The 57,671-nt window shown below is 60.6% G+C and carries 33 protein-coding genes (1 of these 33 running past the window's edge); 23 read left to right on the top strand and 10 right to left on the bottom strand.

The genetic code is table 11. From position 1 onward, the window contains the following. The 7 genes from J4E00_RS19215 to J4E00_RS19185 all read right to left on the bottom strand — a co-directional run. Positions 1 to 1,096: the 5' portion of a RagB/SusD family nutrient uptake outer membrane protein gene (locus J4E00_RS19215; RefSeq protein ID WP_208176889.1), read on the bottom strand. The gene continues 515 nt to the left of window position 1, outside the view; only the first 1,096 of its 1,611 coding nucleotides appear in the window; the start codon lies at positions 1,094 to 1,096; its stop codon lies off the left edge, out of view. A gap of 20 nt (positions 1,097 to 1,116) precedes the next feature. Then, the gene (locus J4E00_RS19210) at positions 1,117 to 4,314 is read right to left on the bottom strand and encodes a SusC/RagA family TonB-linked outer membrane protein (protein WP_208176888.1); all 3,198 of its coding nucleotides are present in this window, start codon (positions 4,312 to 4,314) and stop codon (positions 1,117 to 1,119) included. 91 nt (positions 4,315 to 4,405) lie between these two features. Beyond that, positions 4,406 to 5,713: an MFS transporter gene (locus tag J4E00_RS19205; protein ID WP_208176887.1), complete on the bottom strand. Its 1,308-nt coding sequence runs from the start codon at positions 5,711 to 5,713 to the stop codon at positions 4,406 to 4,408. A gap of 164 nt (positions 5,714 to 5,877) precedes the next feature. Further along, the gene (locus J4E00_RS19200) at positions 5,878 to 6,258 is read right to left on the bottom strand and encodes a cupin domain-containing protein (RefSeq protein ID WP_208176886.1); all 381 of its coding nucleotides are present in this window, start codon (positions 6,256 to 6,258) and stop codon (positions 5,878 to 5,880) included. Between the two features lie 135 nt (positions 6,259 to 6,393). Further along, positions 6,394 to 8,598, bottom strand: a complete 2,205-nt coding sequence (locus J4E00_RS19195) for a heparinase II/III family protein (protein ID WP_208176885.1) — start codon at positions 8,596 to 8,598, stop codon at positions 6,394 to 6,396. A gap of 37 nt (positions 8,599 to 8,635) precedes the next feature. Next, a complete protein-coding gene (locus J4E00_RS19190) occupies positions 8,636 to 9,394 on the bottom strand; it encodes an SDR family NAD(P)-dependent oxidoreductase (RefSeq protein ID WP_208176884.1) in 759 nt (252 codons plus the stop codon). Between the two features lie 57 nt (positions 9,395 to 9,451). Then, the gene (locus tag J4E00_RS19185) at positions 9,452 to 11,770 is read right to left on the bottom strand and encodes a chondroitinase-B domain-containing protein (RefSeq protein ID WP_208176883.1); all 2,319 of its coding nucleotides are present in this window, start codon (positions 11,768 to 11,770) and stop codon (positions 9,452 to 9,454) included. 359 nt (positions 11,771 to 12,129) lie between these two features. Here J4E00_RS19185 and J4E00_RS19180 point away from each other — a divergent pair, with 359 nt between their 5' ends. Further along, the gene (locus tag J4E00_RS19180) at positions 12,130 to 13,167 is read left to right on the top strand and encodes a LacI family DNA-binding transcriptional regulator (RefSeq protein WP_208176882.1); all 1,038 of its coding nucleotides are present in this window, start codon (positions 12,130 to 12,132) and stop codon (positions 13,165 to 13,167) included. A gap of 112 nt (positions 13,168 to 13,279) precedes the next feature. On the opposite strand, the gene J4E00_RS19175 is transcribed toward J4E00_RS19180, so the two are convergent. Further along, positions 13,280 to 14,374, bottom strand: a complete 1,095-nt coding sequence (locus J4E00_RS19175; RefSeq protein WP_208176881.1) for a LacI family DNA-binding transcriptional regulator — start codon at positions 14,372 to 14,374, stop codon at positions 13,280 to 13,282. 624 nt (positions 14,375 to 14,998) lie between these two features. Here J4E00_RS19175 and nagB point away from each other — a divergent pair. From nagB to J4E00_RS19125, 10 genes are all read left to right on the top strand, one after another. Beyond that, positions 14,999 to 16,915, top strand: coding sequence for a glucosamine-6-phosphate deaminase (nagB, locus tag J4E00_RS19170; protein WP_208176880.1), 1,917 nt, complete (start codon positions 14,999 to 15,001; stop codon positions 16,913 to 16,915). A 92-nt stretch (positions 16,916 to 17,007) separates the two neighbouring features. Next, positions 17,008 to 18,294 carry a sugar MFS transporter gene (locus tag J4E00_RS19165; RefSeq protein ID WP_208176879.1) on the top strand — a complete coding sequence of 429 codons (1,287 nt, stop codon included), beginning with the start codon at positions 17,008 to 17,010 and terminating at the stop codon, positions 18,292 to 18,294. Positions 18,295 to 18,993: 699 nt separating this feature from the next. Beyond that, on the top strand, positions 18,994 to 22,038 hold the full coding sequence (locus tag J4E00_RS19160) for a SusC/RagA family TonB-linked outer membrane protein (RefSeq protein WP_208176878.1): 3,045 nt from the start codon (positions 18,994 to 18,996) through the stop codon (positions 22,036 to 22,038). A 34-nt stretch (positions 22,039 to 22,072) separates the two neighbouring features. Next, positions 22,073 to 23,662, top strand: a complete 1,590-nt coding sequence (locus J4E00_RS19155) for a SusD/RagB family nutrient-binding outer membrane lipoprotein (RefSeq protein ID WP_208176877.1) — start codon at positions 22,073 to 22,075, stop codon at positions 23,660 to 23,662. Between the two features lie 362 nt (positions 23,663 to 24,024). Continuing rightward, positions 24,025 to 25,893 carry a beta-N-acetylhexosaminidase gene (locus J4E00_RS19150; RefSeq protein WP_208176876.1) on the top strand — a complete coding sequence of 623 codons (1,869 nt, stop codon included), beginning with the start codon at positions 24,025 to 24,027 and terminating at the stop codon, positions 25,891 to 25,893. Positions 25,894 to 26,158: 265 nt separating this feature from the next. Continuing rightward, on the top strand, positions 26,159 to 26,974 hold the full coding sequence (locus tag J4E00_RS19145) for a helix-turn-helix domain-containing protein (RefSeq protein ID WP_208176875.1): 816 nt from the start codon (positions 26,159 to 26,161) through the stop codon (positions 26,972 to 26,974). A gap of 70 nt (positions 26,975 to 27,044) precedes the next feature. Beyond that, complete coding sequence (locus J4E00_RS19140; RefSeq protein WP_208176874.1) at positions 27,045 to 28,490, top strand: alpha/beta hydrolase; 1,446 nt, start codon at positions 27,045 to 27,047, stop codon at positions 28,488 to 28,490. Positions 28,491 to 28,616: 126 nt separating this feature from the next. Further along, entirely contained in the window at positions 28,617 to 29,618 is a 1,002-nt protein-coding gene (locus tag J4E00_RS19135) for a formylglycine-generating enzyme family protein (RefSeq protein ID WP_208176873.1), read from the top strand. Between the two features lie 132 nt (positions 29,619 to 29,750). Further along, positions 29,751 to 31,139: an arylsulfatase gene (locus J4E00_RS19130; protein WP_236049957.1), complete on the top strand. Its 1,389-nt coding sequence runs from the start codon at positions 29,751 to 29,753 to the stop codon at positions 31,137 to 31,139. Positions 31,140 to 31,265: 126 nt separating this feature from the next. After that, positions 31,266 to 32,693 (top strand): glycoside hydrolase family 28 protein, encoded by a 1,428-nt coding sequence (locus J4E00_RS19125; protein ID WP_236049956.1) that lies wholly within the window; start codon positions 31,266 to 31,268, stop codon positions 32,691 to 32,693. A gap of 51 nt (positions 32,694 to 32,744) precedes the next feature. On the opposite strand, the gene J4E00_RS19120 is transcribed toward J4E00_RS19125, so the two are convergent. Beyond that, a complete protein-coding gene (locus J4E00_RS19120; RefSeq protein WP_208176871.1) occupies positions 32,745 to 34,424 on the bottom strand; it encodes a glycosyl hydrolase in 1,680 nt (559 codons plus the stop codon). A gap of 499 nt (positions 34,425 to 34,923) precedes the next feature. Continuing rightward, entirely contained in the window at positions 34,924 to 35,799 is an 876-nt protein-coding gene (locus J4E00_RS19115) for a helix-turn-helix domain-containing protein (RefSeq protein ID WP_208176870.1), read from the bottom strand. A 268-nt stretch (positions 35,800 to 36,067) separates the two neighbouring features. Here J4E00_RS19115 and J4E00_RS19110 point away from each other — a divergent pair, with 268 nt between their 5' ends. The 12 genes from J4E00_RS19110 to J4E00_RS19055 form a co-directional block, all read left to right on the top strand. Then, positions 36,068 to 37,900 carry a sodium:solute symporter family protein gene (locus J4E00_RS19110; RefSeq protein ID WP_208176869.1) on the top strand — a complete coding sequence of 611 codons (1,833 nt, stop codon included), beginning with the start codon at positions 36,068 to 36,070 and terminating at the stop codon, positions 37,898 to 37,900. A gap of 141 nt (positions 37,901 to 38,041) precedes the next feature. Then, entirely contained in the window at positions 38,042 to 39,721 is a 1,680-nt protein-coding gene (locus J4E00_RS19105; RefSeq protein ID WP_208176868.1) for a glycosyl hydrolase, read from the top strand. Positions 39,722 to 39,908: 187 nt separating this feature from the next. Next, positions 39,909 to 41,132, top strand: coding sequence for a glycosidase (locus J4E00_RS19100; protein ID WP_208176867.1), 1,224 nt, complete (start codon positions 39,909 to 39,911; stop codon positions 41,130 to 41,132). Next, complete coding sequence (locus tag J4E00_RS19095) at positions 41,129 to 42,400, top strand: AGE family epimerase/isomerase (protein WP_208176866.1); 1,272 nt, start codon at positions 41,129 to 41,131, stop codon at positions 42,398 to 42,400. The genes J4E00_RS19100 and J4E00_RS19095 overlap by 4 nt, the downstream gene beginning before the upstream one ends. A 303-nt stretch (positions 42,401 to 42,703) precedes the next feature. Further along, a complete protein-coding gene (locus J4E00_RS19090) occupies positions 42,704 to 45,724 on the top strand; it encodes a SusC/RagA family TonB-linked outer membrane protein (protein WP_208176865.1) in 3,021 nt (1,006 codons plus the stop codon). Positions 45,725 to 45,748: 24 nt separating this feature from the next. Continuing rightward, positions 45,749 to 47,221: a RagB/SusD family nutrient uptake outer membrane protein gene (locus J4E00_RS19085; protein ID WP_208176864.1), complete on the top strand. Its 1,473-nt coding sequence runs from the start codon at positions 45,749 to 45,751 to the stop codon at positions 47,219 to 47,221. Between the two features lie 149 nt (positions 47,222 to 47,370). After that, positions 47,371 to 48,243, top strand: a complete 873-nt coding sequence (locus J4E00_RS19080; protein WP_208176863.1) for a hypothetical protein — start codon at positions 47,371 to 47,373, stop codon at positions 48,241 to 48,243. 78 nt (positions 48,244 to 48,321) lie between these two features. Continuing rightward, positions 48,322 to 49,284: a glycosyl hydrolase gene (locus J4E00_RS19075; protein ID WP_208176862.1), complete on the top strand. Its 963-nt coding sequence runs from the start codon at positions 48,322 to 48,324 to the stop codon at positions 49,282 to 49,284. Positions 49,285 to 49,422: 138 nt separating this feature from the next. Next, positions 49,423 to 51,126: a cellulase family glycosylhydrolase gene (locus tag J4E00_RS19070; protein ID WP_208176861.1), complete on the top strand. Its 1,704-nt coding sequence runs from the start codon at positions 49,423 to 49,425 to the stop codon at positions 51,124 to 51,126. After that, positions 51,123 to 54,035: a glycoside hydrolase family 2 protein gene (locus tag J4E00_RS19065; protein ID WP_208176860.1), complete on the top strand. Its 2,913-nt coding sequence runs from the start codon at positions 51,123 to 51,125 to the stop codon at positions 54,033 to 54,035. Before J4E00_RS19070 ends, J4E00_RS19065 begins: the two co-directional genes overlap by 4 nt. Positions 54,036 to 54,068: 33 nt before the next feature. Next, positions 54,069 to 56,669, top strand: a complete 2,601-nt coding sequence (locus J4E00_RS19060; RefSeq protein ID WP_208176859.1) for a beta-mannosidase — start codon at positions 54,069 to 54,071, stop codon at positions 56,667 to 56,669. A gap of 44 nt (positions 56,670 to 56,713) precedes the next feature. Continuing rightward, positions 56,714 to 57,671: sugar MFS transporter (locus tag J4E00_RS19055; RefSeq protein ID WP_208176858.1), on the top strand; the 958-nt coding region annotated here is incomplete at its 3' end.

The following is a 57,671-nucleotide window of genomic DNA, read 5'->3' as shown; positions in this document are numbered from 1 at the left end:
GCCATTTGGCAATGTAGCGGCCCCACACGTAGGTGGCGGCGTAGGGGAGTTGCGGACGGGTGGCGTCCTGGCTGGTGTAGGTGAAGGGCGCGATGTTCCAGTCGCGGCGCAGGTCGCCGGTGCCGTAGCGCTGGTACTGCACGCCGGTGGCCACGTACTGGCCCTGCATGAAGCCCACGGTTTCGTTGTTGTTCGGAATGCCCAGCGTCGAGCCAAACCGTTCGATTTCGCGGTACACATTGCCCACGCCGTTGCCGTTGAACTCAACTTCCCACAGGCATTCGCGCAGGTCGTAGATGTCGGCGCTTTCGTTCTTGAAAATCTGGCTGTAGTCGCTGTTCAGGCTGTGCAGGCCGGAGTTCATCACCTTCAGCGCCCAGGTGCGGGCTTCGGCGTATTTACTTTGGTCGCCCAGCCGGCCGGCGGCGTGCAGGCAGACCCGCGCCAGCATGCCGGCCGCGGCGGTTTTGCTAATGCGGCCGGTGTTGCCCCAGTCGGTATTGTTCTTGAGCACTGCCTCGGCCTTGGTCATATCCCCGATAATATGGGCGTAGACTTCGGCGGCCGGGGTGCGGGCCATGTTCACGTTCTGGGCAGAAGTGGTGCTGCTCAGTTTCAGCGGCACATCACCCCAATAGCCCACCAGCACGAAGTAGTAATAAGCCCGCAGAAACAACGCCTCGGCCCGAATCTGCTCCTTGGCGGCGGGGCTGGCCTGGCTCTTGTCGATGTTTTCGAGCAGGGCGTTGGCGCGGTTGATGCCTTCGTAGAGGTCGGTCCAGCAGTTCACCAGGTTGGCGTAGGACGCGTCAAAATTGTAGGCACTCACGGCCACGGCGGCGTTGCTGCGCAGTAACTGCTCGTCGTTGGCGCTGGGCGCTTCCAGCGATAGAAAGCGCGAATAGGTGGATTCGTCGGTGTTGCCCATTTCGCTGTACACGGCCATGAGGGCGGCCGTGAGCTGGGCTTCGGTGTTGTAGTAGGTCTGGGGCGCGATGGTGCTTTCCGGCAGCGTGTCCAGGAAATCCTTACACGAGCTCAGGCAGCTTAGGCCCAGCAGCAAGCCCAGTGTTTTGGGCAGAAATGATTTTTTCATGGCCATTAATACAGAGCTGTTTACAGGGAGAAATTGAGGCCCAGCGTGAAGGTGCGGGCGCGGGGGTACACCGAGAAGTCGAAGCCCGGCGTGAGGGCGCCGCCGTAGGCCGATACCTCGGGGTCGTTGCCGGTGTAGTTAGTCCAGGTGAGCAGGTTTTGGGCGGCGGCGTACACGCGCAGGCTTTGCAGGTGGGCGCGGCGGGCCAGCGGGGCCGGGAAGGTATAGCCCAGGTTCACGGTTTTGAGGCGCATGTAGGAGCCATCTTCCACGATGCGGGTGGAGTATACGCGCGGGCCCTGGCCGCCCACGCGGTAGAGGTCGTTGGTGGGGTTGTCGGGCGTCCAGCGGTTGGCGTAGCTGGCAAATTGGTTGAGGCCGGGCTTGAGCGCGCCGCCCTCGAAGATGATGCGGTTGGCGTCCAGAATGTCGTTGCCATAGGAGAACTGCAGGAACACGTTCAGGTCGAAGCCCTTGAAGGTAAAGTTGTTCGAGAAGCCACCAATGAATTTCGGGTTGGGGTTGCCGATGATTTTGCGGTCGCTATTGTCCACCACATTGTCGCCGTTCAGGTCGGCGTACTTGATGTCGCCGGGCCGGATGCTGCTGCGGGTGATGCCGTTGTTGGGCACGTTGGCTTTCAGGGTGTAGCTGCCGGGCGAGGTCTCGTCGAAGTCGGTAAGCTGGTAGTTGCCCACCCACTCGAAGCCGTACATCTGCGACACCGGCTGGCCCAGCTGGGCAATGTAGGCCGGCACATTGCCGTAACCCGAGGCCGACGACCACGGCACGGTGGTGAGCAAAAAGTCCTGGTTTTGGCTCAACTCTAGCACCTTGGTTTGGTTGAAGGCAATATTGAAGTTGCTGGTCCAGCCGAAGGCTTTCTGGGCCACGTTCACGGTGGCTAGCGTCAGCTCAACACCCTGGTTTTGCACCGCCCCGATGTTCTGAAAGGCCGTGGCGTAACCGATAGTGGGCGGCAGCTGTGAGTTGAGCAGAAGGTCGGTGGTTTTCTTGCGATACAGGTCGGCCGTGAGCACCACGCGCTGGTTGAAAAAGCCCAAATCCAATCCCAAATCGGCTTCGGCCGTGGATTCCCACTTCAGGTTGGGGTTGCCCAGGGCAATGGGCGCGGCCCCGCGCACAAACACGCCGCCCGGCGAGTACGACTCCGCCACCGGCAAGCTCAGCGTTGAAAACGACGCGTAGTCGCCCACGCGGTTGTTGCCCGTCACGCCGTAGCTGGCCCGGATTTTAGCATCCGACACCGGCTTGAAGTCCTTCATGAAGTTCTCTTCGCTGATGTGCCAGGCCACCGAGGCCGATGGGAAGTAGCCCCACTTGTTGCCCTCGGCAAAGCGCGACGAACCATCGGCCCGGAACGAGAGCGTGACCAGGTAGCGCGACAAATAACTGTAGTTCACCCGTTCCAGAAACGACATGAGCGTGTTCTGCCCCTGGTAGCTCGTGATGGTATAAGGCGTGCCGTCGCTCAGGCCGTTGATGCCCAGGCTCTCATTCGGCACCAGTACCGAGCCGCCGCCCGAATTGGACGTACGGTTGCCCTGCACCGTGAAGCCGGTTACTGAGTTAATCCGGTGCTTGCCGCTGAATAGTTTGTTGTAGGTCAGGGTGTTTTCGTTCACGTAGTTGTTCAGCTCCGTGAACACCACCGAGCCGTTCACTCCGTTGAACCCTTGTACGCTGTTGAGGTTGCCGGTGCGGGTGCTGGAGTTGTTGAAGGTTTCGTAGCGCAGCACGCTGCGGTTCACGCCGCCCGTCACACGCAGCCGTAGCGAGCTGCCGATGAGGTAGTCGGCGTAGGCGTTGGCCGTGAGCTGGTTGGTGATGCGGTTGCGCAGCTCGTTCTCGGCCGTCAGGCGCGGGTTCCACTGGAAGTTGGTGGCCGAAGTCACCTCCGCGTCCTGCTCGGCGTTGAGCAGCGTGTTCAGGTCGTTGCCGCCCGTGATGGGCCGGTAGCCATACAGGCTGGTGAGCAGGGCCAGGTCGGAATTGCCCGCGCCGGCCACCGGCGTGCCGTAGGACGTGAAGTTGCTGTAGTTGGCGTTCAGGCCGGCCCGCAGGTTGCGGTTCACGTCTTGGTCGAGCGTGAAGCGCCCCTGGTAGCGCTTGAAACCCGAGGCGATGATGGTACCCTTCTGGTCCAGTATCGAGCCCGAAACCGAGTATTTCGTGCCCTTGTTGCCGCCGCGCAGGGCCAAGTTGTGGCTCTGCATGGGGGCAATGCGCAGCAGCTCGTCCTGCCAGTCTACGCTCGGCGCGTTGCGGTAGCTGTCCAGCGTCTGGCCGTTTTTCAGGTAGAGGTTGGCAGCGTTGACGGGGTCGTATTCGAGCTGGAGCTTCACGAACTCGTAAGGGTCCATCAGCTTGGCGCGGCTCAGGCTTTGCTGCACGCCGTAGTAGCCGTCGTAGGTGATAGTAGGCGAGCCCTCGGTGCCGCGCTTGGTTGTCACGAGGATAACGCCATTGGCACCGCGCGAGCCATAGATGGCCGTGGCCGACGCATCCTTCAACACCTGAATCGACTCAATTTCGCTCGGGTTGAGCGAGTTATTGTTGTAGCCCTCAATGGGAAAGCCGTCGATGACGTAAAGCGGCGAGTTGTCCTGGGTGATGGAGTTGCCGCCGCGGATGACGATGTTGGGCGAGGCGCCCGGCTGCCCGTCGGGTGAGGCCACCTGCACGCCGGCCACGCGCCCGGCCAGCGCGTCGTCGAACGACTTCACCGGGGCCTTGTTCAGGTCCTCCACGTTCACCGAGCCCACCGAGCCGGTGAGGTCGCCGCGCTTCACTTCGCCGTAGCCCACCACTACCACTTCTTCCAGGCTCTGGGCGTCGCCTTTCAGGGTGATGTTCATCAGCGTATTGCCCTTGATTGCCCGCTCGATGGGCTGGTAGCCCACGTAGGAAAACACCAGCACCACCTGGCTGTTCGGCGCCTGAATATTGAACTTGCCCTCGGCATCGGTCACGGTGCCCACGGTGCCGTCCTTCACGCGCACCGTCACGCCAATCAGGTTTTCGCCGGTCACGTCTTTCACGCGGCCCGTCACGGTGATGCCCTTGAGCACAGGCGTCTGAGTCTGGGCTTGGGCCTGCGCCGCAGGTAGGCCCGGCAGCAAGGCCAGCAGCACCAGCGGCGGCAAGGCCCGGCCCAGTCGGCGCACCGGAATGTGTTTTGTAAGAAGAGAAAACATAGCTGTAAAAGCTAAAGGGTGGGGAATTCTGAGTGAGCCGACACGTAAGCCGACCACTTGGGGATTAGAGGAAAAATCGGGTGACGAGCGGCTACGCCACCCGCCGAATGGTGCCGCTCACAAGCAGCGCCACGGCCGCGCCCAGGGGCACAAGTAGCGCCGCCAGCGCGAAAAAGGGCACGTAGCTCGTCTTAGTGAGCACCGGCACCAGCCAGGTGGTGAGCAGCGTGCCAAACACCGCCGCCGTGCCGCCCAGCCCCGCCAGCGTGCCTACCGACTTGCCCGAGAACAAGTCGCCCGGCAAGGTCTGGATGTTGCCAATCGTAATCTGGAAGCCCATGAGCGCAAAGAAGATGCAGCCCATGGCATACTCCGGCGTGGTGGCCTGGGAGCTGAGAATGAGGGCGGGTAACATGATGGTGCAGCCCAGCGCGATGCAGGTTTTGCGGGCCCGGTTTACGGTGCTGCCGCCCTTAATGAGGCGGCCCGAGAGCCAGCCGCCACCCAGGCTGCCAATGGCCGCGCCCACGTACGGAAACCAGGCAAACGCGCCAATCTGCTTGATATCAAACTGAAACCGCTCGTGCAGGTAAATCGGCAGCCAGCTCACAAACAGCCACCAAATCGGGTCGAGTAGAAACCGGGAGCCCAGCACCGCCCACGACTGCCGGTAGCTCAGCAGCTGGCCAATAGGAAGCGCTGCTTCGGCCACGGCCGGCGCGGCTGGCTGCCCGTCCAGAATGTGCTGGCGCTCCGCCTCGGTCAGCCAGGGGTGGGTGGCGGGCGTGGCCTTGTTCACTATCCACCACGGAATCACCCAAATCAGGCCCAGTCCGCCGATGAGCAGGAAGGTGATTTTCCAGCCCAGTGCGCCGTAGAAGTAGGCAATGAGCGGAGCCGAAACCACCGCGCCCACCGACGCCCCGGCATTGAAAAGGCCCTGGGCAAATGCCCGCTCGCGCACCGGAAACCACTCGGCATTCGACTTGGCCGCGCCGGGCCAGTTGCCGGCCTCCCCCAACCCCAGAATGGCCCGGAATACGGCAAACGACACCAGCCCACGCGACAGCGCATGGAGCGCCGCACCGGCGCTCCATACCACAATCGAGAGGGTGAACCCGATGCGCGTTCCCACCTTGTCAAACACCCGGCCCGATACGCTTTGGCTAATGCCATACGCCACCATAAAGAAGCTGACCACCAGCGCGTACTGGTTCTTATCGAGCTGCAAATCGTTAGCAATGCCGGGCCACATCACCGCCAACGCGTTGCGGTCGATGTAGTTGATGACCGTGGCAATGGCAATCAGCACGATAATCCACCAGCGCAGGCCTTCCACTTTGCGGGTGGCGGGCGGCGCGGGAGCCGGGGTGAGCGGCGGAGCGGTGAGGGGCTGCATTGGGTGGGATTAGGGGGTGGGTGGTGTCGTTGTTTAGAAGACCGTCCTGCAGAGCGCCGCGAAGCATCTTGCCTGCAATAGTCACTCAATCAGCTGGATTACTGCTGCACGCGAGATGCTTCGCGGCGCTCTGCAGGACCGCCGTCTTACTAGCTCAATTGGCTTCAGACCGAAGCCTTCTCGGCCGGCGCGTAAGCCGGGTGCGCTGTCATAAAATCCTCGCGGATGGGGCTGAAAATATCCAGCAGCACGCCGGCCTGGATGGCCGTGGCGCCGTGCGGCACGTTGGGCAGAATGTAATACACATCGCCGGTGCGCAGCACCTGGGTTTCCTCGCCGATGGTCACGGCAAACTCGCCGCTTTCGATGTAGGTAATCTGGCTGTGAAAATGCTGGTGAATGGGGCCAACGCCACCGGCTTCGAAGTCAGCTTTCACAAGCATTAGCGTGTCATCATAAGCCATGATTTTGCGCCGGACGCCCGGGCTCACGGCTTCCCAGGCTACATCCTGGTCTTGAATGAATGGTAGGCTGAAGTAGCGCATAATGGGAGCTTTTATTCGGTTTAAGGAGTGGTAGAATCTTATATTAAGCAGCACGAGTACCCCAAAGCTGTGCTTCGGCTTGCGCTCGAATCGTCCAACTAACCGAAGCACAGCTTCGGGGTACTCGTGCTGCTATCAGTGGCCGATGTGGCGCAATTGGTAGGGGCCCTGCCAGCGCAGCGACTGACCAGCCACGATGGCTTCATGTGCTTTAGTGGGGGCGGCGTCCTGGTTGGCCACGGCTAGGCGGTAGGTGCCGCCGTGGCGCAGCTGCACTTCCACCACGGTGGCCTCGGGACTATCGAAGAGCACGGCCACGCGGGCCACATTACTACGCGAGCCGGTCGCCACTTCGGAGGTCGGGTTGAATTCGCCGTGGCTTTCGAGCACCGAGACAAACACCTTGTTCTGGGCTTTTTCACGCACCAGCAGCGCCGGTTCGGGGCGCAGGTTGAAGTTGGGGTCGGTGGCGCCGATGCGGGCCAGCACCAGGTGGGTGGCCGTGTCGGTGGCCGTGCTTAAGGAATAGAACTGCGGTCCGTTGAGCCAGGTGAGCGTAGCCACGCCGGGCGTGCGCACGGGCTGACTAATGGCCTCGCGCCAGAGGTGCTGGTAGCCGTTTTTGAGGCCCACCGTCTGCCGGCTCGTGGCGAAGCTGTCGTATTTGAAGCTGGTCGAAATCAACTGGCCCTGGTAGTACCACGGCAGGTCATACTGGTGCGGTGCGCCGGCCTGCACCCGAAACACGTCCAGCACCAGCGGCTTGCCCGAGAGGCTGTCGAGCACCAGCGCCACGGTGCGCTGCAACTGCACGCCGGGGTAGGCCGAGTTGGCCTTGGCGCTCACCACCTGGGCATTGGCGTTGCGAATATCAGCAAACCAAGCCTGGCCGGCGTTCTTCTCGGCCACTTCTTCCTTGCCGCCAAAGTCGGAAGCCTCGTCCACCACCAGCGTGTTGTGGGCCACGGTCTGGCTGGCCCAGGTCTTGGTTTCAGGCAGGTAGCGGCCGCCTTCCTTGGCCTCCACGTTGAGGAAGCGCACGGCACCGTAGTCCTGGAGCACCTCGCGCCCGCGGTCGTAGAGCACGATGCCGAGCTTGTCGTAGTGCCCGTGCGACAGGCCGTGACCGGTATACTTGAAAATAAGGCTGGTCTGCGCGTCCTGCGCCCCGGCGCGAAGTACGGCCAAGCCGCCCTCGGTACCGGTGGGGCCGTCGGTGTAAAGCACGCTTTGGCGTTGGTAGGGCTGCAGGTTTTTGCTGGCTTCCTGCACTGCTTTAGCTACGGCCAGCCCGCCGGGTGCCACCAATACCTTGCCCTGTTGCTGCGCCAGGCCCAGCAGCGTTTTATCCACGCCGTAGTGCTGTGCGGCAATGGAAATCGCGCCAATCAACTCCTGGGTAGTCCAATCTTTTTCCTTCAGCGCATCATTCAGTGGATAATACCGGCCGTCGGTGTTGGTGAGCTGCAGGGAGGAATTCAACGCCTTTTTCAGGATGCTGCCGCGGTACTCAAAGATGTGCAGTTCGGGCTGGTTGTTATCAATAGCCTGGGCAAACATGAAGAAGGGCGACAGCGCGTAGCGCGAGTAGTAAGGCCCCTCGGTGTAGTAGCCATCGGGCGAAAAAAGGCCGTTGAGCTGGGCCAGGAAGCCGCTTTTGTCGTTGCCGGCGCTGCCGTGCACCGCCAGGTTTATCAGCTTCTGGTCGTGGATGGCGTAGCCCACCATGCCCACCCCGGCGGCGGCCCACACCCCGTGGTTGTGCACGAGGTCGAACCACGATTTCAAATCCTGGGTGAAGTAGTTGCACAGCGGCCGGAACGCGCCGTCCTCTATCTGCTTGTGCTCGGCGGGAGTTAGTGTCTCGTACACGGCGTCGTAGCCCTGAGCGCTATACACCAGCCAGTTGGCATCGTTTAGCGCTTGGTGAAACAGCCGGCCGGGCGACGAGCTTTTGGCCTCGGGGTGGTTTTTCAGGCCCGGAATCAGCTTGCTGTATTCCAGCAGCATGTCACGCACGAAGCGGGCATACTTGCCGTCCTTGGTCATCTGAAAGCAGATGCCGGCGGCCTGTAGCGCGTAGTAGTTGCGGGTATGCTGCTCGTGGGTGTAGCCGCCGGCAGGGTCCTTGGGCACGGGCACGGCAATGGGGCTGGCCAGGGCTTTGTCGGCCGTTTTCTGCAGGGCGCGGTAACTCTTGTCGAGCAGCGGGTACTGGCCCAGGCTCTGTTTGAGCGTGGGCACGTCGGCGGCTTTGATGAGCAGGGCCGGATGCGCCGGAGCGGGCGCGCCGGCACTGGCGGAGCCAGTAGCCAGCAGCCCGGCCACGAGAAGTGCCATTCCCCAAAATGTTGCCGGCCGACGCTCGCGCATGTGCTTAAATAAAGTAGGTTCCACCATTGATTTCCATCGAAGCGCCGGTGATGAAGGACGACTCCGGCGAGGCCAAATACGTCACCAAATCGGCTACTTCGCGGGCCTGGCCCTCGCGGCGCAGGGGCGTGCCACCCGCCACCCGCTCGCGCACCTCGGGCTTGGTGAAGGTGTCGTGGAAGGCCGTGGCAATCATGCCCGGCGATACCGCATTCACCCGGATTCCTTTGGGGCCCAGCTCCTTGGCCAGGCCGCGGGTCAGGGTCAGCACGCCGCCTTTGCCGGTGGCGTAGGCCAGAGCGCCGGGGCCGCCGCCGTCGCGGGCCGCCTGCGAGGCGAAATTGACGATGGCACCGCCCTCGGGCATGTGCGGCACCACGGCTTTGCTGAGCAAAAACACCGATTTCAGGTTCACGTCAATCACGAAGTCCCAGAAGGCTTCATCCATCTCCTCCAGCGTTTTACGGGCCACGAGGCCGCCCACCACGTTTACCAGGATGTCGATTTTCGGGCCGAATGCCTCGGTGCAGGTCTGCACCACTTTGGCCACGTCGGCAGCCTTGGTCATGTCGCCCTGGGCGGCCACTACCTGGCCGGCGCCCAGCGCTTCAATCTGCTTTTTTGTCTCCTCGGCCTCGCCCACCGAATCAAAGTAATTGAAGCAGACGTTAGCGCCCGCCTTGGCCAAAGCCAGTGAAACCTGCCGGCCAATGTCGCGGCCACCGCCGCTAACCAGCGCTACTTTTCCTGTTAAATCGTGCATGAGGGAGGGTTTTGGGCCGAGGCCTAGGGTAAAAAATGATAAGGAAATGGGAAGGAATTATTGCTGGGCGAGGTAGCCCACCGGGCGGCCGTCGGTGGCGGTTGGCAGGGCTGGTACCGGGCTTTTCAGGCGGTAGTCGAGCTGCTGCGGAGCCACGAAGGCAGTGGGCAGGTAAGTCAGCTTGGCCGTGCGCGGCGGAAACTTCGCCTCGACCTTGCCCGATTGGTAAAAATTGCTGTTCGACAGCGTGTTGATGGCCTTGCCCAGCTCGGTGTACTGAATGGCCGGGCCAGCCGTGGCGCTGTTGGCAAACAGGCAGTTCTGGATGGTGGAGTGCTGCACGCCGGTCAGCTTCAGTACCGGGCCGGCGGTGTTGCCCACGTTATCAAACGTGCAGTGGTCCACCGTCAGGAAAGGACCGAAGGTGCTCTCGTCCTTGCCGCCGCGGTAGAGGTCGAGCACCACGCCCTGCACGTTGCGAAACAGGCAGTTGCGCAGTATCACTACTTCGGCGTTGTAGGTGCCCAAATTCTGGGTTTCCGTGGCCAGGCTCAGGGCGCTGCCGCCCAGGTCGTGAAACTGGCAATTGGCAAACTGCACGGTATCGGCGAAGGTGGCCGTGGTGGCGTGAAACACCTGACTATCCGCGCCCTTTAGATTATAAAATGCGCAGTTCTCTGCCCACAGCCCATAGTGGTCCAGTATCGGCTGCGCGCTCGATTGAATGAGGCCCGCTGTGGTGGCCGCCGCCCCATCAAACGCCAGCCCCTTAAGTCGCAGCCAGCCTCCATTTTCCATCAGAAAAAGCGGCTGCGCACCTTTGGCAGTCAGCACCGGCCGCGTGGCCAGGCCTGCCTTAGCCCGCACCGTAAGCGGCACGGTTACGACCAGCGGCTGCGCTAGTGCATACGAGCTGGTTTTGGTCAGTTCGATAACGTCGCCCGGCTTGGCGGCTTTGCACAGGCGTTGCAAGTCGTCCGCCGTTGCGGCCGGCACTATGCGGCCAACACGCGGCGTGGCACTGGTGGACGTGGGTCGGAACCAGCCCGGGCCGGCTTCGGCGGCCGTGAGGGGGCGGTGCAGGGTGGTTTTGGGGGCGCCTTTGGGCGTGGGCACCAGCAGGCCGTCGGCCGACTTTTGCACGGTGAGCACGGCGGCATCCAGGCCTTTGATATCGGGGCCTTTGCCGCTTATCTGGAGCGCGTTATTGCTGAAGGTTAGGCCGCTGATGTCGTCGTAAACGTGGAACGGGTTGGGCAGCTTGGGGCTGTAGAAGATGTTGTTTTTGAGCACTACGCCGGTAGGAGGGAGGCTCAGCTCGGCGCTCTTGCCGGCGGCCAGCTCCACGTTGGCGCAGTTCACGAAAACGTTGTTTTCAATCAGGGCATCGCGCACTTGGGCGTAGCGGTTGAGCGGCGAGTTGGGGATGCCGTTCATAATCACCAGCGCCCCGCGAAAGTCGCGGCCGGTGAGGTCGGCGAAGTAGTTACCCCGCACGCGCTGCCCGGCGTTAATGACGCGCACGCCGCCGGTTTGCTCCTTGCCGTTACCCAGGAAGTAGTTGCCTTCCACCAGGTTGTTGTTGCCGTGGCGCAGCACCACCGAGCCCTCGCACTCGTCGAAGAGGTTGCGACGCACCACGTTTTCGCCCGACTTTACAGAGATGATTTCCGTCTCGCCGTTACAGTGGTAGAAGTAGTTGTCCTCTACCACCGTGCGCGAGGCCGACAGCGAAGTTTCACCCAGCCCAATGCGCATGGTTTCGCCGCCATTCGAACCCAGGCGCGGGCGCGGGCCGAAGTAGTTGTGGTCAATCTGGTGGTGGTTCTCGCGGCTTTCGGGCGTGGGCAACTCCACTACCACGGTCACACCGCTGGTTTTTTTTCCGGCGATGTAGTTGTGGTCGAAGCGGTTGTACTGACCGTAGAAGTGAATCCACTTGTCGTCCTTATTGCTGCTGGGGCGGTTGAAGTTGTCCAGCACGCACTCGGTCACGCGGCAGTGATAGGCTAAGCCGTTGCTGCCGTCCCGAAACTCGATGATGCCGCCCTGCGGCGCGTAGCCGTTGCGGAAGTCCAGCCCTATCACCACTAGGTACTCGCCCACCAGCCGCAGGCTCGACTGCCCGCGCAGCTGCACCGCGCCGGGCCGCTCGGCCTTCAGGACGATGGGCTTGGCCGCCGTGCCCTTGCCGCTGAATACCAGCGGGGTGTCGGTCCAGTTGCCGGCGGCTAGCACCAGCGTGTCGCCGGGTTGCAGGCGCGGCACGGCAGCCCGGTAGGCAGCCAGGTCGGTCACGCGGATGTTGGCCGCGTGGGCTACCGAACTGCTTGCCAGCAGTGCTAGGCTTAGAAACCACTTAGAGGAGGTTGGCATTCTTATTAAAATTCAATTATTGTAGAAATATGACAGGTTTATTATCCTGCTTTTCTATTTCAAATGTATGCCGTTCCGCAAACGATTCCTAGCCTAAAAAATGCGATTTCAAATCATTTAAAGCCTCATCATAGCTTAATTCAAGTTGCAAAAACGTTACCGGTAACGTTACCGGCATCGATTGCGTTAAAATCGTTTTCTCTTTGAAAAATTAAATTATTTTTTAATCTTAGGCGCTCCTTCTGACCAATTGTATAGATTTGCGTTGCTATTCACATGGTCTGAAGCCTCTACCAATAGGGCGGTGTAGCGGTTAGCATTGCTCCAGATAAGCATTTTCCATCCTTCTGTTCCCCACTATGCCCATTCCGCGCCGCGAACGTCCTGCCAAACCGGCTACTATTAAGGACATTGCCCGCTCGTTGGGCGTGTCCATCTCCACGGTGTCGCGGGCCATGCGCGACTTTCCCGATGTGAATCCCGACACCAAGCAGGCGGTGCTGGACATGGCTAAGGAACTGGACTACCAGCCTAACCAGGTAGCCCTCAGCCTGGTGACTCGCCAGACGCACAGCATTGGCGTCATCGTGCCGAACCTGGACTACTTCTTCGCCACGGCGGTGCGGGGCATCGACGAAATTGCTCTCGAAGCCGGTTACACCGTGCTCACCTGCCAGTCGAACGAGTCGTATGGCCGCGAAATCACCAACACCCAACGCCTGCTCAACAGCCAAGTCGATGGCCTCATTGTGTCACTTTCCAGCGCCACGAGCAACGTAGACCACATGCGCCGCCTGATGGCGCGCGGGGTGCCGCTGGTGCTTTTCGACCGCGTAGCAACCGACCTAGATGCTACCAAAGTAGTGCTCGACAACGAAGACGGAGCCCGGCAGGCAGTTAATCATTTATTTGAGCAGGGTTGCCGCCGCATTGCTTACATCGCCGGGCCACCCAGCTTCTCCATTAGTAATCAGCGTAAAGAGGGCTACCTGGCAGCCCTGCGCCAGCACGGGCTTCCCGTGGATGAGGACCTCATCGTTCACTGCGAGTTCGACCGAGCTCATGCCTACCGCGCCACCGAGCAGCTGCTTGATAGCGCCCAGCGTCCCGATGCAATTTTTACCGTTAGCGACCGGCTGGCCATTGGGGCACTACTGGCCTTGCGCCAGCGTGGCCTGCGCGTGCCCGAAGATGTTGCCCTGGTCGGCTTCAACGATGAGCCGCTAGCCAGCCTGCTTACGCCCACGCTCTCAAGCGTAGGACAGCCTGCTTTTGAAATGGGCAAAGTAGCAGCTCAACTGTTCCTGGAGCAGCTCAACAGCGAATCGGTGCTGCCATCACGCACTATTACGCTCAAACCCAATCTGATGGTGCGCGCATCCTCACTACGCAAATAGGAGGCTAACTAATCTGTTATGTAGGAACTCCATAGGTCGGGGCATGACTACTCTGTATAGCATCGGTGCCCATCCGTTGGTTGCTGGTACAGTTATTTAAGCATCCTATAGGCTACTTATCAATGTAGTACTGCAGGTTTTCCTTGGTGATGATATCGAGCGGCAGATACTTCAAGGCTGGCACTTCCTTTTTGAAAATCAGTAAATCGGCTAGGGCGAAAATGCCCCGGTGGCCTTGCTTGCGCGGATTCTGATTTATCAGGAAATCGATGATGCCCTCGTTGAGGAAGTGGATGTTTTTTTCCAGCAAGTCGTAGCCCACTAAGCGAATATCTTCGCGGTGGTAGGCTTGCAGGTAAGGCGCGATTTCGTAGGCTTTGGACGTGCTCACGAAAATCCCTTTCAATTGGGTTTGCTCCTCATCGAGCAGCCGATTCAGCAACCGGGCAAACGAGGGCTCCGTGGGGTGCGGCAGGTCGATGCTGACAATGTTGTAGGGATTCTTATAGCTTTCCGAAGCGGGGTGGTCCGATGATTCCGCCAACTGGGCGAAGTAGTCGCGGAACCCCCGCTCTTTCTGCGTGATGTGTACCGAGTTGGCAATATCCTCAGCGATGTGCGCAATCAGGAACGTGCCGGTACGAGCCTGACCCAGGTGCACCAGCTTGCCGGCCAGAAAGCCACTCTGGTAAGAATCCTGTCCCACGTAGCTCAGCGACTGCATCTCGGCGATGTAGGTGTTGAACAGCACGTAGGGAATACCCAGCTGGTGCCAGCGCTCGAAGAAAGCTAGTGATTCGCGGTAAAACAGCGGGGCTACCAGCACGCCATCTGGCTGCGAAAGCGTGGCAGCTTCCATCTGCTCCTGAAAGGAATCGACCTGCGTCAGGCTATACGAATACACGGTGATGGTAACGCCGTACTGCTTCAGTTCGCGGGCGGCTTTCTCAATGCCGTTCCAAGGGGCCTGCCAGTAGGGGTCGAGCGTGTGGTCGGGCTGCACCACGGCAAACTGGTAGGTGCGGTTGGCGCCCAGCGTGCGCGCAATCATGTTGGGCTCGTACTCGAGCTCCTGCATCATCGACAGCACTTTCTGGCGTACTTCCTCCGAAACCCGGCCGCGGTTGTGCAGTACCCGGTCGACGGTGCCGACCGACACGTTGGCCTTGGCGGCAATATCCTTGATTCGTACAGCGTCTTTTTTCATAAGTCTACTTTACGCTTGCCTGGCTCCGGCCCACAGTATCAACGGAGAAAACCGTGCGAGGGTGAACCGCACTGAAAGAACCACCGGCCCAACGGCGGAATAGCCCGGCGAACGGGAGGAACAAAAATACCAGCTTCCGTAACCACCACCTAATACCCACCAGCTATTCGGGCCGGGACTATTGCTGGCCTGGGGTCCGAACAGCTCGTAAGCTCCGGATTTTGCTTCGTCGGGGGTGAAGATGCCAGCAAAGTAGATAAAATATTTTCCATATCCGACAAGAGGGGAATTCGGCAAAAAGTGGCCTGACGAGTGTTTTTTTGCGTGTGCGCACACACAGTCCAAATTTACTTGCGTGTGCGCACACACTTTTTTTCCCCAATCGTTTGCGCCACTCGTTTTGGACTTGTATGTTTGAGCCAGTTCAGCACTGGAATTCTCAATAATTCCGCTTCGAGCCTGCCTCCTACCGCGACCTGACCTCCTGTGCTTGCTACCGGCTTTGCCTAGCTGCGCGGTGCTTTCTGACCTTGCTTCAGCATGCGTTTCGACTCCGGCGCACAGTTGCCAGGGTCTTCCAGCTTCGTTCTTAAAAATCTGTCACTTTTTTACCCGAAACCAGCTATGGAAGTACTGAATTACCCCGAAACCACTTTTGAGAAGCTGCCGGTCACCATCTTCGAAAACTCAGCGGAAGGGGCCATTAGCGTGGCCCGCGAAATTGCGGCCCTGATTCGCAGCAGGCAGCAGCAGGGCGAGTTGGCCGTGTTGGGCCTGGCCACGGGCTCGTCGCCCATTGGCGTGTACAAAGAGCTGATTCGGTTGCATCGCGAAGAGAATCTGAGCTTTAAGAACGTGGTAACGTTCAACCTGGACGAGTATTACCCGATGCAGCCCGACGAGTTACAGAGCTACGTCTACTTTATGCACGAGCAGCTATTCGACCACATCGACCTGCTGCCCGAAAACATTCACATTCCGGATGGGACGCTACCCATTGAAAAGGTAAAAGACTATTGCCAGGCCTACGAAAAGCAGATTGACGAGTACGGCGGCCTCGATTTGCAGCTGCTGGGCATTGGGCGCACGGGCCACATTGGCTTCAATGAGCCGGGCTCGTCCATCGCATCCACCACCCGGCTGGTGAAGCTTGACCCGCTCACAATAACTGACGCGGCCAAGGACTTTATCAAGGAAGAATATGTCCCGCTGCGGGCCCTGACCATGGGCGTGGGCACCATTATGAAAGCGCGCAAAATCATCCTGATGGCGTGGGGCGAGGGCAAAGCCAAAATCCTGCACGAAACGGTGGAGGGCCGGGTTTCGGAAGAAGTGCCGGCATCGTTTCTGCAGCAGCACCCCCGCGTGAAAGTGGTGGTGGACCAGTGGGCCGCCCAGGAACTTACCCGCATCAAAACACCCTGGCTGGTGGGCATGTGCGCCTGGGACGACAGCCTGATTCGACGGGCCGTTATCTGGCTGAGCTTGAAGACGCAGAAGCCCATTCTGAAGCTGACCGACGAAGACTACAAGGACGGCAGCCTGAGCGACCTACTGGTGGAGGCCGGCAACGCCTACAACCTCAACCTGAAGGCTTTCAATGCCATTCAACGCACTATTACGGGCTGGCCGGGTGGCAAGCCCAACTCCAACGACGTGCAACGGCCCGAGCGGGCGCTGCCGGCTCAGAAACGCTCGCTGATTTTTAGCCCGCACCCCGACGATGACGTGATTTCGATGGGTGGCACGCTCCTGCGGCTGGTGGAGCAGGGCCACGATGTGCACGTGGCCTACCAGACCTCGGGCAACATCGCGGTGTTTGATGATGACGCCCGCCGCTACGCGGATTTCGCGCTGGATTTTGCGCGCAAGCTGCACCTGAGCGCCGACCAGATTCAGGACGAGCACGCCCAGGTAGTAGCGTTTTTGAAGCACAAGAAGCTGGGCGAGGAAGACAGCCCGCTGGTGCAGGACATTAAGGCCCTGATTCGGAAAGGGGAGGCGGCGGCGGCCTGCCGGTTCTGCGGCGTGAAGGAGGAAAACGTGCACTTCATGAACATGCCTTTCTACGAAACCGGCCAAGTGAAGAAGAAGCCGCTGGGCGAGGCCGATATACAGGATGTAGTGGATATTCTGCAGAAAATCCGGCCGCACCAGATTTTTGCGGCCGGTGACCTGCGCGACCCCCACGGTACCCACGCCGTCTGCCTGGAGGCCATTTTTACCGCTCTGGCCCGCCTGAAAGGGCAGGAAGACTGGGTAGACAACTGCTACTTGTGGCTATACCGAGGGGCCTGGCAAGAGTGGGACATTGAGGAAATTGAAATGGCCGTTCCCATCAGCCCGGAAGAGCTGATGTGCAAGCGCAAAGCCATTTTCAAGCACCAGTCGCAGAAAGACAGTGCAGTATTTCCCGGCAACGACAAGCGCGAGTTCTGGCAGCGCTCCGAGGACCGCAACCACGCCACCGCCAAGCTCTACGACCGCCTGGGCCTGGCCGAATACGAGGCCATGGAAGCTTTCGTCCGCCACCAGTTTTAAGCCAGTAGCACGCTCCCCGAACGTCGTGCGGCGCTTGCCGAAGCATGACCATTTGGAGAAAGGAAATACGTACCCTAAATCATTGAAGGCAAATGAAGACCACTCAATCACGCGGGATGCCACCGCTGGTCATTATTGGCGCGCTGTTTTTCATTTTCGGCTTTATCACCTGGCTCAACGGCACGCTGATTCCTTTCCTGAAAATTGCCTGCGGCCTGCAGTACTCGCAGGCCCTGCTGGTGACGTTTGCCTTCTACATCGCCTATGTTTTCCTGGCGTTGCCTTCTGCCTTTATCCTGCAAAAAACCGGCTTCAAGAATGGCATGGCGCTGGGGCTGTTGGTGATGGCGGTTGGGGCGCTGGTGTTCGTGCCAGCGGCGCAGGCCCGCTCGTTTGGCCTTTTTCTGGCCGGGTTGTTCATTCAAGGGGCCGGGCTGGCGTTGCTGCAAACGGCTTCCAATCCCTACGCCAGCATTCTGGGGCCGTTGGAGAGTGCCGCCCAACGCATCAGCATCATGGGCATCTGTAGTAAAGTAGCCGGTGCCCTGAGCCCGGTTATCATTGGAGCCGTGGTGCTGAAAGGCGCGGCCGAGCTTGAAGCACGTTTGGCCGGCCCTATCTCGGCTTCAGAAAAAGCCGCGCTGCTGCAACAGCTGGCTGGCCGGGTGGTGCTGCCTTACGTGATTATGGCAGGTGCGCTGGTGGTGCTGGCCCTGCTCATCAAGCTTTCCGGCCTGCCCGAAATCGATGCCCGCCAGGCTGAAGTGAGCCCGGTGCCCGGCGAGCCCGCCCGGGGCATCGGCCACTATCCGCACCTGTTGCTGGGGGTGCTGGCCATCTTTTGCTACGTGGGCGCTGAAGTCATTGCCGGCGACACCATCACTCAGTACGGTCGGGCGCAGGGCATCAGCCTGGACATTGCCCGGAACTTCACTTCTTTCACCCTCATCGCCATGCTGGTTGGCTATTTCATTGGGGTAGTGGCCATTCCGCGCTACCTGAGCCAGCAGGCCGCGCTCAGCATCTGCGCCGTGGTGGGGGTGGTGTTCACGATGGGCATTGTGCTCACGCACGGGTATACCTCGGTGCTGTGCGTGGCCCTGCTCGGACTGGCCAACTCGCTGATGTGGCCCGCCATCTTTCCCCTGAGCATTAAAGGACTGGGTGGGCTTACCGAGCGCGGCGCGGCGCTGCTGGTAATGGGTATTGGCGGCGGGGCTGTGCTGCCTTACGTGTACGGCAAGCTTGGCGAGCCCCTGGGCTTGCAACAGGCTTACCTGCTCCTCATTCCTTGCTACCTGTACATTCTGTTTTTTGCGCTGAAAGGCCATGCTTACCAGGCCCGCGGGACGGTGCATTACGCCGTGCCAGGCGTGTAAAGAACCGTAGCATACGTCTTCTCCTCGGCTTTTGAACGGGCCGCTGGCGCATGGCCAGCAACCTGCTAGCCAACAAGCTTTGCAAACGGGCAGAATGCAAAAACGAAGTTTCATTCTGCGCGATAAGCTGCGTGTTGATGAATTTATTTGAGCGCGTGTGCGTGTGCGGACACTCTGATGAATAGTTTTTGCGTGTGCGCACACATTTTTTTCTGCTGCCGATTGCTTCTTGATTAAGAAGTCATTATGTTTGAAATAAAATAGTTATCTATTATTCTAAAAGTCTTATTTTAGAATTGAAGCAGCGAGGTTAGCAACCTCGCTAAATCAAATAGGCCACTGGCAGCAGCGGCCCGGAAAGTGAAGGTGCCTCTATCGGCGCAATTATTCGGCACGATTAACATTTCGACGACTTCACCCCGATGAACACGCCTTGCATTGGCATTAGCAGCCGCACCTTTTTTACCCAACTGCCGGCCGGCTTGGGGCTACGACTACGGCCCAGCCGGCATGCGCCTCCACGCAGCTTCATCTCCGCTCATCGAGGCTAACCGGATCAAGAGCCAGACCAGCATGCTGCCCAAGTCACTTTCTGGTGAGGCGGCAGGCGGCTGGCCAGGGTTTACATAGGGCATACAGAGGCCCGGAGATGTGAAGTTGTCCGCATTGTCTTTTACCCCACCTCATTCATTCAAGGCTATGAAAAAAACTACTTGGCTTACCATTTTGCTGCTCCTGTGCCTGCATGGCTGGGTGCAGGCGCAAAGCAGAACGGTGTCTGGCAAAGTCACCGATGCGAAAGGTGGCGCGCTGCCGGGCGTCACGGTGCTCGTGCAGGGCACCAACAATGGCATTAGCACCAATGCCGAGGGCGCATACTCCATTGCCGTGCCCGAAACGGCTACGTTGGTGTTCTCGTCGGTAGGCTTTGATGCGCAAACCGTTGCGGTGGGCTCGCAGGCAGTTATCGACGTGACGCTCACTGAGAACACCCAGGCGCTGAGCGAAGTAGTGGTAACGGCCCTCAACATTTCACGCGAGCGGAAAACGCTGGGCTACTCAGTAACCGAAATTCAGGGCAACTCCCTGACCCAGGCCCGTGAAAACAACGTGGCCAACTCGCTGGTAGGCAAAGTGGCCGGCTTGAACGTGAACTCCACGGCCGGTGGACCGGGCTCGTCGAGCAACGTCATTATCCGGGGCGTGTCGAGCCTGAACCAGACCAACCAACCGCTGTACGTCATCAACGGGGTGCCGGTGGAAAGCCAGCCCAGCATCGCCAACAACGGCGGGCAGTACGACAACTCGCCCGACCTGGGCGATGCCATCTCCAACATCAACCCCGACGACATCGAGAGCATTTCGGTGCTGAAGGGAGCAGCCGCCTCGGCCCTATATGGCTACCGTGCCAAGGCTGGCGTGATTCTGATTACGACCAAGAGCGCCAAGGGCAACGACGGGCTGGATTTTAACAGCAACTACGTAGCTGAGAAAATCTATAACCTCACCGACTGGCAATACGAGTATGGTCAGGGAGCCAACAACATCAAGCCGACCACAGCCGTGGGAGCCGCGCAAGTAGGCAACTCCAGCTGGGGCGGCAAGCTTGATGGCTCCGATGTCATTCAGTTTGATGGCACGACGCGGCCCTACACGGCCCAGCGCGACAACCTCAAGAACTTCTACCGGACCGGCAGCAGCTGGACCAATACGCTGGCGTTCAACAAGAGCTTTACGGGCGGCTCGGTGCGGCTTTCGGCCAGCAACCTGACTAACAAGTCGGTGGTACCGAATTCGGGGCTGGACCGCCAGACATTCAACCTCGCGGGCACATTCGAACCGTTTAAGCACCTGACCATCGATGCGCGGGCCAACTACATTCTGGAGCAGGCCAAAAACCGGCCCATCCTGGCCGATGGCGCGGGCAACGCCAACTTCAACGTGGCCTTTTTGCCCACCAGCATCGACGTGCAAAGCCTGCAGCCGGGCACCAAGGCCGACGGCACCGAACTGGTGTACAACACGGGTAACCCGTACAACACCAATCCCTATTTTGCCGCTTACAACTTCGTGAACAACACCAAGCGCGAACGGCTGCTCTCGACAGTAAGCGCGCGCTATACATTTGATAACGGCTTGTTTTTGCAGGGCCGGGTGGGTCGCGACGGCTACACCGACCGGTTTACCGCCGTCACGCCCTCGGGCACGGGCTATTTGCCAGGGGGTAAAATCACAGAGCTGACCACCCAGTTTACCGACCTAAACGCCGATGGACTAGTGGGCAAAACCTTCAAAGTAGGGGAGGACTTCGCTTTCACGCCTAATCTGGGCACCAGCTACCGCCGCACCAAGTCGGAGGCGTTCCAGAATATCGGTTCCGATTTGGCGGTATTCGGCGTGAATACTCTGGGCAATGCCAAAAACAAGTCGGCTCAAAGCTTCTTCAGCGACCAGGAAATTCATTCGTTGTATGGCTCACTGGATGTGTCTTTTCGGGAATTTCTGTTTCTGACGGCGACCACGCGCCGCGACTGGTTCTCGACCCTGGCCACGCCGGGTGTCGATAACGACTTGAGCGTTACATATCCGGCGGTGAGCGGTTCGTTCGTGTTCTCGGAACTGTGGAAGCCGGAGTTCCTCTCGTTTGGTAAAATCCGGGCGGGCTTCTCGAAAGTGGGTCAAGCCACCAACCCTTACCAGACCCAGTTAAGCTACGCGTTTCTGGCCACCACCCTCAATGGCCTGCCGCTGGGTACCATCAGCCCCGACAACGTCAACATCCCCAACCGCAACCTACTGGCTTCCAAGGCCACCGAATTTGAAATTGGGACCGAGCTGGCCTTCGTGCAGAACCGCGTGCGTCTGGACCTGACCTTTTACAAGAAGAAGTCGTCGAACGAAATTGTGTATGCCCCCGCTTCTATCAGCTCGGGCTACCAGGGTGCGGTGCTGAATGCCGGCGAGATGGAAAACAAGGGCGTGGAAATGCTGCTGACTTTCCAGCCCGTGAAAACGGCCGATTTTACCTGGACGTCTTCGCTGAACGGCGCTTACAACAAGAACACGGTGCTGTCGCTGGCCGCCGGCCAGCAGCAGTCGGTGTATGCCACTTCGCGCTCGGGCGTGGGATTCATGGGCCAAGTGGTCGGCATGCCTTTTGGCCAGGTGCTAGCCTACGACTACAAGTATAACCCCGATGGCAGCATTGCCACCACCACCAACGGCGTGCCCGTGCGCGGCGAGCTGACCTCATACGGCACCGCCTTCCACCCTTGGACGGCCGGCTGGAACAACGACTTCAAGTTTAAGAACATCACCCTGGGGGTGCTGATTGACGGCAAATTCGGCGGCAAGATTTTCTCGGCCACCGACTACTACGGCACCGTCTTCGGCCTGCGCAAAGAAACCCTGGTGAACCGCGAAGGCACTTTCGGGGCCGACAAAGTAGACGCGGCCACCTACTATGGGGCCCTGGCTAACAACGTATCCAAGGACTTCGTGCAGAACGCCAACTTCATCAAGCTGCGGCAGATTACGCTGGGCTACTCCTTTCCCAGCGCGCTGTTCGGCAACCATATTCAGCGGCTGAACCTAAGCCTGGTGGCCCGGAACCTGTTTTTCATCAGCCGGAAAACGGACAACATCGACCCCGAAGGCAGCTACAACGCCTTTTCGCAGGGCCTGGAGCTGGGCGGTGTGCCGCCTTCCCGGACCTACGGCGTGAACCTGAGCGCTAAATTCTAGCTGACTGCAATTCCGGCCTCCTCATTTCTTCTCCATGAAAACTATCTTCAACAAATACGCCACGGTGGCGGTCAGCGCCCTGCTGCTGAGCAGCGGCTGCACCAAGGATTTCAACGATATCAATACCAACCCGTCGACTTACACGCAGTCGTCGTTCGATGCCAATTACCTGCTCACCACGTCCCAGCTGGGCTACACCGGCAGCGCCGACTTGGCCTACGACACCTGGCGCGCTAACCTGATTTACAGCTCGACCATGATTCAGGGGCTGTCGACGGTGGTGAGCTACTGGGCGGGCGATAAATACCTGCTCAACGAGGGCTACACGGCGGCCTACTGGGGTGGTACCACGGTGGGCGCCTACGTGGAGCAGGTGAAGCCCATCACCGACATGGTGCAGTTCACGGCGGACAAACCCCGCTACAAAAACCTGCACCAGATTGGTCGCATCATGCGCGCCCTCATTATGGAGCGCCTGACTGACCTGTACGGTGATGTGCCTTACAGCCAGGCGGGCCTGGGTTATTACACGGGCGTCATCACGCCAAAGTATGACAAGCAACAGGACATCTACACCGACCTGATGAAGGAGGTGGACGAAGCTACCGCCGCGCTGGACCCGGCCGGCGATATTCCCACGGGCGACGTGTACTACAAGGGCAACATCGACCAATGGAAGCGCTTCGGCAACACCCTACTGCTGCGCATGGCCATGCGCCTGACCAAGGCGGACCTAGCAACAGCGCAAGCCTATGCCACCAAAGTGCAAGGCAAAACTATGTTGAGCAACGCCGACAATGCCTTCGTCCTGCACGATATTTCGGGAGCCCGCGTCACCCAGAACCGCAACAGCCAGGTGCTGCTTGGCGATGGCGGCCAGGAGAACTACTACGTGAAATGGTCGAACACTTTCATCGACTACCTGAAGCTAAACAACGACCCGCGCCTGTCGAAAATCGCCGTCACGCAGCTCTACCTCACCGAAGTGACCAAGGGTCAGAGCGCGACCCCCAACTCCAGCGCCGCCGCCCAAAAAGGCATGCCCAACGGCAAAGACCTGAGCGGCCGGGCGGCCTACGACATCTCGAGCACTCCCGGCTACACCACGTTTCCCGACTATTCGTCGCCCAGCCCGGGCATGATTAAGCGCAACGGGCCCACATTCGTGCTCACCTATGCCGAGTCGGAGCTGCTGCTGGCCGAAGCAGCCCAGCGCTGGGGCCTGGGTAGTGCCTCACAGCACTACAACGCTGGCGTAACGGCCGCCAACACCTACCTGAGCCAGTACGACGACGCCCTGACCGTGGCCCCGGCCGACGTGGCCAGCTACCTCACGGCGCACCCCTATAGCGCCGGTACGGGTCTGGAAATGATTAACACCCAATACTGGGCTCTGACCAACACCATGCTTGACTTCTACGAGTCGTGGGCCAACTGGCGCCGGAGCGGCTACCCGGTGCTCACGCCGGTGGTGTACCCCAACAATGCTACCAACGGCCAGATTCCGCGCCGCTTCCCGTACCCAACGACTGAAATCACGAGCAACCCGGACAACTACCGGGCGGCCAGCGCCGCCGTACCAGGCGGCGACAACCTGAGCGGCCGCGTGTGGTGGGATAAATAAGCTGGACTTCCTCTCTTTCTGTCTTTACGTCTTTCTGAGCTTGAAAACAACCGCATTCCAAAAGGGGCTCCCTTAAAAGCCCCCTTTTTTTGAGAAGTTCTGATACTTGCAATGTAGGGGCAGGGCTTGCCCCTGTGTCTACTGGTGTTGAAATAGATACCGCCTGAACACACGTTGTGCTGAGCGTAACTGCTAGTGGCCAACCGTTGCTGCGACTTCGTTTGCTAAACTAGCTGAACGTCGCACAGCCCAGCGAGACTTGGTGGGAACAACTCCGGGCGGCGGTGCGCTGCTTCGGTTGCGCTCAGCACGACGTATTATTATTGCCACTGCCTCCTTCCGCTTTCCACTCCAAACACCTTATGCCCTTTCCCGTTTCCGTGCCCTCCCGGCTTGGCTTGCTGTTAGCCGGCGTTCTATCTACCTTTTCCGTGCTGGGCCAGGGCTCCCAAACCCCGGCCCAGCGCTTAGGCCTCGTGCCCCTGCCGCGCGAGGTGAAAGCCACGGCCGGTATGTATCCGCTGCCCCAGAAACTGAGCATCTATGCCACGAGCAAGGATGAGCAGAACGTAGCGGGGCTGCTGAAGGAAATGCTGACGGCGCTGGGCCACACCGTAACGCTAACCACCAGCCGCCCCGCCGCCCAGATTGCGCTGCTGACGGCCGCCCAGCCCAATGCCGAGGCTTACCAGTTGGTAGTCGACCAGGCCGGTATCCGGATTTCGGCGGCCGGCGGCGCGGGGTTGTTCTACGGCAGCCGAACCTTGCTGCAGCTGCTGCCCGCGCGGCCGACGGCCACCGCCCAGGTGCCCTACGTGCGCATTGCCGACGAGCCGGCTTTTCGGTGGCGCGGGGGCATGCTCGACGTGAGCCGGCATTTTTTCCCGGTCAGCTTCGTGAAGAAGTACATTGACTTTCTGGCCGCTTACAAATTCAATACGTTCCATTGGCACCTGACCGACGACCAGGGCTGGCGCATCGAAATCAAGAAATACCCGAAGCTGACGCAGGTTAGCGCTTTCCGCAAGGAAACCTTGATTGGGGCCCAGCAGCTGTTTAAAGGGCCGGCCGACTTCAAGTACGACGCCACGCCCTATGGCGGCTTCTACACGCAAGAGCAGATTCGCGAGGTGGTGGCGTACGCCCAGCGGCGCTACGTCACCATTGTGCCCGAAATTGAGATGCCGGGCCACTCGGTGGCGGTGCTGGCGGCTTACCCGGAGCTGGCCTGCAAGCCCGGCACCTACGAAACCTGGACCATGTGGGGCGTGAACGAGGACATTGTGTGCCCGACCGAGCCCACGTTTCGTTTTTTTGAAGACGTGCTGACTGAGGTGTGCGCGCTGTTTCCGGGCAAATACGTGCACATCGGCGGCGACGAAGCCCCCAAGGCCCGCTGGAAAGAGAGCGCTGCCGTGCAGGAAATCATGAAGCGGGAGGGCTATACCGATGTGGAAAAGGTGCAGGGCTGGTTCAACCGCCGCATCGAGAAATTTCTGGCCGGCCAGGGTAAAAAGCTCATTGGCTGGGACGAGATTCTGGAAGGAGGTATCGCCCCGAGTGCTGCCGTAATGAGCTGGCGGGGCGAAAAAGGGGGCGTTGAGGCCGCCAAGATGGGCCACGACGTGGTGATGTCGCCCACCACTCACCTGTACGTAAACTACGGCCAGAGCCCAAAGCCCCACAGCCCCTACGAACCGCTGATGATTGGCGGCTACATCCCGCTGGACGTCATTTATAACTACAACCCGCTGCCGGCCGAGCTGACCCCCGCCCAGCAGCAGCACGTGCTGGGCCCCCAGGCCAACCTGTGGACCGAATACATTACGACGCCAGCGGCGGCCGAGTACATGCTGTTTCCGCGCCTACTGGCGGTATCGGAAGTGGCCTGGACGCCAGCCGCCAGCAAAAGCTACGCAGCTTTCTTGCCGCGCATGAGCCAACAATTTGCCCGGCTCGACCAACAAAGAATCAATTACCGTGTGCCCGAGCCGCTGGGGCTCGACAGCACCAGCATGGTGAAGCAGGGGAGTAAAGCCGTGTTCACGCTGCGCTCGCTGGTGCCCGGTGCCCAGATTCGCTACACCCTGGACGGGCACCTGCCCGACGAAACCGCCGCCCTCTACAACGGCCCGCTGGCCGTGCCCCTGAACAACCGACTCACCGTGCGCGCCGTCACCATCGCGCCCAATGGGCGCAAAAGCCCGCCCGCCGAACTGTTAGTGAAGTAACCGCACGGGCCTTCGCATACCTAAAAACAGCGCCTAACCCAACAGCACTGCACAATCGGACGCTGTGCCCTATTCGCTCGCTTGCAGGCTTGGTGGCGAGTGCTGAGCCGGACTGAGGGATGCACGTTTATGGCACTGCGTAAGCCCCATATGCTTCCCAGCTTTTCTTGTGAGCCTTGCAAGGCACTGGCTGGAGCCCTTACCTTGTGGGCTGCACCTGTCGCTGAAGCAGCCTGACTTCCGCTTTTCCAGGTAGCATTAGGTAATGGTTGAGATTTTTCAGAATATTCGCCAGCCTTATGATTTTGTGTTGCCGTGCGAAGAGCTGGCGCCCTACGTTGAGTTCTTTTCGCAGTCTGCGCGGCCTTCGCTGGCCAGAACCCGGCCGCAGCCACCAGCTTATTCGTCTTCGAAGATGTTTGCCAGCTGGACCCCCACCTGCTATATTAATCTGGGGCCGGCCTACGTGATTGACCTGGGTCATAAGCGGTACACCGTCCGGGCGGGTGAGGACGTGTTGTTGCTGCGAAACACGACAATAGCACGCCATAAGCTTGCGACGGACAATATTTTCACGCTGAAGTTTTATCCGGGTGGCCTGGAGGCAGTCCTGGGCATCAACCAAGTGCCGCTCACTGACCAGTTGCTGCCCTTGACGCACGTACTGCCGGCGGCCCTGCTGGCGCAGGTGAAGCAGCCACTTTCCTTTGCCGAGCGAGTCGGCCTATTGGAGCGGTTCTTACTAGCGGCCTTTCGCCGGCCTTTTCCGCCAGACCACTACGTGCGCTTGGTGCATGATGCCATTGGTGAATACCAAGCCGCTGGCTTGCAGCTCAGCACCTCCGCCGTGGCAGAGCGCCTCTTTCTGACTTCCAAAACCATTAACCGGTATTTCCACCGGGTAGTCGGCACCTCGTCCAGTCAGTATTTTGCCCTTCTGCGCGCCCGCACGGCTTTGACCGCCTTCGTAGCACACCCGCAGACCTTTGACCCAAGCGACTATGGCTACTACGACCGTAGTCACTTTGCCAAAGCGGCACGTCAATTCACGGGGCTGCCGTTGGCCACGTCTGGGCACTAGATTGTCCGTTTTTTACTTTCCCCTGGCCGGTTGGAGGCGTTGCTTTGCCAGGCAACTGCTCCTGTCTCCTATGCCCCGTTTCCTGCTGCTCGTTCTGCTACTTGTTCCGCTGCTTTGCCCGCCGGCTTCGAGCCAAACGTATCAGCCGCGCATCGAACCCGTGGTCTGCCCAATCAAAGTGGACAAGCGCTTGGTGGTGACCTATGGCTACTTAGTCGTGCCGGAGAACCGCCTGCGCCCCACCGGCCGGCAAGTGAAAATACCCTTCCTGTTTGTGCGCCGGCCAACCCAGGACCCCACCCAGAACGTTTCGCTGTACAGCACCGGCGGGCCGGGCTACAGCACCATCGCCAACATCGACAGCATCGGCTATCGGTCGGGCTGGTTGAAGTACGGCGGCATCATTTTATTTGACCAGCGCGGCACGCGACGCGCACAGCCCTGCCTGGACTGCCCGCAAGTGCCGGCGGCCGTGCGGCAGAGCTACCGCACCGGCTTATCGCAGGATAGTCTGGTGCGCGTAGCCGTCCGGCAGTGCCGGGACCAATTCGTTCGCCAAGGCATTGACCTCTCGGCTTATACCACCATTGCCAGCGCAGCGGATATTGCTGATTTGCGCCAGGCCCTGCACCTTGCCCCACTGACGCTGGTTGGCATCTCCTACAGTGGCAGCCTCATGCTCACGGTGGCCCGCAACCATCCCGAAAGCGTGCGGGCGCTACTGCTGAATTCGCCGCTGCCCGGCTACACCAACTACGAAGAGGCGGGCTTACTTAACATCAACGAAGCTCTAGCGCAGGTGTTTACGGATTGTGAGCGGGATTCGGCAGCGCACCCGGCGTATGGGCAGCTTCGGCGGCGGTTCCAGCAGTACTTCACGGCCATTACGGGGAAGAAATTTACGCTTCGCTACCGCCCCCCCGGCACCCTCGATAGCCTGCGCATTACCTACACCAAGAAGGAGTTACTTGATGCCGTGCTTGACCGCCTCACGGCCCAGCAGGTGCACACCATCCCGGAAGTGCTACTGGATATGCTCGCGGGCAGGCACCAGACGTACGTGCGCGAGCAAGTGGATGCCGCGTTTGCCGGCGACCCAGCTGTTTCGCTGGGCATGCGCTACTCTGTTTATTGCAGCGAGCAAATTGCCTACGCAGCCCCCAGCCTGGTGGCCCGGCAGGCACTGGTAGTGCCTTGGCTGGCCGGCTATCCATTCAATAATGTGGACCACGAAATTTGCCGCTGCTGGCAGGTGCAGCCCGAACCGCCAGTCGCAAAAACGCCCGTGTATTCCCGGGTCCCGGTCCTGCTGACGGGTGGCGACATCGACCCGTGGTGCCGCCCTTTTTACAACCAGCTTATCCGGCGTTACCTGCCCAATTGCCAGGTCCTGCTGGTGCACCGGCGGGGGCATGCCCCGGGCTACACCGTGGGAGGCGTGGACTATGCCGAGCTGTTTCTGGCCCATCCTTACCAGCCGCTGCACGCCCAGTCAACGGAATTAGAAATTGATTAATACAGTTTCGGCCTCACTGTACCGGCCGGACCGTAGCGCGAAGGCGTAAGTAAGGCGCATTTGGGTGGGCCATTGCCGACTGCTTAGGTTTGTTTCACACTTGCTGTACTTACCCGCTAAGCGCCCATGGCTCGTTCTGAATTTCTGGTATTGCTCAATCTCAGTCTGCTAGTATTTGGCAGCAGCTGCGCCAATGAGCAGCCGGCTGAGGATAAACCAACCGGTGCGGCCAAGATGGTACTAGTGCCCGGGGGCAGCTTCCGGATGGGGACGGAAGACCCGCATTTTGCCGATGCATCTCCACTGCATACGGTCACACTCAAGCCCTTTTACCTCGACGAGCACGAGGTAACCAATGCCGCTTTTGCAGCCTTCGTCGAGGCGACGCACTACGTGACCGTGGCCGAGCGCAAGCCCAACCCCCGGGATTTTCCGGGCGTGCCCGAGGCGCAGCTAGTTGCCGGCTCGGCCGTTTTCGCCAGGCCCAACCATCAGGTTTCGCGCGCGGAGGCCGGGCAGTGGTGGCAGTACGTTCCGGGGGCCAACTGGCGGCGCCCACTGGGGCCGGGCAGCAGCGTAACCGGCCACGCCAATGACCCGGTGGTGCAAGTGTGCTACGACGATGCCCAGGCTTACGCCCGGTGGGCCGGCAAACGGCTGCCTACCGAAGCGGAATGGGAGTGCGCCGCCCGCGCCGGCCAGCGCTCAACCACGCCCTACTACTGGGGCCTAGAACTAACACCCAACGGCCGGTGGATGGCCAACCTGTTTCAGGGTGATTTTCCGGCGGGCAACACCCGCGCCGATGGTTTTGATGGCGTGGCCCCCGTGAAGTCGTTTTCACCCAATGCCTGGGGATTCTACGATATGGAGGGCAACGTGTGGGAGTGGTGCAGCGACTATTACCGACCCGATTATTACCGGATTAGCCCCTCGAGTAATCCAGCCGGACCGGCTGACAGCCACGACCCGGAGGAGCCCGGGCTGGTGAAGCACGTTCAGCGCGGGGGCTCTTTTTTGTGCAGCGACCAGTACTGCTTGCGCTACCAGGCCGGCAGCCGGGGCAAAGGCGAGGTGAAAAGCGCCGCCAACAACCTGGGTTTCCGGTGTGCGAAAGACGCAAAATAGGTGGCACCTTCGCAGCAGCGAACTACTTGTCTCGGAATTATGCGACAACGAAAATCTGAACGACTGGCCTGGAGAACGGTCCAGCTGCTCGTGCTCCTGCTGAGTGTGGGATGCGGGCTCGCGTTTACTCAATTGAAACGACCCGCGAAACGCCCGCCCAACATCGTTTTTATTGTGGCGGATGACCTGGGTTACGGGGACGTCAGCTGTTACGGGCAGCAGCGCTTCCAGACGCCAAACATCGACCGGCTTGCCACCGAAGGCATGAAGTTTACGCAAGGCTACGCGGGCACGGCGGTGTGCTCGCCCTCCCGCTCGTCGTTCTTCACTGGCCAGCACACCGGCCACACCCCCGTGCGCGGCAACCTCGCCGTGAAGCCGGAGGGCCAGTATCCGCTGCCCGATTCAAGCCGCATCATTCCGCAATTGCTCAAGCAGGCCGGCTATGCCACCGGGTGCTTCGGCAAATGGGGCCTGGGCGGGCCGGGCAGCACTGGCGACCCGGTGAACAAGAGGTTTGACGAGTTTTTTGGCTACAACAGCCAAACGCTGGCGCATAATTACTACCCCTACTACCTCTGGCACAACCGGGAAAAAGTGATGCTGCCAGAAAACCGCGGCGCCCGCTCGGGCACCTACGCACCGGAGCTGATTCAGCAGCACCTGCTGGCCTTCATCGAGCAGCACCAGGCGCAGCCCTTTGCCGTTTTTATGACAACCGTCATTCCGCACGCGGAACTTGCCGCACCCCCGGCTTATATGCAGCGAGCAATTGGCCAGTACGGCCCCGAAAAGCCTTATATCGGCCCCGATACCAGCTTGCCGAATTTCACCAAGGCTGGCGCTTACCAATCGCAGCCGTACCCGCGGGCCGCCGTGGTGGCCACGATGCAAGTGCTGGATGACCAGGTGGGCCAGATTATGCAGAAGCTAAAGCAACTGCACCTGGACGATAACACCCTCGTTGTTTTCACGTCGGACAATGGGCCCTCCGCCGAGGGCGGCAAGGAACTGGCTTATTTTAACAGCAGCGGCGGGCTGCGCGGGGCCAAGCGGGATTTATACGAAGGTGGCATTCGGGTGCCCTTCATTGTGCGCTGGCCCGGCCAGGTAAAAGCCGGGACGACAACCCCACAGCTCGCCGCTTTCTGGGACTTCCTGCCCACCTTTATGGAGGTAGCAGGCCTGAAAACCCCGGCGGGCACCGATGGCCTCTCCCTGCTGCCCACCCTGACCGGGCGGGGCAAGCAGCTGCAGCATCCGTATTTGTATTGGGAGTTTTATGAGCAGGGCGGTAGCGTAGCGGCCCGCTGGGGAAACTGGAAAGCCGTGCGCCTGAACATGGCCACAGCGCCCAACGGGCCCATCGAACTATACGACCTGGCCACCGACCCCAGTGAAAAGCACGATGTGGCACCGCAACACCCGGAGGTAATCGGCCATTTTGCCCAACTATTCACTAAGGAACACGTGCCGTCGCCAGTATTTCATTTTCAGCCTAAGAAAGCAGCCGACGAATAAGCCCGGACACCGCAGACGGTATGCCCCCGACTGAAAGCACTAGGGTAGGGCAGGCGATTGTCTTTCCCAGGGTGCAGGTGAGTGCGGGCAGGTAGGGACCTTTGGCACGCGCATCTTTGGCTTCCTATGAAACGTTTATCCGCTCGCTTTCTTCCGCTGTTAGTACTGGCGGCCAGCTCGTTTCGACCCGTTGCCGCTCCCATCGCCGAGCCGGACCCGGCCTGGGTGAAGCAGGTAGGGGCCCACTCGCGGCCGATGGCTAAAACGGTTTTTGCCGCCGCGAAGTACGGAGCGGTGGGCGACGGCACGACCTTCAACACGCAGGCCCTGCAAAAAGCCATTGATGCGGCCGCCCGCAAAGGCGGCGTGGTGACACTGGCGCCCGGCCGCTACCTGACGGGCTCGCTGTTCCTCAAAAAAGGCGTGGAGCTGCACCTGGAGAAGGGCATGACGCTGCTCGGCAGCCAGAACCTCAGCGACTACCCCCACATAATGACCCGCGTGGCTGGCATCGAGATGAAGTGGCCCGCCGCCCTGCTCAACGTGCTGGACCAGGACAACGTGGCCATTACCGGCGAAGGCACCGTGGACGGGCAGGGCCAGCCTTTCTGGGACAAGTATTGGACGATGCGCAAGGAGTACGAAGCGAAAGGCCTGCGCTGGATAGTCGACTACGACGCCCAACGCCCGCGCCTGCTATTGATGTCCAACGCCAGCAATGTGACGCTACAAGGACTGACCCTGCAGCGTTCGGGCTTCTGGACGGTGCATGTGCTGTATTCGAAAAACGTGACGGTGGACGGCATCACGGTGCGCAACAACCTCGGCGGCCACGGCCCCAGCACCGATGGCGTCGACATCGATTCCAGTTCCTACGTGCTGGTGCAGAATGCAGACATTGATTGCAACGACGACAATTTCTGCCTGAAAGCCGGCCGCGACGCCGACGGCCTGCGCGTGAACCGGCCGTGCGAATACGTCCTCATTCAACACTGCGTAGCCGGCGCCGGCGGCGGGCTGGTGACATGCGGCTCGGAAACGTCGGGCAGCATCCGCCACATCATTGCCCGCAACTTGCGGGCCAAGGGCACCAAGAATGGCATTCAGCTGAAGTCAGCGACCAACCGGGGCGGCACCGTGGAGGATATTCTGGTTGAAGACATTCAACTGGACAGCGTACGCGTGCCCCTCACCATTACCATGAACTGGAACCCAGCCTACAGCTATTCGGAGCTACCCGCTGGCTACACCCAGGCCACGCTGCCCGCCCACTGGAAAGCCATGCTGACCAAGGTAGACCCCGCCCGCGGCCTGCCCCATTTCCGCAACGTGCGCATTACCAACCTGCAAGCCACGGGTGCTCACACAGCCATTTTGGCCGGCGGCGTGGCAACCTCGCTACTTGAGAACTTCAACCTTACCAACGTGCACATTAGCGCTGAGAAGGCCGGCACCATCGATTTCGCCCAGAACTGGCAGCTCGCTAATGTCGAGGTTAAAACCCCGGATAACGTGCCGGTAGCTGTGAAAAACAGCACCGACGTGCACCTGTAGAGCGGGCATTTCTTACACGCTCTACAGGCCATTCAACGCATCAGCCAGCACCTATTCCTTCGTGATTTTGCGCGTCACCCGGCCCGACTCATTCGACAGGGTGAGCAGGTAAAGCCCAGCCGGGTAGGTGGCCAAATCCAGCGTGCGTTCCGTTCCTTGTACGGATTCGCTGAGCAGCGTTTTGCCTTGCCCATTGCTGAGCGTGAGCTGGGTACCGGCCTTGCCGTACTGGACCAACTGCACGGTTATTTTGCTGCTGGCGGGGTTGGGGAATACGGTTGCTTCGCCCTCCAACGTAGTTTTCGTACCGTTGGAAGCCAGGGCGGTGCGGGCGCCGGTGGCGGTGCCGTACACTTCGAATTCGTAGAGCGAGAAGCCATAGGTGGTGGCCCGGTTGATGCAGTACACCTTCACGTAGCGGGCGTTGGCGTTTAGGCCGGTGTGGTTGTCGGCGGTGGCGGAGGTTTTGCCCCACACGTCCTTGATGGTGGTCCAGGTAGTGCCGTTGGTAGATACCTGTACTTGGTAGTCGCGGGCGTAGGCGGCCTCCCAGGCCAGGCGCACGCGGTTGACGTTGTAGGTGGCACCCAAGTCCACAAAAATGGATTGGTTGTTGGTGTAGGCGCTTTCCCAGCGGGTGTTACCGTCGGCATCCACGGCTTTGGCGCCGGTGTTGGTGCTATTGTAGCTTGAGGTGACGCTGACCGGGCGCTGGTAGGCAATGTTGGGCGCAGTGGGCGCGGTGTTATTCCAGCCGGGCATTTCTTCGCGCACAATCACGTTGCCGGCCCAAAAGGTATTCTGAATATTAGCAGTGGAAGTATTGGTAAATACCTCCTCCGACCAGCCCATGAAAAACGCCCACCGGGGTTGAGATGCCAGCAGGCTGGGCGAGGGCAGGTTGTTGCATTCGCCAATGGCAATGGGTTTGCCGCCCGCGGCGTTGAGCATGGCGTTGTATTTGGCGCTGGTGTAGCCCTGGCCGTCGCTGTAGTACATGTCGAGCGCCAGCACGTCCCAGTAGTTGCTGCCGGGGTTGTAGTTAGCCAGGTCGGAAGCCAGCGAGCCGAAGTCCTGCACATCCCAAACCCAGATAAGGTTGGTCAGGCCCTTGGTGTTTTTGAGGTAGTCGTGCGTAATCTGGTAGAGGCGGGCGGTACCCTGCGAGCCGGGCCGGCCCGCCCACCAGAATACGCCCTGGTTCATCTCGTGCAGGGGCCGGAACAGCACCTCCACGCCGTTGTTTTTCAGGTCCTGCAGGTAGGGCACGATGGCATCGAGGCGCGCCTTCCAGTTGCGGTTGAGCTGGGAGCCGTCGGTGATGAGCTCCTGCCATTGGGTGTTGCTCAGCTGGTAGTTTTTGACGCCGCCTTCCCACTGGCAGGGCTCGGCCTGGGTAGGAGGGCAGGCGTGAAACATCAGGTTGATGAGGGCGCCGTTGGCCCACTGCGCCTTGGCCTCGTTGGTCATGGTCCACCGGTTGCTGATTTCGCTTTGCTCAAACAGGAAATCACTGCTCCACAGCGCTGGGAAATTGCCGGTCACGGAGTTGAGGCGATTGGTCCAGGTAGCCGGGGCCGAGTTGGGCTCCCGGTTGTGCATACCAGAAGCCGTTTTGGTGCCCGAGATGCTGTAGAGGTAGTTGAGGCTTTTGTAGCTGGTTTGAGCCGTGGCGGCCGAGCCGCAAAGCAAGCCAGCACACACGGCGAGAATGCGCGTAATAATTTTCATCGGAAAGGGTGGGATTTGGTGGAAAGTGGACGTGCGGAATCAGGCGACCAGCGGGCCCAGCCCGCGGCGATAAGCAGGTGCCATCGGCCCCAGCAGCAGCGGGGCGAATAGCCTTCGGAAACAAGGCGGTTGCTCATCCAGAAGCAACGAAGCAACGAAGCAACGCGGGCCGAGGCCCGCACAGCGGAGCGCTAGCAACTCCGACTTCTCCGCAACCGTCCCGCTGACAGCTGTCGCAACGGGAGGGCACGGGGAAGGAACAGCACTAAGGAAAATAGAAAAATCTGCCTGGCAAGCAGATGGTTAAAATAGAATCAGAGAAGGATAAAATCTGGAAATAATGGCCGGGTAATGGATTGGTTTTGCCCTGTTCGGCTGTCATGCCGAGCGCAGCCGAGACATATTACTCGCTTCGTTCAACGATTGAGTCACTATGGCACGCGAGATGTCTCAGCTGTGCTCAGCATGACGTGCTTTTTACCTCCATTCAAAACAGGCTTTAAATGAACAGCCGCGTGCCAGAGAAGCTCAGCCGGAACTCCTTGGGCGTGCATTTCTTCCGCTTTTTGAAAATGCGGTTGAAGTTGGAGATGTTGTTGAAGCCGCATTTGTAGGCCACTTCGGCCACGCTGTGGGTGGTGTCGATGAGCATCCGGGAGGCGTGGCCGAGGCGGATTTCGTTCAGGCTGTCGATGAACGTGGTGCCGGTGCGCTTCTTGATAAAGCGGCTGAACGACACCTCCGGCATGTTGGCGATTTTGGCCACTTCGGCCAGCGTGATGGGGCGGCTGTAGTAGGTGTTCAGGTACTCGAATACCTTCTCGATGCGGCGGCTGTTGGCCTGCGGGCGCTCGGCGGTGAAGGACGAATCGGAGAGCACGCGCATGTTGCGCGAGGTGGACAAGTCGTGCAGAATGGAGAGCAGCTCCAGCACCGAATCGAAGCCGACTTTGTGCTCCAGGCCCAGGATGCGCTCACGGATTTGGGTGGTGGCTTCGCGGGAGAACAGGATGCCGCGCTGAGCATTTTCCAGCATTTTCTGAATGAAGCTGAGCTGGTTGCGGCGCAGAAACTTCTCGTCCAGCAAGTCCTTGTGAAACTGGATGGTAAGCTCCTGGATTTCCTCGCTCACGCACTGGTGCGTGAACCAGGCGTGGTTCAGGTTGGAGCCGATGAGCACCAACTCCTGGTCCTCGATAACTTCGACGTGGTCGCCCACAATGCGCTTGGCGCCGGGCGCATTCAGAATCAGATTCAGCTCAAATTCCTCGTGGCAATGCAGCGGAAAGGAGAACTCCTTTTTCACCCGCGAAAAGAGCATGAAGCAGTCGTTTTGCGTGAGCGGGGTAATCTCCCGCATGATGTTTTGCTGCATGGCGGTACCGGATGGGTGGGATTTTGGGTAAGATAGTATCTGTGGCGAGTGCCGAAACGGCGCAGCGAAAGTAGGCTTTTGAGCCAGATTAGCAATAAAATCCAGCCATTGAATCGAGTGCTTAGTCGGTACGGTCAAGAGAATGATAAAATATCATTACTAAGCCGGGCAAAGCAGCGGATACTTTTGCCAACAGATATTTCTCTCGCCGGCTATCAACTGCAGTGCCCTGCCTGGGGCGCCACTAGCCACTCCCACCCAGCACCCGATGCGGCTTCACTTACTCGACTTTCTCATCATCGCGGCCTACTTGCTGGCCACGGTGTTCATCGGCCTCTACTACCGCAAAAAGGCCAGCCTCGACAAGGACAGCTACATGCTGGGCGGGCGCACGCTGCCCTGGTACAAGCTGGGCCTGAGCGACGCCTCCGACATGTTCGACATCAGCGGCACGATGTGGATGGTGAGTTTGTGCTTCGTGTATGGCATGAAATCCATCTGGATTCCGTGGCTGTGGCCGGTGTTCAACCAGGTGTTTCTGATGATGTACCTCTCGCGCTGGCTGCGCCGCTCGGGAGCTAGTACCGGGGCCGAGTGGCTGGCCACCCGCTTCGGGCAAAAGGGGCCGGGCGTGTGGGCCTCGCACCAGGTCGTGATTGCGTTTGCGCTGCTCAGCTGCCTGGGCTTTCTGGCCTACGGCTTCGTGGGGCTGGGCAAGTTTATGGAGATTTTTATCCCCTGGGAGCTGGTGAAAGGCTACGTGCCGTTCGACGTGGCGCCGCAGTACGTGCCGCACGTGTACGGCATTGTGTTTACGCTCTTTGCGATGTTTTATTCCATCGTGGGCGGCATGCACAGCATCGTGCTCGGCGACATCATCAAGTACGCCATCATGACGGTAGCCTGCGTGGCCATTGCCGTCATTGCCTACGTCAATTTGCAGGGCAAGCCGCTGGCCGTGCCCGAAGGCTGGTTCAACCCCTTCTTCGGCTGGCGGCTGGGGCTGGATTGGCAGCGCATCATCCCGGAAGTGAACAGCAAGATTTCCAGCGACGGCTACTCGCTGTTCGGCGTGTTCTTCATGATGATGGCCTTCAAGGGCGTGTTTGCCTCGCTGGCCGGCCCCGCGCCGAACTACGACATGCAGAAAATCCTGAGCACCCGCTCGCCCGAAGACGCCAGCAAGATGAGCGGCTTCGTGTCCATCATCTTGCTGCCCATTCGCTACTCGCTCATCATCGGCCTCACCATTCTGGGCCTGCTTTACTACCAGCAGATGAACCTGAAAGCGCCCGACGGCACCATCGACTTCGAGCGCATTCTGCCGCTCACCATCAACAATTTCCTGCCCGTCGGGCTGATGGGCCTGGTGCTCACCGGTCTGCTCGGGGCCTTCATGGGTACCTTCAGCGGTACCGTGAATGCGGCGCAGGCCTACGTCGTCAACGACATCTACCTCAAGTACATCAACCCGCGCGCCAGCACCGGCCGCATCATCTCGATGAACTACCTGGTGGGCGTGGTAGTGGTGGCCGTGGGCGTGGCGCTGGGCTTCATCGCCAAGGACGTGAACACGGTGCTACAGTTCATCGTGTCGGCGCTCTACGGCGGCTACGTGGCCTCCAACGTGCTGAAATGGCATTGGTGGCGCTTCAACGCCACGGGCTTTTTCGTGGGGATGCTCACGGGCATCGTGGCAGCCATGGTTTTCGGGGTGCTGATTCCGGCCGGCAACCTGTTGTACTGGTTTCCGCTGCTGTTTGGCATTTCGCTGGCCGGCTCCGTCATCGGCACTTATCTGGCCCCGCCGACCGAACCGGCCGTGCTGCACACCTTCTACAAAACGGTGCGGCCCTGGGGCTTCTGGGGCCCGGTGCTGGCCGCCGTGCAGGCCGAAGACCCCGGTTTCCAGCCCAACCGCAACTTCGGCCGCAACATGTTCAACATCGTGCTGGGCATCATCGCGCAGCTCTGCCTCACCATCCTGCCGATGTACCTGCTGCTCTCGCAGCACCTGCCGCTACTCGTGACGGTGGTGATTCTGGTGATTGTGGGCTCGATACTGAAAAAGACGTGGTGGGAGCGGCTGGGAGATGACTAGCGGCCGTGGGGACGGGGGTGAGGTCTCCACGGCCGCACCGCCAAAACAGTACCACAGAACGGTAAAAAACCATTACTGCTCCCTTTCGTCAGTGGCGAAATTTGAAGAAGTCTTGCTCCATTCATTCCAATCCCACCCAGTATGTCCTTCTCGCTACGAAACGTATTGACAGCATGTATCCAGCAGCTGGGGTGGCCCGCGGTGGGACTGGCGCTGGCGCTACCCGGCGCGGCCGTGGCCCAGACGCCGTTTACCTCGCTCAACTACCTCTACACCATCCGGGGCACATCCACCATTGGCGGCATTCACAACAAGGAGCCCCTGAATACCCCCACGTACTATACCGACCAGCTGGAGTTTGTGACGGGGAAAGTGGCGGGCCTGTGGGGCGGTGATTTCCTGTTCAGCAGCTACGCCGACCGCTGGCAGATGATATACGAGGCCGAGAAGCAGTGGCAGCGCGGCGCCTTTGTGACGCTGACCTGGCACGCCTGCAACCCGGCCCAGAACGTGTCGCCGTGCTCGTTTGGAACGGGCGTGACGAGCACCATGTCGAACGCCGACTGGACCAATTTGACCACCAACGGCACCGCGCTCAACACCCGCTGGAAAGCTTGGCTCGATGAGCTGGTGCCCTACTTTCAGTACCTACAAAGCCGGGGCGTGGAAGTAGCCTTCCGGCCCCTGCACGAAACCAATCAGGCGGCCTTCTGGTGGGGTGGCCGACCCGGACCAAACGGTTCGGCCAAGCTCTACCAGATTACGCACGACTACCTGCAAGTCACGCGGGGACTGACTAATATCGTCTGGGTCTGGAATATCCAGGATTTCCCCACGCTCCCCAGCGACGTGAATTCCTACAGCCCCGGCACCAGCTATTTTGACGTGGCCTCACTGGATTTCTACAACGGCGACGGCCTGACCCAGGCCAAATACAACGCCATGTTGGGCGTGGCCGCCGGCAAGCCCATTGCCATCGGCGAAACGGGCGTGCTGCCCACCGTCACGGCCCTGCGGGCCCAGCCGCTGTGGACCTACTTTATGGGCTGGTCGGAGCTGGTGTTCACTCAGAACACACCCGCCAACCTGCTGGCGCTCTACACAGCCCCCAACGTGCTGACCCGCGACGAAATGCCGGGCTGGGGCGTACCCAACCCTTCAGCCGGCAATCTGTGCCTGAACCGGCCGGTAACGGTTTCATCTACCGAAGCGGGGCAGGGCAACGTGGCCGCGCTGGCCGTGGACGGCGACCGCACCACGCGTTGGTCATCGGCCTACGCCGACCCGCAGGACATAGTGGTGGACCTGGGCGCCAGCTACCGCCTCAACCGCTTCAGCATTGTGTGGGAAAACGCCTACGGGCGCGATTACCAAATCCAGGTGTCGCCGGATAACGTGAACTGGACCACCGCCGTGACCATCACGGGCAACTCCGACCTGCACACCAATTACTCCAACCTGAACGTGACCGGCCGCTACGTGAAGGTGCTGGGCACGGCCCGCGGCACCGCTTACGGCTATTCCATCCGCGAGTTGGAAGCTTATGGCAGCCTGGTAACAGCCACAACTTCGGCCAGCGCCGCCCGCACCATACAGGCGTATCCCAACCCGGCGGCCGGCACGCTAACCGTGGAATTAGGCCGCGAATGGCCCGTGGGCACGCAGCTCACAGTGCTTAATAATACCGGGCAAAAAGTTGGGGCTTACACCGTGCGCGCCGCTACCCAAACCTTACCCACAGCCGATATGCCGGCCGGTTTGTACCTGCTGCGGGCGCAGTACCAGGGCGCGGCCCAGACCATCAAGTTCATCAAGCAATAATTCAGAATTGCCTGGCGCCAAGACCTCACCCCCGGCCCCTCTCCCGCGGAGAGGGGAGCCTGACGATTGCAGATGGTTGCGCCGCCGTGGCTCCCCTCTCCGCGGGAGAGGGGCCGGGGGTGAGGTCCCGCCAGCTGCACACCCTACTAATACCTTCCAAACAGCTTATTTATTCCGACCTTATCTAATGGAAAACAACTTCCGCCAACGCCAGCACGACCTTGAGGCGCAGCACAATGCCCTCGTTGCCCGCCCCAACAAGAAGCAGCCCCTCGGCAACGGCATCTATGACCGGTACCAGCACCCGGTGCTGACGGCCCAGCACGCGCCGCTCAACTGGCGCTACGACCTGAACCCCGCCACCAATCCCTTCCTGATGGAGCGGCTGGGAATTAATGCGGTGTTCAATGCCGGGGCCATCAAGCACGAGGGGCGCTACCTACTGGTGGCCCGCGTGGAAGGCCTCGACCGCAAGTCGTTCTTTGCCGTGGCCGAAAGTCCGAATGGCCTCGACAACTTTGAGTTCTGGGAGCGGCCCATCACGATGCCGGAAACCAGCGAGCCCGATACCAACGTGTACGATATGCGCCTGACCCGGCACGAGGATGGCTGGATTTACGGCCTGTTCTGCACCGAGCGCAAGGACCCCGCCGCCCGGCCCGGCGACGAATCGGCCGCCGTGGCGCAGTGTGGCATCGCCCGCACCCACGACCTCATCAGCTGGGAGCGGCTGCCGGACCTGCAAACGCCCTCGGCCCAGCAGCGCAACGTGGTGCTGCACCCCGAGTTTGTGCAGGGCAAATACGCCCTCTACACCCGGCCGCAGGACAGCTTTATTGAGGCGGGCGCAGGCGGTGGCATCGGCTTCGGCCTTGCCGATTCGATGGAAAATGCCGTGGTGAGCCGCGAATGGATTGTGGACGGCAAGCAGTACCACACCGTGTACGAGTCGAAAAACGGCCAGGGCCCCGCGCCCATCAAAACCGACAAGGGCTGGCTGCACCTGGCCCACGGCGTGCGCAACACGGCTGCCGGCCTGCGCTACGTGCTTTATGTGTTTCTGACCGATTTGGCGCAGCCCGACAAGTTGCTGCACAAGCCGGGCGGCTATTTCATTGCGCCGGAAGGAGAGGAGCGGGTCGGCGACGTGTCGAACGTGGCATTCAGCAACGGCTGGATTCTGGACGAGGACGGCACGGTATTCATCTACTACGCCTCGTCGGACACCCGCACGCACGTGGCCACATCCACCGTCGAACAGCTGGTGGATTACGTGCTGAACACGCCCGCCGACGGGTTCTCTTCGGCTGCTTCGGTGCGCCAAATCAATGCATTGATTGACGCAAATCAAGCTTTTGCCGAGGATTCGAAGGCCGGAATGGTGCTGTCTTACAACGGCGTGGGGGCATGAATGAGCACGCAACGCCCGCGGTGACGGCCCTGCTGGCGTCGTACCAGCAGGAGATGGAGGCCGAACTGGCCCGCATTGCCGATTTCTGGCTGACCAAGGCCGTGGATGAGCAGCAAGGCGGCTTCATCGGGCGGATGAACAGCACTGGCCAGGTCGATGCCCGCGCCGACAAGGGCAGCATCCTGAATGCGCGCATTTTGTGGACGTTCTCGGCCGCTTACCGGCACACCGGCCGGGCCGAATATCGGTTCGCCGCCACCCGCGCCTACGAGTACCTGCGTACGCATTTCCTCAACACTGAGCACGGCGGCCTGCACTGGCTGCTCGATGCGCAGGGTCGCCCGCAGGACTCGCGCCAGCAGATTTACGCCCTGGCTTTCGCCATCTACGGGCTGAGCGAGTACTACCGCGCCACCCAGGAGCCGCAGGCGCTGCAAGCCAGCCAGGAGCTTTTTCGCTGGATTGAAGCGCACAGCTACGACGCGGAGCACGGCGGCTATTTCGAGGCTTTCACCGAAACAGGGGAGTTGCTGGATGATTTGCGGCTGAGCGAAAAGGACCAGAACGCTCCCAAAACCATGAATACGCACCTGCATATTCTGGAAGCCTACGCCAACCTCTACCACTCCTGGCCCGATGCCCTGCTGGCAGAACGCCTGCGCCACCTGCTCAGCGTTTTTGAAACCCACATTGTGGATGCGGATACGGGCCACTTGCGCCTGTTTTTCGCCCGCGACTGGACGTCGGTGGCCGACCTCGTTTCCTACGGCCACGACATTGAAGCCGCCTGGCTGCTGCCCGAAGCCGCCGAAGCCCTCGGCGATGCCGCGCTGCTGGCCCGCACCAACGCCACCGCCCAGCGCCTGGCCCGGGCCACGGCCGCCGCGCTACTGCCCGACGGCAGCCTGCACCACGAGCTGGACCTGCGCACCCAGCACCTCGACACGCACCGCGAATGGTGGGTGAGCGCCGAGGCCATGGTGGGCTTCCTGCACGCCTACGAGCAGGCCCGCGACGAAGCCATGCTGCACCACTCGTACAAGGCCTGGCAATTTGCCCAAAAGCACCTGCTGGATTTCGAAACCGGTGAGTGGCGCTGGGGCGTGTACGACGACTACCAGCCCATGCGCAGCCACGACAAAATCGGCTTCTGGAAATGCCCGTACCACAACGCCCGCGCCTGCCTGGAGGTGAGCCGGCGGTGTAAAAATCAATTAGTCCGTTCCCTACCGCCGAGAACGGAGGAGCACCGGCTCAAAACCGCTTAGCCAGTGCCTTGAAGCCCAGGTAATTCTCATGAACTGCTGAATAGGGCAATACTTTGATAAAAAAGTATCATTACCAGCTGAGAGCAGATATTAAGTTTGCATTACCCAAACAGACCGGCTTTCAAGCCGTTGGCACGGCCTTGAAAGGGCCTGTATACTTCCGGAAACGTTTGTTGCCCGGCTGTTGGCTACCAGCCAATCTTTAGTGTGTAAACACCATTCTTCCGGGCCTTGCTAGCGGTATTCCCGGTGGATTGCTTACCTCAAAATCCCACCCTTACATCTCACTTTGAACACACTTTTATGAGACAGAAATTACTCATTATATGGCTCTGCGCGGTGCTGGTACCAGCGCTGGGCTGGGCGCAGGCCCTGACGGTGCGCGGCGTGGTGCGCGACGGCGCTTCCGGCGACGGGCTGCCGGGCGTGACGGTGCTGGTGAAGGGCACCAGCACGGGCACGTCGTCGCAGGGCGACGGCTCGTACTCGCTCACAGTGCCCTCGCCCGATGCCGTGCTCACGTTCTCCTTCGTGGGCTACCAAACCTGGGAAACGCCGGTGAATGGCAAAACCACCATCGACGGCAACCTGAAAGTGGAAACCAAGAGCCTGGAAGAAGTGGTGGTGGTGGGCTACGGCTCGGTGGCCAAGAGCGACCTCACCGGCTCGGTGGGCACGCTGAAGGGCAGCGAGTTGAACAAGACGCCTGCCTCATCGGTCGACCAGTTGCTGCAGGGCAAGGTGGCCGGCGTGCAGGTAATTGTGCCCTCCGGCGAGCCGGGCGCGGGCGCTACTATCCGCATTCGCGGGTCAAGCTCCATCAACGGCTCGAATAGCCCGCTGCTGGTGGTGGACGGCTTTCCGTGGGGCGATGCCGGCAACCTGAAGCAGATTAACCCCGACGACATTGCCAGCATTGAGGTGCTGAAAGATGCTTCCTCGGCTGCTATCTACGGCTCGCGGGGCGCCAATGGCGTAATTCTGGTAACGACGAAGAAGGGCAAAGCGGGTAAAACCAGCGTCACGCTGAGTACTTTGAACACGATTTCGACCCTGCCCACGAAGCTCGACGTGTGGTCGGACCCGGTGGACGTGGCCATCATCGACAACGAGGCCCGGGGTAACGCCGGCCTGCCGCTGCTCTACACCGGGCAGACGTATTTGGGCACCTACTACCCCTCGGTGGCCGAGTTGCGCGGCACCGACCCCACCAAGCCCCAGTGGCCCTACCGCACCTACTGGCCCGATTTGGTGTATCGCAACCCGCTGTCGCAGAGCTACACCCTGACGGCCAACGGCGGCAATGAGCGCACCAAGTTCTCGGTGTCGGGCAACTATTACCGCGAGGAAGGCCTGAACATCGGCAACAACTACAACCGCTACAACGGCCGCCTGAACCTCGACCAGAAACTGTTCGACAACGTGAGCACCGGCGTGAACCTGATTCTGACCCACACCCAGCGCGTGGGTGGCGGCCTCTCGGCCGACCGCAACCCGGTTTTCCCGGTGTACAACCCCGACGGTACCTACTTCCAGATTGGGCCGCGCGACTTCGGCAACCCCATTGCCTACCAGAAGGAGGTAACCAACACCAGCAAGGGCTTCGACGTGCTGGGCACGCTCTACGTGAGCTGGGACCTGACCAAGTGGCTCAATTTCCGCACCCAGCTCAGCGACAAGTTCGGCAACGCGGTGGACGACAACTACCAGCCGCGCAACATCACCAACACCGGCTACCTGTACAACGGCTTCGGCACCATCAACAACTACAACGGCAACGAGCTGCTGAGCGAGAGCTACTTCACGCTGAACAAGTCGGTGGGCATCCACAGCTTCAACGCGGTGGCGGGCTACACCACGCAGTCGTTCAACTCGCGCACCTCGTACCTGGAAGGCCGTGGCTTCATCAACGATGTGCTGGCCAACCAGAACCTGGGCACCGCCAAGACGCAGTACACCACCAACGGCCTGAGCAAGTCGCTGCTCAACTCCTACATCGGCCGCTTCAACTACTCGCTGCTCGACCGTTACCTGTTCACTTTCACCGGTCGCGCCGACGGCTCGTCGAAGTTCGGGGCCAACAACAAGTGGGCCTTCTTCCCCTCGGCCGCCGTGGCCTGGAAGCTCCAGGAAGAAGCTTTCCTGAAAGCCATCCCGACTATTTCGGAAGCCAAGCTGCGCCTGAGCTACGGCCTGACCGGCAACCAGGGCATCAGCCCCTACCAGACGCTCGACCGCCTGGGCTCGGCCCGCTACTACACCGGCGGCGACTTCCAGACCGGCTTCGGGCCGGGCACCTTCGGCTACGACGGCTACAACAAAATCTGGGAGGGCGTGCCTAACCCCGATTTGAAGTGGGAAACCACCTCGCAGCTCGACGCCGGCCTCGACCTGGGCTTCCTCAACCAGCGCTTCACGGCCAGTCTCGACTTCTACTACAAGCGCACCCGCGACCTGCTGCGCCAAACCTACATCACGCCTTCGTCGGGCTACGACCGGGTGTGGGTGAACGATGGCGTGATTGAAAACCGCGGCGTGGAACTGGGCCTGAGCGCCGAGGTGCTGCGTACCCCCGTGGTGCAGTGGACGGTGGGCGGCAACCTGACCGTGAACCGCAACAAGCTCATCAGCATGGGCACCGACAACTTCGTGTGGAACGGCGCGAGCATCGAAATGCTGCGCGCCCCGCTGAACGCCTACATCGTGGGCCAGCCCATCAACGTGTTCTACGGCTACAAAACCAACGGCGTGATTCAGAGCGCCGCCGAAGGTGCCGCCACCGGCCTTACCGGCGACATGGCCAAGCCCGGCGAGCTGAAATACGTGGACCTGAACGGCGACGGCAAAGTGGACGACAACGACCGCACCATCATCGGCAACCCCAACCCCAAGGTCCTTTACAGCTTCAACACCACGCTGCGCGCCAAGGGCTTCGACCTCTCGGCCCAGCTCTACGGGGTGCAGGGCAACGACGTGTTCGACTTCCGCAAGTTCTCGCCCAGCGGCCAGCTCCAGCGCTGGACACCCGACAACCCCACCAATGCCTACCCCAGCGTGAACGCGAACCGCGCCTACTACGGCTCCGACTGGTTCGTGGCCGACGGCTCTTTCCTGCGGGTGCAGAACGTGACGCTGGGCTACAACTTCAAGTCCAACCTCATTAAGCACGTGGAGACGCTGCGGATTTACCTGTCCGGCAACAACCTCTACACCTTCACCAAATACCACAAGGGTTTCGACCCCGAAGTGCAGGCCAACGGCCAGCAGTACGGCTCGTACCCGCGCCCCCGCGCCTTCTCGGTGGGCCTGAACATTGGCATCTAATCACCGGCTTTACCATTCCCACCCATGAAACTCCTCAAACAACTAGGTCTGGCCGGGGCGCTGTTACTGTCGGCCGGCTGCTCGCTTCAGGAAGACCCCTACGGCTTCGTTTCGCAGGGCAACTTCTACAAAACCGAGGCTGATGCCAACGCGGCCCTCATCTACGCCTACGCCATCCTGCCCGAGATTGAGTATTACTCGCGCGGCTTCATCACCGTCACCGAGCTGCCCACCGAGGACATCACCCTCAAGCCCGACGCCGGGGCCAGCAACTTCGAGTTCGACCGCCTGGCCGTGCGCGCCGACAACGTGGACCTGACCACTACCTGGCGCTACGCCTACATCGGTGTGAACCGTGCCAATGCCGTGATTGCCAACGTGCCCGGCATCAGCAACATGGCCGAGGCCAACCGCAACGAGCTTGTGGGCGAGGCCTACTTCCTGCGGGCGCTGCACTACTTCAACATCGTGCGGCTGTTTGGCGCTGCGCCGCTGCGCACCGCACCGGTTACGTCGCTCAGCCAGACCGATGCGGCCAAAGCCTCCATTCAGGATATCTATGCGCTGATTACCAGCGACCTCAAGCAGAGCATCGCCCTGACCGACCTGACCCGCCGCGACGGCCGCGCCAACCGCGTAGCCGCCTGGAGCCTGCTTGCTAAGGTAGACGCCACCCTGGCCTCGGGCAAGCTGACGGGCACGCCCGGCTACGACTTCGTGACCGACGCCACCGGCCTCTACACCGAAGCCAAAACGATGGCCAACAGCGCCCTCACTGCCACCGGCTACGGCCTCGATGCCAACCTGAAAGACATCTACGACGTCACGAAGAAGACCGGCCCCGAGCACATTTTCGCCGTGACCGTGGACCGCGCTGGCCTCTCGGAAGGCAACTACTCGAAGCTGCCGCTCATGTTTATCCCCTACATCGACGGGGCCACGTTCATGCTCAGCGACGGCACCCCCGTGAAATCAGGCTACAACCACTTCCTCACCGAAGGCGCCCTCTACAACAGCTTCGACCCCGCCGACAAGCGCAAAATCGACCTCATTCCGAACACGGTCACCGTGGGCACAGCCACCCGCACGCTGGGCATCACCGACTACAGCCGCCCCTTCACCCGCAAGTACCTCGACCCCCAGCAAGTAGGCGAGCAAACCAGCGCCAACACCCCTGTGCTGCGCTACTCCGACGTGCTGCTGCTTTACGCCGAAGCCTGCGGCCCCACCACCGACGGCTACACCGCCATCAACCGCATCCGCTCGCGGGCTAACATTGCGCCGCTCACGCCCGGCCTCAGCGCCAGCGCCTTCCGCGACGCCGTTATCCAGGAGCGCGCCTGGGAACTGTGCTTCGAAGGCAACCGCCTCTTCGACCTGCGCCGCACCCACAAAATGGAGGAAATCCTGGTCCAGCGCTACGGCAAAACCATCACCGGCGACGCCTACTATTTCCCCATCCCCACCCGCGAGGTTGATTTGAACGCGCTGCTGTAGAACCGGGCAATCAAGGCTGTCATGCAGAGCGCAGCGAAGCATCTCGCGTGCTTTAACTAATTCTAATCAATTGGTTTACTGCTGCACACGAGATGCTTCGCTGCGCTCTGCATGACGGTTTAAGAACCCTAAAAATCCCACCATTCAATATGAAATTCCAGAATTTTACCCTCCTGAGCGTCGGCGTCCTCGCCAGCTTGAGCACCTTGAGCGGCTGCAAGCAGGACCCGTTCAAAGACATCGTGAGCAACGAGCGCGCCATCACGGATTTCGCGCTGGCCCAGAACCAGATTGGCGTGGCCGAAATCACCCGTACCTCCGACATGGGCAAGGTGGTGGTGTACGTGGTGCCCGGCACCGACCTGACCAAGGTGACGCCGCGCATCGAAACATCTTACCACGCCGAGGTGAGCCCGGCCTCAGGCGTGCCCACCGACTTCTCGGGCACCAACCGGATTCGGACCTACAACGTCACCTCGCAGTCGGGCGAAACCCGGCCGTGGACGGTGGAAATCAAGGACTACGTGTCGGATTTGGATGGAACGTGGTCGATGACCAACCTGCAATTCCAGTACTTCATTGGCGAGGGCGAAAGCTGGGGCTGGAATGGCACCAAAACGCTGGCCAGCAACATTCCCGATGCCAGTAAAGAGCTGGACAACACGCTGACTTTCGCCGTGACCGGCGTCACGGCCGATGGCAAGCTCACTGGCACCTTCAATCACCAGGCCGGCCCCGATGGGCAGTTTGCCAACTTCATGTACGGCACCACCGACTACAATTACAAGTTCCGCCGCCTGCCCCGCAACCAGGGCACCTGGCTGCGCAATTTTGCTGATAATACCCTCACCTTCAACCCCGGTACGGCCCAGACCAAAACCGTCGCCCTGGAATTCAGCGCCGACAAACGCTCGCTGAAAATGCCCTTCAACGTGCAGCCCTACGATATCGACTGGAACGGCGACGGCGGCAAGAAAGAGTTAGGCGGCGCCAAAACCTACTGGTACATGCTGCGCAAATAACCGTTCTTTCACCTACTTCAATCACCGCACAGGAGCGGCTCCGGCGCTTCCGTGGGCCGCTCTTGTTTTCTGGCTGGCATGGCTTCTTCCTTCTTCAAGTACTTCCTGTTTGCAACCCTCGGTTTGGCGACCAACGCCGCCGCCCAGTCTGCCAAGGTGCTGCCTTATCTGAACAGCATTTCGGGCACCAAAACCCTGGCCGGCCAGCACAACAAAGAACCTAACGCCGAGCCAACAAAGTGGACGGATTTCATCCGGAAAACCACTGGCAAGTACCCGGCGCTGTGGAGCGGCGACTTCCTGTTCCAGCAGGAAAACATTGACAACCGCTGGAAGATGATAAAGCAGGCGCGCAAGCAGTACCGCAAGGGCGCTGTGGTCAACATTATGTGGCACGCCTGCCCGCCCGGCCCCGGCGAGCCCTGCGCCTGGGACCCTGGCCTGCTCAACCAGTTGCTCACCGATGCGCAGTGGCAGGAGCTCACCACCGACGGCACGCCCCTAAACAAGGCCTGGAAAGCCCGCATGGACGGCATCGCCGTGTACCTGCAATACCTGAAAGACCACAACGTGGAAGTGCTGTTCCGGCCCTTGCACGAGATGAACCAGGGCAAATTCTGGTGGGGCGGCCGGCCCGGCCCCAACGGCACCGCCCGCCTCTACCAAATTACCCACGACTACCTGCAGAAAACCAAGGGCCTGACCAACCTCATCTGGGTGTGGGACATGCAGGACATGAGCCGCGACTTCGCCCAATACAACCCCGGCGAAGCCTACTGGGACGTTTTCGCCTTCGACGTGTACGACCAGGGTTACGACAAATCGTGGTACGACTACATCCTACCCATCGTAGGTGCAAAGCCCATTGCCATTGGCGAGTGCGCCACGCTGCCCACACCGGAAATCCTGGCCGCGCAGCCTCGCTGGACGTTTTTCATGAGCTGGGCCGAGCTGGTGCAGGAAAAGAATTCTGTCGAAGCCATCAAGCGCATTTACGACGCCCCGCAAGTGCTGACGCGCGACGAGCTGCCGAAGTGGTAGTACACACCCCGGCCCCTCCCCTCCGGGAGAGGGGTACCAGATGCGAGATTCGTCAGAACGCACCCCTCTCCCGGAGGGGAGGGGCCGGGGGTGGGGTTAACGGCCGTGCATAACTACACAACCTGCTATAAAACAGCTATGAAAAACTGGAAAGGGCTGCTCCTTGGGCTGCTGGCATGGCTGGCAGCTTCGGCGAGCTACGCGCAAAAAATCATCGGCTCAACGAAGCTGACTACTGCGCCGGTGCGCGAATACGAGAAGGCCGAGTGGGACATTACGCTCAATTCTACCTTTAAAAACCCGTACAATCAGCAGGAGGTGAGCCTGGATTTGGTGCTGACCGCGCCGAATGGACTGCCGGTGGTGGTGCCAGCCTACTGCGAACAGAACGCCGCGCCGCAGTCGCGCTGGAAGGTGCGGTTTGCCCCTCAGATGTTGGGGGCGTACACCGGCTTTTTCCGGCTAACCAGCAAGGCGGGTACCGAGGAATCAGCGGCCAGCTCCTTTACGGTGGTAGCGGGCAAGAAACCGGGCTTTCTGCACAAGAATGACCTGTACACGTTTCGGTTTGATAACGGCGATTTGTTTCGCGGAATCGGGGAGAACGTGGCCTGGGAATCCCGCTCGTTTGAGGACCAGAAGTTCACCTACGATTACCTGCTGCCCACCCTGGCGAAGAACGGAGCCAACTTCTTCCGCACCTGGATGTGCTACTGGAACCTGCCGCTGGAGTGGCCCAAAGTGAGCACCACGAAGCGCTACGTAAACTCCACCGACTACTTCCATCCGGGCGCCATCAAGCGGATGGACGAGCTGGTGCAACTCACCGATTCGCTGGGGCTGTACTTCATGCTCACCCTTGATTGGCACGGCCATTTGATGGAAAAAGGCGGCTGGCGCAACAGCCCCTACAACCAGGCCAACGGCGGCCCGGCCCGCACGCCCACCGAGTTTTTTACGCTGCCCGCGGCGCAGCAGAAGTATAAGAACAAGCTGCGCTACATCGTGGCCCGCTGGGGCTACAGCCCCAATATTGCGGCCTGGGAGTTCTTCAACGAGGTAGATAATGCCGTGTACACGCAGCAGGACAGCCTGCTGATTCCGCACGCCGCCGTGACGCACTGGCACGCCGAAATGAGCCGCTACCTCAAGGACATCGACCCCTACCAGCACCTGGTGACGACCAGCATTTCGCACCGCGACATCGGGGGGCTGAACTCGGTGGCCTACTTCGATTTCAACCAGAAGCACATCTACAAGCACACCGAGAAAATACCGGCCATCTACCCCGATTACATCCAGACTTTTGGCAAGCCCTACGTGGTGGGCGAGTTCGGCTACCGCTGGGAAGATGCCAACCCGGCCTACAAAGACGGCTTCAACTACGACTACCGGCGCGGGCTGTGGTACGGCCTGTTCAGCCCCACGCCCGTGCTGCCGATGACGTGGTGGTGGGAGCTGTTCGACGACCAGAAGATGACGCCCTACTTCCGCGCCGTGCGCGACATCAGCGACCGGATGCTGGCCGCTGGCCACGGCGACTTCGAGCCCTTCGACGTGGCCAGCGGCGTGGTGCAAAGCTTCGGCCTGCGCTGCGGCGACACCTACTTCGTGTACCTGCTGAACAACACCGCCGCGCCCGTTGCCACGGCCGCCACCTTCCCCACCGCTGGCACCAAGAAACTCGACGGGCAGGCCTTCGACCCCAGCAACCGGCAATCCCAAAAACTGACGGGCCTGGCCCTGAAAGACCAGCAGCTCACGCTGCCCACCCTCACGCTGGGGCCGCAGCAGGAGCGGGTGCTCATCATCACAGCCGGAAGCAAAGCGCGGGCATTATGATGGGTTGGACGGGGAAATGGATGGATTTTATCAACGATAGTAAGCTGGCGGTGGTGGGCCGTCGGCTTCGCTTGGGCTGGCTGCTCGTGGCTATTGGGGCGGGACTGTGCCAACAGCCCGCTGCCCACGGGCAGCAGCCCAAGCTTAATTATGGCCTGGCGAAACCGCAGGACTCGGCGCTCTTGCCCCAGGCAAAGGCGGCGTACTTGCCGCCCACGCGCCGGCCCAAAGTGCTGCCGCGCACCGTGCTGGCGCCCGCGCCCGATGGCCGGCTGCGCCTTACGCAAGGTTGGGAAATGGCCGCGGCCAATGACGTGCCGGCGGCTGGCGCGGCCATCAGCCAGCCCGGTTTCCGCAGCGCCACCTGGTACAATGCCACCGTGCCCGGCACCGTGCTCACCACGCTCATCGACCAGGGCGTGTACCCCGACCCCTACATCGGGCTGAATAACCTGCGCATCCCCGACACGCTGGCGCGCCAGCCGTGGTGGTACCGCGTTGCGTTTCGGGTGCCGGCTGAGAAGCGCGGGCAAAGCGCCTGGCTGACCTTTGCGGGCATAAACTACCAGGCCGAAGTGTGGCTGAATGGCCAACGCCTGGGCACCATCAAAGGCGCGTTTCGGCGCGGCGAGTTTGAGGTGAGCCGGTGGCTAAAGGCTGCTGATGAGAACGTGCTGGCCGTGCGCATCCTGCCGCCGCCGCACCCCGGCATTCCGCACGAAGAGTCGGCCCGCACCGGCCAGGGGCCGAACGGCGGCGCCCTGGCTGGCGATGGCCCCACCTTCATGGCCTCGGAAGGCTGGGACTGGATGCCCGGCATCCGCGACCGTAACAGCGGCATCTGGCAGGACGTGCAGCTGCACTTCAGCGGCCCCGTCACCCTGCGCGACCCGCAGGTAATCACCGACCTGCCGCTGCCCGATACCACTCGGGCCACGGTAGCGGTGCGCGCCACGCTGCACAACACCAGCCGCCAGCCGCAAAGCGTTCTTGTAACGGGCCAACTGGAAGGCCAAACTTTTCGCCAAACCGTGACGGTGCCTGCGCTGAGTGACAAGCTGGTGCGTTTCGACCCGGCCAGCTTTGCCCCGCTGCGCCTGAATCGGCCGCGCCTGTGGTGGCCCAACGGCTACGGCCGGCCCAGTCTCTATACCATGCAGCTGCGTGTAGTGGCGGCTGGCGGCAAGCCTTCGGACCGGCATACGGTGCGGTTTGGAGTGCGGGAGCTGACGTATGAAATGACGGTTGACACGCCGGCAGGGGAGGGCCAACGAGTCAAGTTTAACCCGCTGCGAGCCCCGGCGGGCAAGCTGCTTTTTGACAACGTGAACCGCCGCGAGGTGGTGCCCGAAGTAGCCGTGTCCCGGCTGCGGACCGGCGCCGACCAGGCCGCATTTACGCCCGTGGCGGAGCCGGCTGCCGCGCCCTATCTCGTGCTGAAGGTGAACGGCCAGCGCATCTTCTGCCGGGGCGGCAACTGGGGCATGGACGACGCCCGCAAGCGCGTGTCGCGGGCGCGGCTGGAACCTTACTTCAAGCTGCATCAGCAGGCCCACCTCAACATGATTCGCAACTGGACCGGCGAGAGTACCGAGGAAGATTTCTTCCAGCTGGCCGATGAATATGGCATGCTGGTCTGGAACGACTTCTGGCTTTCAACTCAGGGCTTCAACATCGAAGCGACTGATAACAAGCTGTTCATGGATAATGCCACCGATGTGGTGCGGCGCTACCGCAACCACCCGAGCATCGCCATCTGGTGCCCGCGCAACGAGGGCTACGCGCCCGCCGGCCTCGAAGACCTGCTGGCCCGGCTCATTGCCACTGAGGACGGCACCCGTTACTACCAGCCCAACTCGCGCAACCTCAACCTGCGCACCAGCGGCCCCTGGAACTACTTCTCCGACCCCGCCGAGTACGCCCGGCGCCTCGCCCAGGGCTTCACCACCGAAATCGGCACTTTCTCCGTGCCCGAGGCCCGCACCATCCGCCAGTTCATCCCGGCCGCCGACCAGTGGCCCATCAGCGACACCTGGTACTACCACGACCTGCACGCCGAGCACGAGCAGCAGAAGTACCTGGGCGACGTGACCCACCTCTATGGCGTCCCCACCGGCTTGGAAGACTTCGCCCGCAAGGTCCAGTTTCTCAACTACGACCACCACCGCGCCATGTTCGAGGCCTGGAACAGTCGCCTCTGGCGCAACACCAGCGGCGTGCTGCTCTGGATGAGCCACCCGGCCTGGCCCAGCATGATTTGGCAGCTGTATTCCTGGGACTACGCCACCCACGCCGCCTACTTCGGTGCGCAAAAAGCCTGCGAACCCCTGCATGTGCAATGGAACCTGGACGACCATCAAGTGATGGTAATTAACACCACGCTCCGGCCGCTGGGTGGTGGCCAGGTAACGTGCAGCCTCTACGACGTAGCCGGCCAGCGCCTGACCACCGAATCCCGCGCCGTGCAGGCCCCGGCCAATCAGGCCACAGCCGTATTCACGCCCCAACTGCCCGCCACGCTGCCAGGCGTGTACCTGCTGCGCCTTGTGCTGACGGATGCGGCTGGCAACATGCTTTCCAGCAACGACTATTGGCAGAAAACGGCCGCTACTCCCGATTTTCAAGCCTTCAACGCGTTGCCAGCAGTGACGCTCACGCCGAAGCTGCTGCGTCAGGATGCAGCAAAACGGCAACTGATTTATGAGTTGACGAACCCCACCGCCACGCCCGCCGTGACCGTGCGCCTCACCTTGCTGGGCAGCCAATCGAGCCCTGTACTGCCCGCCTATTTCTCTGATGGCTACTTCACGCTGCTGCCGGGCGAGCGCAAAACCATTGAGGTGCAATACCCTGCCTCAGCTGCTGGTCCCACTTTGCAGCTGCTGGCTGAAGCGTACAACTGCCGCTAACTGCTGGGTTCATCCACATCCCAACTATCCGCCATGCGCTACCTCATTCTCCTCATCATCTTGGCCGCACTGCCCAAAATAGCTACTGCCCAAACGGCAAAGACCACGCAGCTGCTAACGCAGGGTTGGCGCTTTCACCAGGCGGACAAGGAGGGCTGGATGTCGTCCACCGTGCCCGGCTGCGTGCACACCGATTTGTTGGCGGCTGGCCAGATTAAAGACCCACTCTACCGCGACAACGAGCTGCAACAGCAGTGGATTGGCAAAGCGGACTGGGACTATGAAACCACCTTCGCCGTGACGCCCGAAATGCTGCGCCGCTCCTACCTGGAACTGGTATTCAAAGGCCTTGATACATACGCTGATGTAACGTTGAACGATGCCACCATCCTGCACGCCGACAACATGTTCCGGGAGTGGCGGGTGAGCGTGAAACCACAGCTGCGGGCCGGCGAAAACCACCTGCGCATCCACTTTCGCTCGCCGCTGACGGAGGTGGCTGGCCTACCTGCCAAGTACGGCTTCCCGCTCTACGCCACCAACGACGAGCAGGCCATGGCCGTGGTGGGCGACAAAGGCCCTGTGCTGAGCCCTTACACCCGCAAAGCGCCCTATCAATACGGCTGGGACTGGGGCCCGCGCTTCGTCACGGCCGGCATCTGGCAGCCCGTGCAGCTCGAAGTCTGGGACGAGGCCCGCATCAGCGACTTCCATGTGGTGCAGCGTAGCCTCAGCGATGACGTCGCACAACTCGGTTTCGTGGTGGAATACGATGGCGGAACCGCGGTGCAAAATCCCGCCGCTACGTTGCTCATCGAGGCGCTGGGACCGGATGGCAAGCCCGCGGGCCCGCGCCTGGAGCAGGCGGTGACGCTGCAACCCAATCGCCACGAACTGGCAGTCCAAATGCGACTGGATAAGCCGCAGCGCTGGTTTCCGGCGGGATATGGGGCGCAGGCACTTTACACTTTCACAGCGCGGTTGGTGCAGGGCGGTAAGCCGCTGGATACGGCCAAGAAGCGCATCGGCCTGCGCACGCTGGAGTTACGCCGCGAGCGCGACCAGTATGGCAAGTCGTTCGAGTTTGTAGTGAACGGCATCCCGGTTTTTGCCAAGGGCGCGAACTGGATTCCAGCCGATATTTTCCCAACCCGCGTCACCAACCAACGCTACCGCCACCTGCTGCAATCGGCCCGCGACTGCAACATGAACATGGTGCGGGTGTGGGGCGGTGGCATTTACGAAAACGACTATTTCTACGATACCTGCGACGAACTGGGCCTGCTGGTGTGGCAGGATTTCATGTTTGCCTGCACCTTCTACCCCGGCAACCCGGAGTTTATGGACAACGTGCGGCAGGAAGCCACCCACCAAGTACGCCGCCTGCGCGACCACCCCAGCCTGGCCATCTGGGTGGGCAACAACGAGAATGAAGTGGCCTGGCAGGACTGGAACATTCCCAGTATCATCGGGGCCGCGCACCAGAAGGAAGTGTGGGGCGACTATCTACGGATGTTCAACGACGTGCTGCCGGCGGTGTTGCGTGCCCACGACCCCAGCCGCCTCTACTGGCCTTCCAGCCCCTCGGCCAACTACGAAGACTTGGCCAGCCGCCAAAGCAACGGCGACATGCACTACTGGGCCGTATGGGCCGGCACCGAGCCGCTGACTGCCTACGAAAAGCAGGTGCCGCGCTTCATGAGCGAGTACGGCTTCCAGTCCTTTCCGGAGCTGAAATCGGTGCAGCAGTTCGCCGCCCCCGCTGATTACGACATTGCCTCGCCCGTGATGCGCGAGCACCAGCGCAGCCAGGCTGGCAACCCGCGTCTGCTCGAATACCTGCGCCGCGACTTCCGCGAGCCCAAGGATTTCTCCTCGTTTCTCTACGTGAGCCAGGTGTTGCAGGCCCACGCCATCAAAATTGCCGCTGAGCACCTGCGCCGCAACCGCCCCCGCGTGATGGGCTCCATGTACTGGCAACTCGACGACTGCTGGGGCGCGGCCTCGTGGTCGTCCATCGACTACTACGGCCGCTGGAAAGCCTTGCAATACTACGCTAAGCGCTTCTACGCCGATGTGCTGCTTAGCCCTCACGAAGAAGGCGACAACGTGCGCTTCTACGTGGTGTCGGACCGCCTCGCGGCCGTGCCCGCCCGGCTGCAGGTGCGCCTGCTGGACTTTACCGGCCACCTGCTATTTGAGCAAACCCAAGCCCTGCAAATCGAGCTGCTGACCAGCAAAGCTTACCTTGATATCTCCCGCAAAAAGCTGCTAAAAGGACATAATCCCAAGCAGGTCGTGCTCAGCTGTGCAGTACAGGCTGCTGACGGCACCACCCTGGCCGCTAACACCCACTACTTCGCCGCGCCCAAGGAAATGATGATGCCCCGCCCGGGTATCACCACCACCTGGAAGCCGCTCACGGACAGTACTTACCAACTGACCCTGCAAAGCCAAACCCTGGCCCGCGACGTTAACATGACGCTGGCCGAAGGTGACGGCTTTTTTGAAGATAATTACTTCGACCTGCTACCCGGGCAACCGAAGACGGTAACGTTTCGCAGTCCCAGCCCCACCTCAGCCGCGCAGCTAAAGCAACAGTTGCGGCTGCAGTCGCTGGCCGATGCATTTTAAAGTGGAAATTGCCTTATAAATCACTTTTCACTTTCCTGATTCTTATGGCTGCTATTCCCACCCAATCTTCCCGAACTGCCACTGCATCTACCGACGCCACCCAGCGCTACACCTCCGCTCTGAGTGCCGTCACGGTTCTGTTCTTCCTCTGGGGCTTCATCACCTGCCTCAACGACATCCTGATTCCCTACCTGAAAGCTATTTTTCAGCTTTCCTTCGCTCAGGCCAACCTGATTAACCTATGCTTCTTCGGTGCTTATTTCCTAGTGAGCATCCCGGCCGGGAAAGTAGTGGCGCGGCTGGGCTACAAGCGCGGCATGCTACTGGGCTTTGCAGTGGCGGCCGTCGGCGCTTTTCTGTTTTATCCAGCTGCGGCGCAGCGGGCGTATGGGCTATTTCTGGGGGCGCTGTTTGTGCTGGCGGCAGGTATCACGCTGCTGCAGGTAGCGGCCAATCCATACGTGGCCATTTTGGGTCCGCCGGCGTCGGCGTCGGCCCGCCTCACGCTCACGCAGGCGTTCAACTCGCTGGGCACCACGCTGGCCCCGCTGCTAGGCAGTGCCCTCATCCTGAGCCACCTGCCCAAACTTGACAATGCTACCACGGCGGCCAGCATTGACGTAACTGCCGTACAGTTGCCCTACCTCATTATTGGGGTGGCGTTGCTGCTCATCAGCTTGGTGCTGAGCCGGATTTCTCTGCCTGTCATCGAGCACGTCGCCGACGATGATGCCGCTACTGGTGCACATCATCACAGCGCCTGGCAATACCGCCACCTACTGCTCGGGGTGGTAGGCATCTTTGCTTACGTGGGGGCCGAAGTGGCTATTGGCTCGCACATTGTGAGCTACCTGGCGCTGCCCAGCGTGATGGGCCTCGATGCCACGGCTGCCGGCAATCAGGTGGCCTTCTATTGGGGGGCGGCCATGGTGGGCCGCTTCGCCGGTGCTTACCTGCTTAACAAGTTCGAACCGGCCAAGCTGCTGGCCCTGAATGCGGTGG

The organism is Hymenobacter negativus (genome assembly GCF_017571495.1).
Classification (GTDB): domain Bacteria; phylum Bacteroidota; class Bacteroidia; order Cytophagales; family Hymenobacteraceae; genus Hymenobacter; species Hymenobacter negativus.
This window is presented reverse-complemented; position numbering and strand designations above follow the sequence as displayed.

What these genes read in the sequence shown, in the direction of transcription:
- J4E00_RS19210 (WP_208176888.1), bottom strand. Translation starts at nt 4,314, where the DNA reads ATGTTTTCTCTTCTTACAAAACACATTCCGGTGCGCCGACTGGGCCGG.
- J4E00_RS19205 (WP_208176887.1), bottom strand. Translation starts at nt 5,713, where the DNA reads ATGCAGCCCCTCACCGCTCCGCCGCTCACCCCGGCTCCCGCGCCGCCC.
- J4E00_RS19200 (WP_208176886.1), bottom strand. Translation starts at nt 6,258, where the DNA reads ATGCGCTACTTCAGCCTACCATTCATTCAAGACCAGGATGTAGCCTGG.
- J4E00_RS19195 (WP_208176885.1), bottom strand. Translation starts at nt 8,598, where the DNA reads ATGGCACTTCTCGTGGCCGGGCTGCTGGCTACTGGCTCCGCCAGTGCC.
- J4E00_RS19190 (WP_208176884.1), bottom strand. Translation starts at nt 9,394, where the DNA reads ATGCACGATTTAACAGGAAAAGTAGCGCTGGTTAGCGGCGGTGGCCGC.
- J4E00_RS19185 (WP_208176883.1), bottom strand. Translation starts at nt 11,770, where the DNA reads ATGCCAACCTCCTCTAAGTGGTTTCTAAGCCTAGCACTGCTGGCAAGC.
- J4E00_RS19180 (WP_208176882.1), top strand. Translation starts at nt 12,130, where the DNA reads ATGCCCATTCCGCGCCGCGAACGTCCTGCCAAACCGGCTACTATTAAG.
- J4E00_RS19175 (WP_208176881.1), bottom strand. Translation starts at nt 14,374, where the DNA reads ATGAAAAAAGACGCTGTACGAATCAAGGATATTGCCGCCAAGGCCAAC.
- nagB (WP_208176880.1), top strand. Translation starts at nt 14,999, where the DNA reads ATGGAAGTACTGAATTACCCCGAAACCACTTTTGAGAAGCTGCCGGTC.
- J4E00_RS19165 (WP_208176879.1), top strand. Translation starts at nt 17,008, where the DNA reads ATGAAGACCACTCAATCACGCGGGATGCCACCGCTGGTCATTATTGGC.
- J4E00_RS19160 (WP_208176878.1), top strand. Translation starts at nt 18,994, where the DNA reads ATGAAAAAAACTACTTGGCTTACCATTTTGCTGCTCCTGTGCCTGCAT.
- J4E00_RS19155 (WP_208176877.1), top strand. Translation starts at nt 22,073, where the DNA reads ATGAAAACTATCTTCAACAAATACGCCACGGTGGCGGTCAGCGCCCTG.
- J4E00_RS19150 (WP_208176876.1), top strand. Translation starts at nt 24,025, where the DNA reads ATGCCCTTTCCCGTTTCCGTGCCCTCCCGGCTTGGCTTGCTGTTAGCC.
- J4E00_RS19145 (WP_208176875.1), top strand. Translation starts at nt 26,159, where the DNA reads ATGGTTGAGATTTTTCAGAATATTCGCCAGCCTTATGATTTTGTGTTG.
- J4E00_RS19140 (WP_208176874.1), top strand. Translation starts at nt 27,045, where the DNA reads ATGCCCCGTTTCCTGCTGCTCGTTCTGCTACTTGTTCCGCTGCTTTGC.
- J4E00_RS19135 (WP_208176873.1), top strand. Translation starts at nt 28,617, where the DNA reads ATGGCTCGTTCTGAATTTCTGGTATTGCTCAATCTCAGTCTGCTAGTA.
- J4E00_RS19125 (WP_236049956.1), top strand. Translation starts at nt 31,266, where the DNA reads ATGAAACGTTTATCCGCTCGCTTTCTTCCGCTGTTAGTACTGGCGGCC.
- J4E00_RS19120 (WP_208176871.1), bottom strand. Translation starts at nt 34,424, where the DNA reads ATGAAAATTATTACGCGCATTCTCGCCGTGTGTGCTGGCTTGCTTTGC.
- J4E00_RS19115 (WP_208176870.1), bottom strand. Translation starts at nt 35,799, where the DNA reads ATGCAGCAAAACATCATGCGGGAGATTACCCCGCTCACGCAAAACGAC.
- J4E00_RS19110 (WP_208176869.1), top strand. Translation starts at nt 36,068, where the DNA reads ATGCGGCTTCACTTACTCGACTTTCTCATCATCGCGGCCTACTTGCTG.
- J4E00_RS19105 (WP_208176868.1), top strand. Translation starts at nt 38,042, where the DNA reads ATGTCCTTCTCGCTACGAAACGTATTGACAGCATGTATCCAGCAGCTG.
- J4E00_RS19100 (WP_208176867.1), top strand. Translation starts at nt 39,909, where the DNA reads ATGGAAAACAACTTCCGCCAACGCCAGCACGACCTTGAGGCGCAGCAC.
- J4E00_RS19095 (WP_208176866.1), top strand. Translation starts at nt 41,129, where the DNA reads ATGAATGAGCACGCAACGCCCGCGGTGACGGCCCTGCTGGCGTCGTAC.
- J4E00_RS19090 (WP_208176865.1), top strand. Translation starts at nt 42,704, where the DNA reads ATGAGACAGAAATTACTCATTATATGGCTCTGCGCGGTGCTGGTACCA.
- J4E00_RS19085 (WP_208176864.1), top strand. Translation starts at nt 45,749, where the DNA reads ATGAAACTCCTCAAACAACTAGGTCTGGCCGGGGCGCTGTTACTGTCG.
- J4E00_RS19080 (WP_208176863.1), top strand. Translation starts at nt 47,371, where the DNA reads ATGAAATTCCAGAATTTTACCCTCCTGAGCGTCGGCGTCCTCGCCAGC.
- J4E00_RS19075 (WP_208176862.1), top strand. Translation starts at nt 48,322, where the DNA reads ATGGCTTCTTCCTTCTTCAAGTACTTCCTGTTTGCAACCCTCGGTTTG.
- J4E00_RS19070 (WP_208176861.1), top strand. Translation starts at nt 49,423, where the DNA reads ATGAAAAACTGGAAAGGGCTGCTCCTTGGGCTGCTGGCATGGCTGGCA.
- J4E00_RS19065 (WP_208176860.1), top strand. Translation starts at nt 51,123, where the DNA reads ATGATGGGTTGGACGGGGAAATGGATGGATTTTATCAACGATAGTAAG.
- J4E00_RS19060 (WP_208176859.1), top strand. Translation starts at nt 54,069, where the DNA reads ATGCGCTACCTCATTCTCCTCATCATCTTGGCCGCACTGCCCAAAATA.